The organism is Mycobacterium sp. TH-M116, assembly GCF_057473685.1.
The window spans coordinates 1-49907 of record NZ_JBYCLC010000156.1; the positions used below are offsets into that span (position 1 = coordinate 1).

General features: G+C 68.5%; 43 protein-coding genes and 2 pseudogenes. 18 read left to right on the top strand and 27 right to left on the bottom strand.

Annotated elements, in window-relative coordinates; all coding sequences use genetic code 11:
* The 3 genes from AC2VOK_RS07675 to AC2VOK_RS07685 all read right to left on the bottom strand — a co-directional run.
* The coding region (locus AC2VOK_RS07675; protein ID WP_428899933.1) for a PE domain-containing protein at nucleotides 1-1055 on the bottom strand (1055 nt) is incomplete at its 3' end.
* A gap of 401 nt (nucleotides 1056-1456) precedes the next feature.
* Nucleotides 1457-2593, bottom strand: a complete 1137-nt coding sequence (locus AC2VOK_RS07680) for an acyltransferase family protein (protein ID WP_428899934.1) — start codon at nucleotides 2591-2593, stop codon at nucleotides 1457-1459.
* Nucleotides 2590-4290: a DEAD/DEAH box helicase gene (locus AC2VOK_RS07685; RefSeq protein WP_428899935.1), complete on the bottom strand. Its 1701-nt coding sequence runs from the start codon at nucleotides 4288-4290 to the stop codon at nucleotides 2590-2592. Before AC2VOK_RS07685 ends, AC2VOK_RS07680 begins: the two co-directional genes overlap by 4 nt.
* 124 nt (nucleotides 4291-4414) lie before the next feature.
* Here AC2VOK_RS07685 and AC2VOK_RS07690 point away from each other — a divergent pair, with 124 nt between their 5' ends.
* Nucleotides 4415-5020 carry an LppP/LprE family lipoprotein gene (locus AC2VOK_RS07690; RefSeq protein WP_428899968.1) on the top strand — a complete coding sequence of 202 codons (606 nt, stop codon included), beginning with the start codon at nucleotides 4415-4417 and terminating at the stop codon, nucleotides 5018-5020.
* 84 nt (nucleotides 5021-5104) lie between these two features.
* On the opposite strand, the gene AC2VOK_RS07695 is transcribed toward AC2VOK_RS07690, so the two are convergent.
* Together AC2VOK_RS07695 and AC2VOK_RS07700 are read right to left on the bottom strand one after the other, a co-directional pair.
* Nucleotides 5105-5464: a hypothetical protein gene (locus AC2VOK_RS07695; protein WP_428899936.1), complete on the bottom strand. Its 360-nt coding sequence runs from the start codon at nucleotides 5462-5464 to the stop codon at nucleotides 5105-5107.
* Nucleotides 5465-5549: 85 nt separating this feature from the next.
* Nucleotides 5550-7490 (bottom strand): MFS transporter, encoded by a 1941-nt coding sequence (locus tag AC2VOK_RS07700; protein WP_428899937.1) that lies wholly within the window; start codon nucleotides 7488-7490, stop codon nucleotides 5550-5552.
* A 235-nt stretch (nucleotides 7491-7725) separates the two neighbouring features.
* Here AC2VOK_RS07700 and AC2VOK_RS07705 point away from each other — a divergent pair, with 235 nt between their 5' ends.
* Nucleotides 7726-8514, top strand: a complete 789-nt coding sequence (locus tag AC2VOK_RS07705) for a hypothetical protein (protein ID WP_428899938.1) — start codon at nucleotides 7726-7728, stop codon at nucleotides 8512-8514.
* A gap of 198 nt (nucleotides 8515-8712) precedes the next feature.
* Nucleotides 8713-12396, top strand: coding sequence for a multifunctional oxoglutarate decarboxylase/oxoglutarate dehydrogenase thiamine pyrophosphate-binding subunit/dihydrolipoyllysine-residue succinyltransferase subunit (locus AC2VOK_RS07710; protein ID WP_428899939.1), 3684 nt, complete (start codon nucleotides 8713-8715; stop codon nucleotides 12394-12396).
* A gap of 90 nt (nucleotides 12397-12486) precedes the next feature.
* On the opposite strand, the gene AC2VOK_RS07715 is transcribed toward AC2VOK_RS07710, so the two are convergent.
* The gene (locus AC2VOK_RS07715; protein ID WP_428899969.1) at nucleotides 12487-13695 is read right to left on the bottom strand and encodes a class I SAM-dependent methyltransferase; all 1209 of its coding nucleotides are present in this window, start codon (nucleotides 13693-13695) and stop codon (nucleotides 12487-12489) included.
* A 236-nt stretch (nucleotides 13696-13931) separates the two neighbouring features.
* Between AC2VOK_RS07715 and AC2VOK_RS07720 the strand changes: the two genes are divergently transcribed.
* Nucleotides 13932-14762 carry an SDR family NAD(P)-dependent oxidoreductase gene (locus tag AC2VOK_RS07720; RefSeq protein ID WP_428899970.1) on the top strand — a complete coding sequence of 277 codons (831 nt, stop codon included), beginning with the start codon at nucleotides 13932-13934 and terminating at the stop codon, nucleotides 14760-14762.
* 111 nt (nucleotides 14763-14873) lie between these two features.
* On the opposite strand, the gene AC2VOK_RS07725 is transcribed toward AC2VOK_RS07720, so the two are convergent.
* The 3 genes from AC2VOK_RS07725 to AC2VOK_RS07735 are packed head-to-tail and all read right to left on the bottom strand — an operon-like array spanning nucleotide 14874 to nucleotide 18055.
* Nucleotides 14874-15830 (bottom strand): type 2 periplasmic-binding domain-containing protein, encoded by a 957-nt coding sequence (locus tag AC2VOK_RS07725; protein WP_428899940.1) that lies wholly within the window; start codon nucleotides 15828-15830, stop codon nucleotides 14874-14876.
* Nucleotides 15827-17008 carry an NAD(P)-dependent malic enzyme gene (locus tag AC2VOK_RS07730; RefSeq protein WP_428899941.1) on the bottom strand — a complete coding sequence of 394 codons (1182 nt, stop codon included), beginning with the start codon at nucleotides 17006-17008 and terminating at the stop codon, nucleotides 15827-15829. Before AC2VOK_RS07730 ends, AC2VOK_RS07725 begins: the two co-directional genes overlap by 4 nt.
* Nucleotides 17009-17065: 57 nt before the next feature.
* Nucleotides 17066-18055: a malate dehydrogenase gene (locus AC2VOK_RS07735; protein WP_428899942.1), complete on the bottom strand. Its 990-nt coding sequence runs from the start codon at nucleotides 18053-18055 to the stop codon at nucleotides 17066-17068.
* Between the two features lie 213 nt (nucleotides 18056-18268).
* On the opposite strand from AC2VOK_RS07735, the gene corA reads away from it, so the two are divergent.
* On the top strand, nucleotides 18269-19384 hold the full coding sequence (gene corA, locus AC2VOK_RS07740; protein WP_428899943.1) for a magnesium/cobalt transporter CorA: 1116 nt from the start codon (nucleotides 18269-18271) through the stop codon (nucleotides 19382-19384).
* 22 nt (nucleotides 19385-19406) lie between these two features.
* Here the strand turns inward: corA and AC2VOK_RS07745 are convergent, their stop codons facing one another.
* Genes AC2VOK_RS07745 through AC2VOK_RS07770 form a run of 6 tightly spaced genes read right to left on the bottom strand, consistent with a single transcriptional unit; the run spans nucleotide 19407 to nucleotide 24901 of the window.
* Nucleotides 19407-20027: a suppressor of fused domain protein gene (locus AC2VOK_RS07745; RefSeq protein WP_428899944.1), complete on the bottom strand. Its 621-nt coding sequence runs from the start codon at nucleotides 20025-20027 to the stop codon at nucleotides 19407-19409.
* Nucleotides 20024-21202 carry an ABC transporter ATP-binding protein gene (locus tag AC2VOK_RS07750; protein ID WP_428899945.1) on the bottom strand — a complete coding sequence of 393 codons (1179 nt, stop codon included), beginning with the start codon at nucleotides 21200-21202 and terminating at the stop codon, nucleotides 20024-20026. Before AC2VOK_RS07750 ends, AC2VOK_RS07745 begins: the two co-directional genes overlap by 4 nt.
* Nucleotides 21203-21206: 4 nt before the next feature.
* Nucleotides 21207-22031, bottom strand: a complete 825-nt coding sequence (locus AC2VOK_RS07755; RefSeq protein ID WP_428899971.1) for a carbohydrate ABC transporter permease — start codon at nucleotides 22029-22031, stop codon at nucleotides 21207-21209.
* Nucleotides 22032-22035: 4 nt separating this feature from the next.
* A complete protein-coding gene (locus AC2VOK_RS07760) occupies nucleotides 22036-22917 on the bottom strand; it encodes a carbohydrate ABC transporter permease (RefSeq protein WP_428899946.1) in 882 nt (293 codons plus the stop codon).
* Nucleotides 22914-24335: an extracellular solute-binding protein gene (locus AC2VOK_RS07765; protein WP_428899972.1), complete on the bottom strand. Its 1422-nt coding sequence runs from the start codon at nucleotides 24333-24335 to the stop codon at nucleotides 22914-22916. The genes AC2VOK_RS07760 and AC2VOK_RS07765 overlap by 4 nt, the downstream gene beginning before the upstream one ends.
* A gap of 38 nt (nucleotides 24336-24373) precedes the next feature.
* Nucleotides 24374-24901 carry a YflT domain-containing protein gene (locus tag AC2VOK_RS07770; RefSeq protein ID WP_428899947.1) on the bottom strand — a complete coding sequence of 176 codons (528 nt, stop codon included), beginning with the start codon at nucleotides 24899-24901 and terminating at the stop codon, nucleotides 24374-24376.
* 200 nt (nucleotides 24902-25101) lie between these two features.
* On the opposite strand from AC2VOK_RS07770, the gene AC2VOK_RS07775 reads away from it, so the two are divergent.
* From AC2VOK_RS07775 to AC2VOK_RS07795, 5 genes are all read left to right on the top strand, one after another.
* Nucleotides 25102-25836, top strand: a complete 735-nt coding sequence (locus AC2VOK_RS07775; RefSeq protein ID WP_428899948.1) for a DUF4190 domain-containing protein — start codon at nucleotides 25102-25104, stop codon at nucleotides 25834-25836.
* Between the two features lie 55 nt (nucleotides 25837-25891).
* Nucleotides 25892-27196 carry a magnesium transporter MgtE N-terminal domain-containing protein gene (locus AC2VOK_RS07780; protein WP_428899949.1) on the top strand — a complete coding sequence of 435 codons (1305 nt, stop codon included), beginning with the start codon at nucleotides 25892-25894 and terminating at the stop codon, nucleotides 27194-27196.
* Nucleotides 27193-27735, top strand: a complete 543-nt coding sequence (locus AC2VOK_RS07785; protein ID WP_428899950.1) for a DUF1003 domain-containing protein — start codon at nucleotides 27193-27195, stop codon at nucleotides 27733-27735. Before AC2VOK_RS07780 ends, AC2VOK_RS07785 begins: the two co-directional genes overlap by 4 nt.
* A 112-nt stretch (nucleotides 27736-27847) precedes the next feature.
* Nucleotides 27848-29101: a lytic transglycosylase domain-containing protein gene (locus AC2VOK_RS07790; protein WP_428899951.1), complete on the top strand. Its 1254-nt coding sequence runs from the start codon at nucleotides 27848-27850 to the stop codon at nucleotides 29099-29101.
* 39 nt (nucleotides 29102-29140) lie between these two features.
* Nucleotides 29141-30286 (top strand): Mrp/NBP35 family ATP-binding protein, encoded by a 1146-nt coding sequence (locus AC2VOK_RS07795; protein WP_428899952.1) that lies wholly within the window; start codon nucleotides 29141-29143, stop codon nucleotides 30284-30286.
* Nucleotides 30287-30339: 53 nt separating this feature from the next.
* Here the strand turns inward: AC2VOK_RS07795 and tatB are convergent, their stop codons facing one another.
* The 4 genes and pseudogenes from tatB to sigE form a co-directional block, all read right to left on the bottom strand.
* Nucleotides 30340-30762, bottom strand: a complete 423-nt coding sequence (gene tatB / locus AC2VOK_RS07800; RefSeq protein ID WP_428899953.1) for a Sec-independent protein translocase protein TatB — start codon at nucleotides 30760-30762, stop codon at nucleotides 30340-30342.
* On the bottom strand, nucleotides 30763-32331 hold the full coding sequence (gene htrA, locus AC2VOK_RS07805; RefSeq protein ID WP_428899954.1) for a serine protease HtrA: 1569 nt from the start codon (nucleotides 32329-32331) through the stop codon (nucleotides 30763-30765).
* Nucleotides 32332-32441: 110 nt separating this feature from the next.
* A pseudogene (gene rseA / locus AC2VOK_RS07810) lies at nucleotides 32442-32830 on the bottom strand (anti-sigma E factor RseA).
* A gap of 192 nt (nucleotides 32831-33022) precedes the next feature.
* The gene (gene sigE, locus AC2VOK_RS07815; RefSeq protein ID WP_428899955.1) at nucleotides 33023-33784 is read right to left on the bottom strand and encodes an RNA polymerase sigma factor SigE; all 762 of its coding nucleotides are present in this window, start codon (nucleotides 33782-33784) and stop codon (nucleotides 33023-33025) included.
* 202 nt (nucleotides 33785-33986) lie between these two features.
* Between sigE and AC2VOK_RS07820 the strand changes: the two genes are divergently transcribed.
* The 6 genes from AC2VOK_RS07820 (at nucleotide 33987) to AC2VOK_RS07845 (ending at nucleotide 40415) form a co-directional block, all read left to right on the top strand.
* Nucleotides 33987-34682, top strand: coding sequence for an O-methyltransferase (locus AC2VOK_RS07820; RefSeq protein WP_428899956.1), 696 nt, complete (start codon nucleotides 33987-33989; stop codon nucleotides 34680-34682).
* Nucleotides 34683-34798: 116 nt separating this feature from the next.
* The gene (locus AC2VOK_RS07825) at nucleotides 34799-35437 is read left to right on the top strand and encodes a TetR/AcrR family transcriptional regulator (protein ID WP_428899957.1); all 639 of its coding nucleotides are present in this window, start codon (nucleotides 34799-34801) and stop codon (nucleotides 35435-35437) included.
* Entirely contained in the window at nucleotides 35427-36335 is a 909-nt protein-coding gene (locus AC2VOK_RS07830; protein ID WP_428899958.1) for an ABC transporter ATP-binding protein, read from the top strand. The genes AC2VOK_RS07825 and AC2VOK_RS07830 overlap by 11 nt, the downstream gene beginning before the upstream one ends.
* A 25-nt stretch (nucleotides 36336-36360) precedes the next feature.
* Nucleotides 36361-38004, top strand: coding sequence for an ABC transporter permease (locus AC2VOK_RS07835; RefSeq protein ID WP_428899959.1), 1644 nt, complete (start codon nucleotides 36361-36363; stop codon nucleotides 38002-38004).
* Between the two features lie 7 nt (nucleotides 38005-38011).
* Nucleotides 38012-38686 carry a methyltransferase family protein gene (locus AC2VOK_RS07840; protein ID WP_428899960.1) on the top strand — a complete coding sequence of 225 codons (675 nt, stop codon included), beginning with the start codon at nucleotides 38012-38014 and terminating at the stop codon, nucleotides 38684-38686.
* A gap of 22 nt (nucleotides 38687-38708) precedes the next feature.
* Entirely contained in the window at nucleotides 38709-40415 is a 1707-nt protein-coding gene (locus tag AC2VOK_RS07845; RefSeq protein WP_428899961.1) for a CocE/NonD family hydrolase, read from the top strand.
* 7 nt (nucleotides 40416-40422) lie between these two features.
* Here the strand turns inward: AC2VOK_RS07845 and glgC are convergent, their stop codons facing one another.
* Nucleotides 40423-41637 carry a glucose-1-phosphate adenylyltransferase gene (gene glgC, locus AC2VOK_RS07850; protein ID WP_428899962.1) on the bottom strand — a complete coding sequence of 405 codons (1215 nt, stop codon included), beginning with the start codon at nucleotides 41635-41637 and terminating at the stop codon, nucleotides 40423-40425.
* 204 nt (nucleotides 41638-41841) lie between these two features.
* Here glgC and glgA point away from each other — a divergent pair, with 204 nt between their 5' ends.
* Nucleotides 41842-43008, top strand: a complete 1167-nt coding sequence (gene glgA, locus AC2VOK_RS07855; protein ID WP_428899963.1) for a glycogen synthase — start codon at nucleotides 41842-41844, stop codon at nucleotides 43006-43008.
* Between the two features lie 46 nt (nucleotides 43009-43054).
* Here glgA and AC2VOK_RS07860 read toward each other — a convergent pair whose 3' ends face one another.
* From AC2VOK_RS07860 to AC2VOK_RS07890, 7 genes are all read right to left on the bottom strand, one after another.
* The gene (locus AC2VOK_RS07860; RefSeq protein WP_066995255.1) at nucleotides 43055-43228 is read right to left on the bottom strand and encodes a DUF3117 domain-containing protein; all 174 of its coding nucleotides are present in this window, start codon (nucleotides 43226-43228) and stop codon (nucleotides 43055-43057) included.
* Between the two features lie 166 nt (nucleotides 43229-43394).
* Nucleotides 43395-43976, bottom strand: a complete 582-nt coding sequence (locus tag AC2VOK_RS07865) for a DNA-3-methyladenine glycosylase I (RefSeq protein ID WP_428899964.1) — start codon at nucleotides 43974-43976, stop codon at nucleotides 43395-43397.
* A gap of 1 nt (nucleotide 43977) precedes the next feature.
* Nucleotides 43978-44334 carry a DivIVA domain-containing protein gene (locus tag AC2VOK_RS07870; RefSeq protein ID WP_428899965.1) on the bottom strand — a complete coding sequence of 119 codons (357 nt, stop codon included), beginning with the start codon at nucleotides 44332-44334 and terminating at the stop codon, nucleotides 43978-43980.
* Nucleotides 44335-44381: 47 nt separating this feature from the next.
* Nucleotides 44382-45377 (bottom strand): glucosyl-3-phosphoglycerate synthase, encoded by a 996-nt coding sequence (locus tag AC2VOK_RS07875; protein ID WP_428899966.1) that lies wholly within the window; start codon nucleotides 45375-45377, stop codon nucleotides 44382-44384.
* Nucleotides 45374-46198: a dihydropteroate synthase gene (folP, locus tag AC2VOK_RS07880; RefSeq protein WP_428899973.1), complete on the bottom strand. Its 825-nt coding sequence runs from the start codon at nucleotides 46196-46198 to the stop codon at nucleotides 45374-45376. The genes AC2VOK_RS07875 and folP overlap by 4 nt, the downstream gene beginning before the upstream one ends.
* A gap of 146 nt (nucleotides 46199-46344) precedes the next feature.
* Complete coding sequence (gene fadD6, locus AC2VOK_RS07885) at nucleotides 46345-48138, bottom strand: long-chain-acyl-CoA synthetase FadD6 (protein WP_428899967.1); 1794 nt, start codon at nucleotides 48136-48138, stop codon at nucleotides 46345-46347.
* A gap of 164 nt (nucleotides 48139-48302) precedes the next feature.
* Nucleotides 48303-48866, bottom strand: a complete 564-nt coding sequence (locus AC2VOK_RS07890) for a TIGR00730 family Rossman fold protein (protein WP_421529827.1) — start codon at nucleotides 48864-48866, stop codon at nucleotides 48303-48305.
* An 81-nt stretch (nucleotides 48867-48947) separates the two neighbouring features.
* On the opposite strand from AC2VOK_RS07890, the pseudogene AC2VOK_RS07895 reads away from it, so the two are divergent.
* Nucleotides 48948-49907 (top strand): annotated as a pseudogene (locus tag AC2VOK_RS07895) (AAA family ATPase); the annotation flags it as partial.

Genomic DNA, 49907 nt, shown 5'->3' on the forward strand with positions numbered 1-49907 from the left:
CCCGTGTTTACGCCGCCGCCGAACGCGGAGTTCCCCGAGTTGAAGAAGCCGGTGTTGCCGGTGCCGGAGTTGAACAGGCCTGTGTTGCCGGTGCCGGAATTCCAGCCGCCGAAACCCATCTGGTTGTTACCGGTGAGCCCGATACCGATGTCGTGGTTTCCCGTATTGGCTAGACCGATGTTGTAGTCACCAGTGTTGGACAGACCCCAGTTGAAGCTCCCGGAGTTCCCAAGGCCGACGTTTCCGCTGCCAAAGTTCAGCCCGCCGATGCCGATCTGATTGCTACCGGTCAGCCCGATACCAATGTCGTGGCTGCCAAGGTCGCCGAACCCGAAGTCGTGGCTTCCAACGTTGCCGTACCCGATGTTGAAGCTGCCGAGGTTACCCAAGCCGACGTTGCTGTTCCCGCTATTGGCGAATCCGATGTTGAAGCTGCCGAGGTTGCCGCTGCCCAGATTGGAGTTACCCAGATTGCCGTTGCCAACGTTGCCCGACGAGGGGGTGGGCAGATGGGTGATGTCGTTGAGTGTGCTTCCGTTGCCGAAGCCCAAATTCATGTTCCCGAAGTTGCCCAAGCCCCAGTTTCCGCTGCCGCGATTACCCAAGCCCAGGTTGAGATTACCGTAGTTGCCCCCACCGAAGTTGAAGCTGCCGAGGTTGCCAGAGCCCAGGTTGAAGTTACCGGTGTTGCCCCCACCGACGTTGAAGCTGCCAAGGTCGCCTAGGCCCAGGTTGACGTGAACGTTTTGCGCTAACGCCTGCAACGGCGAGGCATTGGCGATCTCCGCAACCGCGTACGTGAATGCCCCCGCGTTCAGCGCCTGCACGAACTGCCCGTGAAACGCTGCGGCCCGCGCGCCCAGCGCCTCAAACTCCCGACCGAAGTTACCGAACACCGCCGAGACCGCCACGGATATCTCATCTTGGGCCGCGTTGAGGATCTGCGTGGTCGAACCCGCCGCAGCCGCGTGTGCTTCCTGGATCACCGATCCAATGTTTGTGAGGTTGGCGGACGCTGCGGCCAGAGCATCAGGAGAAGCGACGATAAAAGACATTTCCGGCTCCCATCGTGGTGGGCAATACAGGAGTTCTCAATCAAAAATCACATAGTAACGTACGCCACATTGGCGGCTCAGCGCCCTTTCTGTCAATCTGGGTTGAAGCACCCGCCCTCCGGCAATCAGTGACCCGAGCACGGGGATAAAGATAAAGAGAGCCCCCGAGATGGCGAGCAAGCCGGAAATCCTGGCCGCCTACGACGCAGTACCGGCGGCGAGAAAGGTGCTATGCTGCGCCGCGATTGCCCGATTTCAGGCACATCACCGAGTGGCGCAAAGTGCCGTCGGCAGGCCACCCAACCGGCGCACGCCAAACCCGAACTCGTGGCCAAGGCCCTAAATGAGTTGTCGGCATTGAGATATAAAAATTGCACGGCCCGTCATCGGGCGCTCGCGGCTTACTCCCGCACGCGCGTGCAACGGTGCAGCAGCCACGCCGGCGGGATCGTCAGCGCCAGGGTCGCGACGAACAGATACAGCATCGAGCCGGTGTAGACGTGGGCGCGCACGATGTAGACCATCGCGAATTCCATCGTGATCAGGTGGATCAGGAAGATCTCGTAGGAGATCTCCCCCAGCCACACCATCGGCCGGGTCGCCAGCAGCCCGCAGTACCAGCCCCGGTCACCCAGGGCCAGCGGCGCCACCGCCAGCGTGGCGATGACCGCGTAGAACACCGTCTTGACCACGGCCTCGCGCAGCGACGCCGGCGACGTCGTCGGCGCGCCCGCGATGGGGGTGGAGACGATGAAGTAGCTGACGATCGCCAAAGGTATGGCCACGAAGGCGTAGCCGCGCACGCCCATCCCCTGCAGTACCGCCAGCGCCATGCCCCCCAGGAACCAGGCCAGATACGTCGGCAGCCACAGCCGGGCGCCGTCGGGAAACACGTGGTCGGTGTGCACCAGGACCAACCACGCCGGGCTGCACAACGCCAGCCCCGCCAGCGCGCCCAGCATCAGCCGCGGTCGCCACCGTCGGCGGCAGACCAGCACCAGCAGCACGTAGGCCAGCAGCGGCAGTACGACGTAGAAGGACGCTTCCACCGCCAGGCTCCACATCTGCGTCAGGCCCTGGTGCAGGTACTTGCCCAGGTAGCCGTCGCAGTAGATCTGCGTCAGCGTCAGGTTGCGCGCCAGCCCCAGCCAGCTGTGCCCGGGGTTGGGTCCGGCCGCCCGGAAGTGGTAGAGCACATAGGCGAACACCACGGTGATCACGTAGGCGGGCATGATCCGCCTGACCCGATGCCGCCCATAGCGGCTCAGCGAGGGCGGCGGACCGCCGGTGGCGGCCGCTTTCACCCACGGGCGAAACAGCAGAAAGCCCGAGAGCACGAAGAAGATCGGGACGCCGATCTCCAGCCGGGCGCCGACCAGTCCCCAATAGCCATGGGTGTACTTGCCGGTGGTGTAGGCCGCGTGGGTGCCGACGACCAGGAGAGCCGCGAGGGCACGGATGCCGGTCAGCGAGGCGACCCGGTCGACGTGCGCGATCTGTTCGAGCCCGCCCTGTTCGATCTCCTCGGACAGGGTCATCGGGGGTTTTTCCTGCGGGGTTTGCCGCCGTCGTGGGGGGTCCTCGCGGGGGGCTTGCCGGACGACCGCTCCGGTTGCAGGTCGATGAGCACGCCCGAGATGCGGGTGTGCTCAAGCCTTTTCAAGGTCGCTCTGGGTAGCTTGGCCGGTAGTTCCACCAGCGAGAAGTCCGGACCGATTGAGATGTGGCCGAAATCGCTGCGATGCAGACCGCCCTCGTTGGCGATGGCGCCCACGATCGCGCCGGGGCCGATCTTGTGCCGCTTGCCCACGGCGATGCGGTACGTGGTGAAGGCCCGCATGTGCCGGGGCTTCTCGGCATGCTCGCGGCGCTCGCGGCGCTGCTCGGGCGGGGGTTCGGGCGCCATCAAAAACGCCTCGCCGTCGCGGGACTGCAGCGCCAGCGCCGCCGCGATGTCGGCCATCGGGACGTCGTGCTCGCGTTCGTAGTCCTCGACGAGCCGGCGGAACAACTCGAGGCCGGGGGCGCCGAGCGCGTCGGTGATGGAGTCGGCGAACTTCACCACCCGCTGCGCGTTGACGTCCTCGACACTGGGCAGCGCGGCTTCGGTGAGCGTCTGGCGCGTGGCCTTCTCGATGGCTTTGAGCAGGTGGCGCTCGCGTGGCGACACGAACAGCACCGCGGTTCCGCTGCGCCCGGCCCGCCCGGTGCGCCCGATGCGGTGCACGTAGGACTCGGTGTCATGCGGGATGTCGTAGTTCAGCACGTGGGAGATGCGCTCGACGTCCAGGCCTCGGGCTGCGACGTCGGTGGCCACCAGGATGTCGATGTTCCCGGCTTTGAGCGCGGCAATGGTCCGCTCACGTTGAGCCTGGGGAATATCGCCGTTGATGGCGGCCGCGGAAAACCCACGCGCCCTAAGCTTTTCGGCGACCTCCTCGGTGGCCTGCTTGGTGCGCACGAAGACGATCATCGCCTCGAACGGCTCGACCTCCAGGACGCGGGTCAGCGCGTCCATCTTGCGCGGGCCGGCCACCTGGATGTAGCGCTGCGAGATGTTCTCGGCGGTAGCCGTTTTCGCCTTGGAGGTGACCTCGAACGGGTCGTGCAGGTATTTGGTGGTGATCTTGCGGATCGCGGGCGGCATGGTCGCCGAGAACAGGGCCACCTGCTTGTATTCCGGAGTTTCGGACAGGATGCGCTCGACGTCCTCGGCGAAACCCATGGTGAGCATCTCGTCGGCCTCGTCGAGCACCAGGTAGTCGACGCACGAGAGATCGAGCGTCCCGCGCTCCAGGTGGTCGATGACCCGGCCGGGGGTGCCGACCACCACCTGCGCGCCGCGACGCAGCCCGGCCAACTGCACGGTGTAAGACGAACCGCCGTAGATCGGCAGCACGTTCACCTCGGGCAGGTGCGCCCCGTAGCGGCTGAACGCCTCGGCGACCTGCAGGGCCAGCTCCCGGGTGGGCGCCAGCACCAGCGCCTGGGTCGCTTTGCTGCTCACGTCGATCCTGGACAGGATCGGCATCGCGAACGCCGCCGTCTTGCCAGTGCCGGTCTGGGCCAGGCCAACCACGTCCGAGCCCGCCAGCAGCGCCGGAATCGTGGCAGCCTGGATGGCCGTCGGGGACTCGTAGCCGACGTCGGCGGCCGCCCGCACCACCGCGGGATGGATCTGCAGGTCGGCGAACGTGGTGGAGGCAGCCTCGGTCGGGCTGTCGGGGAGGGTCATTGTCCATGCAGCTTAGTGGCCGGACCGGCCCCGGTCATGCCCGGAGCGGCGGGGCCGCCGGCGACCGGTGACTGCGACCACACCCGCGGCAGGGTATGGCATGCCTGACGCACCCGCGCGCCCGATGACGGTACGGTGCGTCGATGTGGGACTGCTATCCAGCCGCGCGCTGACAGGCTTGACCGCCGCCGCCGTTGTCTTGGCGCTGCCGGGCTGCGGTTCGGGGGATTCCACGGTCGCAAAAACGCCGCAACGCCGATCGACCACCGCGACCGCGTCGATCACGGCCCCCATCTCGCCCCCACCCGCGCAGGCCACCGCGCCGGGCACCAGCGCGGCCCCGGCCGACCCCTGCGCGGTCAACCTCGCCTCCCCCGCCATCGCCAAGGCAGTCTCGGAACTGCCTCGCGACCCACGCAGCGCGCAGCCCTGGAACCCCGAACCGCTGGCCGGCAACTACAACGAGTGCGCCCAGCTGTCGGCGGTGATCCTGCAGGCCAACACCAACACCGACCGTCCCGCCACCCGGGCGGTGCTGTTCCACCTCGGCCAGTTCATCCCGCAGGGCGTGCCCGACACGTACGGCTTCAACGGCATCGACGCGGCGCAGACCACCGGCGACACGGTGGCGCTGACGTATCCGAGCGGCATCAACGGCCTTGCGACCGACGTACGTTTCCACTGGAACGGCAACGCCGTGGAGCTGATCGGCAACGCTCCCGGCCGCTGACCGAGCCGGCAGCGGGCAACGACCGGGACCCGGGACGGCCGGGGATCACGAGTGCGGCCGGGACAGCCGACGCCCGGGCGGGCGTCAACCACTCACCTGCAACGGAAGCGAGATCGCTCCAGAGCCGCCCGTCACCACCAACACCCAACGGCCATCGATCGGCAGAGGCACCTCGACGTCGAAATAGGCGAATCCGATTTCGCCGCCGGCCGCGGCATCCGGCAGCTCGTAGGCGATGGTCAGCGGCTCGACACCCGCTGGGGGCCTGATCTCCACTTCGATTTGCCGGACGGGGCTATCGGTTTCGGTCTGCGTGAGCACCACAAGAACGAACCGGGCCAATCGGTCAGGCCCGACCACGAATCCAGACAGCACACCGCCCGACACGCTGAGTTTGTTGTCCACCACCGAAGCCGCTTCGGCGAGAAAAGCTCCGGTGATCACATGCCGAAGTTACCGTGCTTTCGGCCGTTGGCGGCGGTCGAGGGGCATAACGGCAAGCCGCGCGGCCGGTCGACGCCGGCCGGGTCTAGCCGCCGGAGCAGTGCCGCCCGTCTCCGGTCGCGCCGCCGTCGGGATCCGGGCGATAGTGCCGCCCCTGCGGACCGCCCCCGCTCTCGCGCGAGACCGCGCCGGTGGCCCGCGTCGCAACTCGGGCAGCCGGTCGCGGGCCCTGCCCGGCGTCCAGGTCAAAGCCGTTGTTCACCGATCCGTCCAGCGCGACTGAGGCCGGACTGGGAGGACCGGTCGACTCCTGCGGCGCCCCGGTGGCGCGCTCCCGGCCAGTGCGGGCACCGCCGGCCCCGGCGCCGGTGTCTGGGCGAAGTATCACCTCGACGTAGTCGTCGTAGTCGTCGTAGTCGTCGTAGTCGTAGTCGTCGTAGTCGTCGTAGTCGTCGTCGGCCGCAGGGGGAACCGGGTCGGCCGCGTTGCCCCCGCGCCGCATCACCGAGGGCGCGAACCCGACCAGGAACAGCGCCGCGACGATCCCGAACAACGCGACGAACGCCGGCAGCAGCATCGACTGCGCCATCGCAGCCGCGAACGGGTCACGCAGGAACGCGGGGAGTCGTAACGCCGCGGTGCGCTGCGGAGTCCCCACATGCGGCGGCATCTCGGCGCCGATCCGCCACGTCATGAACGCGGCCATGCCGGCGCTGCCCAGTACCGCGCCGATCTGACGGACCGCGTTGTAGACCCCGGAGCCCGCACCGGCCAGGCGCGGCGGCAGGTTTCGCGTCGCGGTGGCGGTCAGCGGCGACCACACGAACGCGTTACCCACGCCCAACACCACAAACGGCAACACCAGCCGCCAGATCGGCGTCTCCGGGCGCATCTCGAACGACAGCCAGGTCAGCGCGATCGCGAACATCGAAAAGCCGAAACCGAGCAGCGGCCGAGGGTGGTATCGGTCGACGAGCCTGCCCACGAACGGCGCGAGCACGCCTGCCGCGACCGCCATCGGGGCGATCAGCAAAGCCGAGCGGGCCGGCGACAGCCCGCAGACCGTCTGGGCGTAGAAAGTGACCGGCAAGATCATTCCTGTCGTCGCGAAGGCGGTGATCGCCACTCCGACGGCGCACAGGCCGAAATCCCGGTCGGCGAAGATGACCAGCGGAACCAGCGGCTCCCGGTGGTTGACCGACTGCCAGTAGACAAAGGCGCAGACCAACCCGGCGCCGGCGACGAGCATCGCCCAGATCCAGGGCTGCCAATGCGCGGCCTGACCCTGCTGCAACGCGAAGACGATGAGGAATATGCCCGCTCCCGACAACCCGACGCCGACGGGGTCGAACCGGTGCACCTGGGTGGGCAGAGCCGGAACCAGCCATATCGCCAAGCCCAGCCCGACGACCCCGATGGGGACATTGACGAAGAAGATCCACTCCCAGCCCAGCCCGTCGACCAGCAGACCGCCGGCCAGCGGCCCCACCAGGCTGGCGACGCCGGCGGTGGCGCCCCACACGCTGATCGCCACACCGCGCCGCTGCGCCGGGAAGATCCGGGTGATCGTCGACAGGGTCTGCGGGGTCAGCACACCGGCGCCGACGCCCTGCACGACACGCGCGGCGACCAGCATGCCGGCGCTGCCCGCCAGCCCGCACCACATCGAGGCGACCGTGAACACCATCAGACCGATCAGATAGAGGTTCTTGGGGCCGAACCGGTCACCGAGCCGCCCCGCCACCAGCAACACCACCGCATACCCCAGCAGGTAGGCGCTGGTCACCCACACCACGGCGTCGTACCCGATGCGCAGGTCGGCCATGATGGTCGGGTTCGCGATCGCGACGATCGTCGAGTCGACCATGATCATGAAGAAGCCGATCATCATCACCCACAACGCCCACCAGGGATTTCCGGACCTCCCGGCTTCCCCCGGGAGCCGCCGGGGCCGGCGGGGCACGGCGTCGTGACCGGGCCCCGCACTCCGGTTCCCCCGGGACGGCAGGGACGTCGCGGTGCCCATCTACCACCTCGTTCAATTCTCGATGTTCAACTCGTGACGGTGGTTGCCCCATCATCAGGACCGGCACAGGACCGGCACAGGACCGGCACAGGGCCGAATCGGGACGACCCCCAGTGCCCACACCGCGTGCGGGGCCATTATCCCGGTTGCGGTGACGGACCACGCAGCCGCGGATCCCCTGCCGGACGCCGAGGCGCGTTAGCCTGCAATGAACGCCATTCGCAGGAGAGACGATATGCGGGCCCGACGGAACAGGTCTCAAAGGTCTTACGGCCGATTGTCGAACAGGTCCGGCGCAGAGCAACAGCCGCGCCCGATCAACGGTCGGCCGAAAGCGTCCGCGCGGGCGCTGGCGCAGGTGATCGAGCGGAGTGCGCGGATACAGGGCCCTGCGGCGGAGGCCTATGTCTCCCGTCTGCGGTCCGCCCACCCGGGGATCAGCCCCGCCGAGGCCGTCACCAAGCTGCAGCGCCGCTACGTGGTCCTGGTCACGTCCGGCGGAGTCGCGGTGGGGGCGGCGGCAACCATCCCCGGCATCGGCACGCTGAGCGCGCTGTCGGCGGCCGCGGCGGAAACCGTCGCGTTCCTGGAGGCCACGGCCTTCTTCGTGCTGGCGATGGCGGCGGCATACGGCATTCCCGCCGAACACCGGGAGCGGCGCCGCGCGTTGGTGCTGTCAGTGCTGGTCGGCGACAACAGCAAGCAGGCGATCGCCCCGGTGATCGGCCCGTCGCGCACCGGCGGCGGCTGGATCGCCGAGGCCGTGGCCGCGCTGCCGCTGTCATCGATGTCGGGGCTGAACTCGCGGCTGCTCAAGTCGTGGGTGAAGCGGTACGCGATGCGGCGCAGCGCTTTGGTGTTCGGCAAGCTGCTGCCGGTGGGCATCGGCATCATTGTCGGGGCCGTTGGCAACTATCTCGCGGGCAGGAAGATCGTCCGCAACGCCCACCAGGCTTTCGGCCCGCCGCCGGTGCGCTGGCCACGCACCCTGCACGTGGTGCCGCCGATCTCCGAGACGGGCTGAAAGCCGGTCGTTAGCCGGTTTGGCGGACTTATCCGGCCCGTCTGGCGAATCGGCGGGGAGAGGTTAGCCTTTATGGGGCGGAAACGGTGAGGACCCGCGCCGTGAGGCTCCTCGCCGGCCGGGGCGCACACGTAACGGGCGCTGTGGGACGGAACTCACGGCTCCTGCAGGACACAAGGATTGAGGCGAGAAGCGGCCGTGAACAACGTATCGCCATTCGGGCAGAACGAATGGCTGGTCGAAGAGATGTACCGCAAGTTCCGCGAGGACCCCTCGTCGGTCGACCCGAGTTGGCACGAATTCCTCGTCGACTACAACCCCGAACCGAACGTCAACTCCGAACCCAACGTCAACCCCGAACCCAACGTCAACCCCGAACCCAACGCCGGCGCACCCCCGAGCGTCCCGAAGACCGCCGACACGCCGCCGGACGCGGCCGCACCGTCCGCCAAACCACCGGCCAAGGCCGCCACCGCCCCCCCGGCCGACGGTGACCAGGTGCAGGTGCTGCGCGGCGCCGCCGCGGCCGTGGTCAAGAACATGTCCGCGTCGCTGGAGGTGCCGACGGCGACCAGTGTTCGGGCGGTGCCGGCCAAGCTGCTCATCGACAACCGGATCGTCATCAACAACCAGCTCACGCGCACCCGCGGCGGCAAGATCTCGTTCACCCACCTGCTGGGCTACGCGCTGGTGCAGGCGATCAAGCAGTTCCCGAACATGAACCGGCACTACGCCGAGGTGGACGGCAAGCCCAATGCCGTCACGCCGGCCCACACCAATCTGGGCCTGGCGATCGACCTGCAGGGCAAGGACGGCAAACGCTCTCTCGTGGTAGCCGGAATCAAGGGTTGCGAGGAGCTGCGGTTCGCGCAGTTCGTCACCGCCTACGAGGACATCGTCCGCCGGGCCCGCGACGGCAAGCTGACCGCCGAAGACTTTGCCGGCGTGACGATTTCGTTGACCAACCCCGGCACGATCGGCACCGTGCACTCGGTGCCCCGGCTGATGGCCGGCCAGGGCGCCATCATCGGCGTCGGCGCCATGGAGTACCCCGCCGAATTCCAGGGCGCCAGCCAGGAACGCATCGCCGAACTCGGCATCGGCAAACTGATCACCCTGACCTCGACGTACGACCACCGCATCATCCAGGGCGCGGAGTCGGGCGACTTCCTGCGTGCCATCCACGAGATGCTGCTGTCGGACGGCTTCTGGGACGAGATCTTCCGCGAACTGGGCAATCCGTACCTCCCGGTGCGGTGGAGCACCGACAACCCGGACTCCATCGTCGACAAGACGGCCCGCGTCATGGAGCTGATCGCGGCCTACCGCAACCGTGGCCACCTGATGGCCGACATCGACCCGCTGCGGTTGGACGGCAGCCGGTTCCGCAGCCACCCCGACCTCGAGATACTCAACCACGGGCTGACCCTGTGGGACCTGGACCGGGTGTTCAAGGTCGACGGCTTCGCGGGCTCCGAGTACAAGAAGCTGCGCGACGTACTGGGCCTGCTGCGCGACGCCTACTGCCGCCACATCGGCGTGGAGTACACCCACATCCTCGAGCCCGAACAACAGGAGTGGCTCGAACAGCGGACCGAGACCAAACACATCAAACCGACCGTCGCCGAACAGAAGTACATCCTGAGCAAGCTGAACGCCGCCGAGGCGTTCGAGACGTTCCTGCAGACCAAATACGTGGGGCAAAAGCGGTTCTCGCTGGAGGGCGCCGAAAGCACGATCCCGCTGATGGACGCGGCGATCGACCAGTGCGCCGAGCACGGCCTCGACGAGGTGGTCATCGCGATGCCGCACCGCGGCCGGCTCAACGTGCTGGCCAACATCGTCGGCAAGCCGTACTCGCAGATTTTCAGCGAGTTCGAGGGCAACCTCAACCCGGCCATGACGCACGGCTCCGGGGACGTCAAGTATCACCTCGGCGCCACCGGCGTGTACCTGCAGATGTTCGGCGACAACGACATCACGGTGTCGCTGACCGCCAACCCGTCGCACCTGGAAGCCGTGGACCCGGTGTTGGAGGGCCTGGTGCGGGCCAAGCAGGACCTGCTCGCCGGCGACGGCGACGACCCCGAAGGCCGCGCCTTCCCCGTGGTGCCGCTGATGGTGCACGGCGACGCCGCGTTCGCCGGCCAGGGCGTGGTCGCGGAGACGCTGAACATGGCGAACCTGCCCGGCTATCGCGTCGGCGGCACCATCCACGTCATCGTCAACAACCAGATCGGCTTCACCACCGCGCCGGAGTACTCGCGCTCCAGCGAGTACTGCACCGACGTCGCCAAGATGATCGGGGCGCCGATCTTCCACGTCAACGGCGACGACCCGGAGGCCTGCGTGTGGGTGGCCAAGCTGGCCGTGGACTTCCGCCAGCGGTTCAACAAGGACGTCGTCATCGACATGCTGTGTTATCGCCGGCGCGGCCACAACGAGGGCGACGACCCGTCGATGACCAACCCGGCCATGTACGACGTCGTCGACATCAAGCGCGGGGTGCGCAAAAGCTATACCGAAGCCTTGATCGGACGCGGCGACATCTCGATCAAGGAGGCCGAGGACGCACTGCGCGACTACCAGGGCCAGCTGGAACGGGTCTTCGCCGAGGTGCGCGAGCTGGAAAAGCACGGCGCACGGCCCAGCGAGTCGGTGGAGGCCGATCAGATGATCCCCAAGGGCCTGTCCACCGGGGTGGACAAGGCCCTGTTGGCCCGCATCGGCGACGCGTTTCTGGCGCTGCCCGACGGATTCACCGCGCACCCGCGCGTGCAACCCGTGCTGGAGAGACGCCGGGAGATGGCGTATGAGGGCCGGGTCGACTGGGCCTTCGGCGAGCTGCTGGCGCTGGGTTCGCTGGTGGCCGACGGCAAGCTGGTGCGGCTGTCCGGGCAGGACACCAGGCGCGGCACGTTCTCACAGCGGCATTCGGTGATCTTCGACCGCAAGAACGGCGAGGAGTTCACCCCGTTACAGCTGCTGGCGACCAACCCCGACGGCACCCCCACCGGCGGGAAGTTCCTGGTGTACGACTCGCCGCTGTCGGAGTATGCGGCGGTCGGCTTCGAGTACGGCTACACCGTCGGCAACCCGGATGCCCTGGTCCTGTGGGAGGCGCAGTTCGGCGACTTCGTCAACGGGGCGCAGTCGATCATCGACGAATTCATCAGCTCCGGTGAGGCCAAGTGGGGGCAGTTGTCCAACGTGGTGCTGCTGCTGCCACACGGTCACGAAGGGCAGGGCCCGGACCACACCTCGGGGCGGGTCGAGCGCTTCCTGCAGCTGTGGGCGGAGGGCTCGATGACCATCGCGATGCCCTCGACGCCGTCGAACTACTTCCACTTGTTGCGCCGCCACGCCCTCGACGGGGTGCGGCGCCCGCTGATCGTCTTCACGCCCAAGTCGATGCTGCGCAACAAGGCCGCGGTCAGCGACGTCAAGGACTTCACCGAGATCAAGTTCCGCTCGGTGCTCGAGGAACCCACCTACGAGGACGGCGTCGGCGATCGCGGCAACGTCACCAGGATCCTGCTGACCGCGGGCAAGCTGTACTACGAGCTGGCGGCGCGCAAGGCCAAGGACGTCCGCGACGACGTGGCGATCGTGCGCATCGAACAGCTCGCCCCCCTGCCGATGCGCCGGCTCCGCGAGACGCTGGAGCGCTACCCGAACGCCGGCGAGTTCTTCTGGGTGCAGGAGGAACCGGCCAACCAGGGCGCGTGGCCGCGCTTCGGCCTGGAGCTGCCGGAGCTGCTGCCCGACAAACTGACCGGGCTCAAGCGCATCTCGCGCCGCGCGATGTCCGCGCCGTCGTCGGGCTCGTCGAAAGTACACGCCGTCGAACAGCAGGAGATCATCGACACCGCGTTCGGGTAGACCGGCCCGGCCTCAGCGCACGCCGGGCCGGTCTATCGGCACGCCGGGCCGGTCTACCGGCACGCCGGGCCGGTCTATCGGCACATCGCGCTATCGGCACATCGCCAGGAAATCCAGGCGCCAGAGCGACTGGAACAGCTTGCGTCCGAAATTCTCGGGGTCGCCCGCTCCAGCCCGCCGCGATCCCGTCTGCGCCACCGACTCGGCGATCTGTCGGATGGTGCGCCGGCCGTCGACGTTCTGCACGAAGGGCAGTTGTGCCGCGTTGAGCGGCATGCTCCAGTCCGGCCGGTAGATCTCAGTGCCGGACAGGCCGCAGCGCATGCGCATCGCCGGGATGTAATCCAAGGACTCGTCCGTCGAAAAGTCGACGACGTAGGATTCTTTCGGTCGATCCGGGCGGCAGGCCATGAAAAAATGGCACGCGTTCAGAGTTTGGATCCGCTCCATGACGGACCAGATCTTGCGCTCGGACAACTCGTTGGCGACGCGGTGGAAATCGCTCGTGGGCGCGACCGAATCGTGCGGATAGTACGGCGCATTGAAATACCATCCCTGAAACGCCAGGCCTGCCGTGTCAACAAGATCAATACACTCTTCGACGGTGTAGCTGCGCTGGCGACCGTGCAGGAAAGTATCCACCAGGGCGGCGTCGGAGGATTGCAGATCACGCGCTACCCGAAGATAGCTCTGGACCGGGTGGTCGGCCGGCAGCATCGCGATGGTGTCCTTGATGATGCGGACCGATGCCTCGTCCTGGGACAGCCCCATGTCGCGAAAAAGCGATTCCAACAACTCGACGCCGATACGGCCGTATTTTGCGTACAGCATGACGGCCAAGGCGCCGTCTGGACGCAGACAGCCGCCGAGCGCCTGCATACCTGCCGCCGGATCCGCAAGGTGGTGCAACACTCCGGTCGACACGATCAGGTCGAATTCGAGCCCCAGGCTCGAGACCTCTTCGATCGGGAGCCGCTTGGGCTCGAGGTTCCACAGACCGTGCTTGTCCTTGAGATAGTGAACATGGTCCAGTGACGGCTGGCTGATGTCGATGGCCACCACTCGTGCGGTGGGGTTCGAATAGGCGAAAACCGCAGCCTGATTGGTTCCGCAGCCGGCGATCAAGATGTCGAGATCCGTCTTGTACTGCCGATCCGGCCATAAAACCCGGTGGGCGTGGACCGGATCGAACCACTCCCAGTTACCGTCGAGCCACACTTCGAGGTCGTTGATGGGTTGCGGGTACCGCCACCGCTCGTACTGGCGGTTGACAACATCCGCGCGTGGATCGTCGTTCATTTCCGTCCTGGCTCCATCGTCCATTTCCGTCCTGGCTCCTTGGGCCCGTCGATCGAGGATCGCCGGGAGACTGCCTGAGTCTGTCAGACTACGTCGCTCACGGTGGCGATGTGACCAGGCTCTCCCCGCACCTGCAGTTCCACACACCCGCAACCTGACCGAGCCGGTACCGGCAGTACCGGCTAGTCTCGGTGAGAGCCGACCGACAAGGCCGACCGACAAGGAGGAGCATGTTCATGCAGGGTTTCGCCGGGAAAGTCGCCGTGGTCACCGGCGCGGGCTCGGGTATCGGTCAGGCGCTGGCCATCGAACTGGCCCGCTCGGGCGCCAAGCTGGCGATCAGCGACGTCGACATGGAAGGACTGGCGGATACCGAGCAGCAGGTCACGGCGCTCGGGGCCGTGGTGAAGTCCGATCGGCTCGACGTGACCGAGCGCGAGGCGTTTCTGGCCTACGCCCACGCCGTCGCCGAGCACTTCGGCACAGTGAACCAGATCTACAACAACGCGGGCATCGCGTTTACCGGCGACATCGAGGTCAGCCAGTTCAAGGACATCGAGAAGGTGATGGACGTCGACTTCTGGGGCGTCGTCAACGGCACCAAGGCGTTCCTCCCGTACCTGATCGCCTCCGGCGACGGGCACGTCATCAACATCTCGAGCGTGTTCGGGCTGTTCTCGGTGCCGGGGCAGGCCGCCTACAACTCGGCCAAGTTCGCCGTCCGCGGCTTCACCGAGGCGCTGCGCCAGGAGATGATCCTGGCCGGTCACCCGGTGGGCGTGACCACGGTGCATCCAGGCGGCATCAAGACCGCGATCGCGCGCAACGCCACCGCCGCCGAGGGGGTCGACCGCGACGAACTGGCCAAGGCGTTCGACACGCGGTTGGCACGGACCAGCCCGCAGCGTGCCGCCGAGGTCATCCTCGACGCGGTGCGCAAGAACAAGGCTCGGGTGCTCGTCGGCGGCGACGCCCAGATTCTCGACATCCTGGTACGGCTGACCGGGTCTGGCTACCAGCGGCTGTTCAGCCCGCTGATGCGCCGGATGCTGCCCCCCGCGCACTGACGCGTCGATCGACGGCACCGAGACTGCGCTGAGCGCGCCGCGGTAAGCGAAATCAGGCCTTGGGCGCAGTCTCGAAGCCGTCCAGGCGGGCCCGACGACACGACGCGACCCCTAGCGGCCCAACGGGTGTTCGGCCAGCCACGCGTCGGCCACGGTCTGCGGATCGGCACCACCACCGCCACCACCGCCGCCACCGCCACCGCCACCGCCGCCACCGCCACCGCCGCCACCGCCGGCCACCATCAACTGGCGGCGCATCGCCGCGAGCGCCGCGGTGTCGAGCACGCCCGCCACCTCGTTGATCGCCAGCAACGCGCGCTCGCTCAGGGCGTTGCGGCGGTACAGCGGCACGATGTTCTCCGCGCGGATCAGCGCGGGCTTACGGTCGACCAGTGCGACCAGGTCGGGGGGGATGCCCGGATCGGCGGTGGTCGCCCACGCCGCCGTCAGCTGCCCGGCTCGCAGCGCGGCGAACATCGACGCCTGGTCGGGGAATTGACGCGGGGCTGGGAGTGTGCACGAGCCGACCGACGGCGGCGTTCGCAACCCGGAGACGGCCCCCAGGACCAGACCGTCGCAGTGCTTGGGCAGCGCGCTCAGGTCGGCACCGGCGGCACTGCTGCTGCCGCCGCCCACCCACGCCACGGCGGTCGGCTTGGTGACCAGCACGACGGGTTTGTCGTCGGCGGCCGTCGTGTAGTCACCCGCGGCGATGCCCTCGGGCAGCGCGGCGACCATGGCCCGGTAGACCTGCTTGTCGGAGAGCACCGAGGTGCCCGGTTGCAGAGCCTGCAGCGTCGCGCCGGTGAACGCGGGGACGACGGTGAACGCGCCGGAGTCCAGTTGCGCCATCGGGTCGGCGGTGGTCTGGGCCGCCTGCGCCGCGAAGCCGTAGGACCGCAGCGCCGCCACGTAGAGGGCGGCCAACAGCGTCGACTCCGAATCGGGGCGGGATCCGACGAACACGGGAGCGGCGCGGTGGTCGTCACCCCCGCAGCCGGCGACGAGCAGCACGGCGGCGATCAGCACGGCGGCGAGCCGCGGGGCCGCCAGCCTGCCGACACTCACCCCGTGCGGGTTGCGGTGTCCGCGGCGATGGCCACCGCCGTGGCCACGGCTTCCCCGACGCGCAGGTCCAGGGGACTCGGCACGATCCGATCTACGGCCAGGTCGTCACTGACCACGGAGAAGATCGCCTCGGCCGCGGCGACCATCATCTTCTCGGTGATCCGGTCGGCCTTCGCGTCCAGCGCACCGCGGAACACCCCGGGAAAGGCCAGCACGTTGTTGATCTGGTTGGGGAAGTCGCTGCGCCCGGTGGCCACCACCGCCGCATGCCGGGCCGCGACGGCGGGATGGATCTCCGGGTCGGGGTTGGACAGCGCGAACACGATCCCGTCGGGCGCCATCGTGGCGATCAGCTCCTCGGGGACGAGACCACCCGACACCCCGAGGAACATGTCCGCGCCGGCGAGGGCTTCGACCATGCCGCCGGTCAGGCCACCGGGGTTGGTGCGCCCAGCCAAGCCGACCTTGACGCTGTTCATGTCGTCGCGCCCCGTGTGCAGGATGCCGCGCGAGTCCAGCACGGTGATGTCCGACACGCCCATCGCCAGGAGCAGGTTCGTGCAGGCGACACCCGCGGCGCCGGCCCCGGAGACCACTACTCGCAGCGAGGACATGTCGCGGCCGAGCAGCTTGGTGGCGCCCATCAGGGCGGCCAGCACGACGATCGCGGTGCCGTGCTGGTCGTCGTGCATCACCGGGCAGTCCAGCGCCTCGACGAGTCGCCGTTCGATGTCGAAACAGCGGGGCGCGGAGATGTCTTCCAGGTTGACCGCGCCGAACGTCGGCCGCAGCCGCAGCAACGTCTCGACGATCGCGTCGGGGTCTTTGGTGTCCAGCACGACAGGGATGGCGTTGAGCCCGCCGTACGCCCGGAACAGGGCGCATTTGCCCTCCATGACCGGCAGCGACGCCGCCGGCCCGATGTCACCCAGGCCGAGCACCGCGCTACCGTCGCTGACCACCGCGACGAGTCGGTTCGCCCAGGTGTAGCGCGCGGCCAGCGTGTGGTCGGTCGCGATCGCCCGGCTCACCTGCGCCACCCCCGGGGTGTAGGCGATCGACAGGGCGCGCTGGGTGTCCAGCGGGGCGTTCAGCGCGACGGAAAGCTTTCCGCCCACGTGCGCGTGGAAGATCTCCTCGTCGTTGATGACGAGCGGGGAATGCTCGTTTTCCGGCACGGGCTCAGGGTACTGATTACCGATTAGTAGACCTAATCTGCGCCTCGGTCACCGGCCTCAGATCAAGCCCAGCTCGGTGACCGCTGTGCGCTCGTCGGCGAGTTCCGCGGTCGTCTTGTCGATGCGGGCGCGGGAGAAGTCGTCGATCTCGAGCCCGGAGACGATCTTCCAGTTGCCGTCCTTGGTGGTCACGGGGAAGGACGACATGAGGCCCTCCGGCACACCGTAGGAGCCATCGGAGACGACCGACATCGATACCCAGTCGCCCTCGGGCGAACCCAGCAGCCAGTCCCGGGCGGCGTCGACGGTGGCCGAGGCGGCCGAGGCGGCCGACGAGGCACCGCGCGCGTCGATGACGGCCGCGCCACGCTTGGCGACGGTCGGGATGAAGTCGTTCTCGATCCAGGCCTGGTCGTTGACCACCGCGGCCGCGTTCTTGCCGTTGATCTCGGCGTGGAACAGGTCGGGGTACTGGGTGGCCGAGTGGTTGCCCCAGATCGTCATCTTCTTGATGTCGGTGACCGCGACGCCGGCCTTGGTGGCCAGCTGGGTGAGCGCCCGGTTGTGGTCCAGGCGGGTCAGCGCGGTGAACCTCTCGCGCGGGATGTCCGGGGCGTTGCTCATCGCGATCAGCCCGTTGGTGTTGGCCGGGTTGCCGGTGGTCAGCACGCGGATGTCGTCCGCGGCGACGGAGTTCAGCGCCTTGCCCTGGGCGGTGAAGATCGCCCCGTTGGCCTCGAGCAGGTCACTGCGCTCCATGCCCGGCCCACGCGGGCGCGCGCCGACCAGCAGTGCCAGGTTCGCGCCGTCGAAGATCTTGTTGGCGTCCGAACCGGTTTCGATCCCCGCCAGCAGCGGGAACGCACAGTCGTCGAGCTCCATGACGACACCCTCGAGCGCCTTGAGTGCCGGCTCGATCTCGAGCAGACGCAGCTCGATGGGCCGGTCGGGCCCCAGCAGCGAGCCGCTGGCCAGGCGGAACAACAGGCTGTAGCAGATCTGGCCGGCGGCGCCGGTGACGGCGACCTTGAGAGGACTTGCGCTCACGTCGGTTGGCTCCTCGTTGGAGAGATGTTGCAGAGATTCAGGGTTGGAGAGATGTTGCAGAGATTCGGGGTTGGAGAGATTCGGGTTCGGCGTCGAAACTATCGCATCCGGCCGAGCGCAAAACTTCCGCACCCGCGTCGTCGCGCTGACGAGGCAGGACGCGCGTAGCATGGAGCACCGCCGGTCAGACCTGCGCTGCGATCGGAGGTGGACGTGTTCCAAGGATTCGAAGCGCTACCCGAAGCTTTGCGGCCGATCGCGCGGCCCCGCGTTTACCAGCATCACGTGCACCCCGAACCCGACACCGCCGCCGGCGCCCTGATCGACTGCGGCGTCTACGTCGACGGCAATCGGCTGCCCGGCAAATACGGTTACGCCGACGCGCTGGACAAGGTGCGCGGGATCGAACCGATGAACCCCGAGGCCCCGGGAGCCTTCGTCTGGATCGGGTTGCACGAGCCCGACGTCGAGCACATGCAGGAGGTGGCCGACGTGTTCGGCCTGCACCCGCTGGCGGTCGAGGACGCGGTGCATGCCCACCAGCGCCCCAAGCTCGAGCGCTACGACGAGACGCTGTTCCTCGTGCTGAAGACGGTGAATTACGTGCCGCACGAGTCGGTCGCGCTGGCCCGGCAGATCGTCGAGACCGGCGAGATCATGATCTTCGTGGGCAAGCAGTTCGTGGTCACGGTCCGCCACGGTGAGCACAGCGGATTGGCCGACGTGCGCACGCGGATGGATGCCGATCCCGACCATCTGCGGCTGGGGCCCTACGCGGTGATGCACGCCATCGCCGACTACGTGGTGGATCACTACCTGGCGGTGACCCATCTGATGGAATCCGACATCGACGCCATCGAAGAAGTGGCATTCTCGCCGGGCCGCACGCTGGACGTCGAGCCGATCTACCTGCTCAAGCGCGAGGTCGTCGAGCTGCGCCGGTGCGTGAGCCCGCTGTCCACCGCGTTCTCGCGGATGCAGGCCGAGAACAAAGACCTGATCTCCAAGGAGGTGCGGCGCTACCTGCGTGACGTCGCCGACCACCAGACCGAGGCCGCCGACCAGATCAGTAGCTACGACGACATGCTCAACTCGCTGGTGCAGGCGGCGCTGGCCCGCGTGGGGATGCAACAGAACAGCGACATGCGCAAGATCTCGGCCATTGCGGGCATTCTCGCGGTGCCCACCATGGTCGCCGGGATCTACGGAATGAACTTCGCCGACATGCCCGAGCTGCACGCGGAGTGGGGCTACCCCGCGGTGCTCAGCGCGATGTTCGTCGTCTGCTTCCTGTTGTACCGCAGCTTCCGCAAGCGCGACTGGCTCTAACCCGGCGGTTCCGGCACCCCGCTCAACCGGGTTGCGCCGCAGGACGATTCGGATCCAGCACGTCCACGCCGTCGCTGTGCCACGCCTGCCGCATGGCGTCTGCGCCCTTGAGCCGCACCCAGGCCGCCTCGGTCGCGGTGATCGGCGTCGCCGACAGGAAGTACACCGGATCCCGGGGCGATTCCAGCACCAGTTCCGGAATGTCGCTGGGGCCCAACAACGCCGCGGTGCAAGGCGAGCTCCCCGACGGCCGGGCCCAGAGCGGCGAGCCCAGGTCGATCAACGCGTCGGGCGCAAGCACCACCCCCTCGACGGCCGGGGCGGCCGCCAGTATCGCCAGGCTGCGGGCGATGCCGGTGACCGGACCGGGATCGCGCAGGCACAGCACCACCTCGGCGCGCGGGCCCCGCACCGGGTCGGCGACGAGCTGCGCCGGGTCGACCATGGGGTGCCGCGAGCATCCCAGCGACACGTAACGCACCAATCCGCTTGCCGGGTCGCGAAATCGCAGCACCTCCATGGGTTCGGTCCCCAGAAATGTCACGCGCGCCGCGTCGGGCTCCCCACCCATCGACAAGCCGGCGGAGTGAGCACGCAGGTGGGCACGCAGGTGCGCACGCACCCGGTCCAGGATTTCTGTCACTGCCCACCGGCGGGCGCAACGGTGAGGTTGGCCCCGGAGCCGGCGTCGAACACGGCGAGTTTCGCGGTGTCCAAGGCCAGCTCGACCGACTGCCCGATGTGCGCCTTGGACTCGACAGGAACCCGCGCCACGAACTGGTTCTCGTGCCAATCCGTGTCCTGGGCCAACTCCTCCAACTGGAGGGAGTGCACGGCACAACCCGCCGCGCTGAAATACACGTACTTGTCGGCGCCCAGCGACTCGACCAGGTCGGCCTTCACCTCGAAGGTCAGCGCCCTGATGCGCTGATAGCCGTCGATCAACGCGGCGTCGGTCAGATGCTCGGGCCGCACGCCGACGATGACGCTCTCCGGCTGGGGGTGCTGCGCGATCACCTGCAGCACCTCCGGGGTGAGCGGCACCTCGCCGAAGGGCAGCATCAGCCCGAACGCCGTCAGCTTGGCGGGAAAGAAATTCATCGCCGGAGAGCCGATGAACCCCGCGACGAACAGGTTGGCGGGGCGCTCGTAGAGTTCGTCGGGCGCACCGATCTGCTGGGCGACACCGTCGTGCATGACCACCACCCGGTCACCGAGGGTCATGGCCTCGGTCTGGTCGTGGGTGACGTAGACGGTGGTGGTGCCCAGCCGCTTCTGCAGCCGAGCGATCTCCCCGCGCATCTGCACCCGCAGCTTGGCATCCAGATTGGACAGCGGCTCGTCCATCAAAAATGCTTTGGGCTGACGCACGATCGCGCGACCCATCGCGACCCGCTGGCGCTGCCCACCCGAAAGTTGAGCGGGTTTACGGTCCAGAAAATCGGTCAGATCAAGGGTTTTGGCCGTCTCCTCGACCTTCTGGGCGATCTCGTTCTTCTTCATCTTCGCCAGAGTCAACGGGAACGCGATGTTCTGGCGCACGGTCATGTGCGGGTAAAGGGCGTAAGACTGGAACACCATTGCGATGTCGCGGTCCTTGGGCGCCTTCTCGTTCATCCGCCGGCCACCGATGCGTAGCTCTCCCGCCGAGATGTCCTCAAGCCCGGCAATCATGTTCAGCGTCGTGGTCTTACCACATCCGGACGGGCCCACCAGGATAAGGAATTCGCCGTCGGCGATCGTGATGCTCAGGTCGCGCACCGCGCTCGCGCCGTCGGGGTAGCTCTTGCTGACGTGCTCGAGCACGATCTCGGCCATCGAGTCATCCCTTCACGGCGCCGGAAGTCAACCCGGCGACAATTCGCCTCTGGAAGATTAAAACAAAGACGACGACCGGGACGGTGATCACGATGGCGCCGGCTGCGATCGACCCGGTTGGCTCCTCGAATTGCGAACTGCCCGAGAAGTTCACGATCGCCACAGGTGCGGTGATGGCCGCCTTGGTCGCGGTCAGGGACAATGCGAGCAGCAGGTCGTTCCAGGCGAAGATGAACACCAGGATCGCGGCGGTCACCAGTCCGGGCGCCGCCAGCGGGACGATCACCTTCACGAACGCCTGCACCGGCGTCGCGCCGTCCATCGTGGCGGCCTTCTCCAGGTCCCATGGGATCTCCCGGAAGAACGCCGACAAGATGTAAATGGCAAGCGGCAACGCGAACGTGATGTACGGCAGGATCAGCCCCGGCCAGGTGTCGAACAGGCCGACGAAGCGCTCGATGTTGAACAATGGAGTGACCAGCGAGATCGCCGGGAACATGGTGACCAGCAGGGTGGCGCCGACGAACAGGCGCTTGCCCGCAAAGGTGAGCCGGGCAATCGCATAGGCCGCCATCGCGCCCAGCAGCACCGCGATCAGCGTGGTGATCAACCCGATTCCGAGGGAATTGACCAGCGCCGAGGAGAAGAAGTCGCCCCGGAAGATTCCGCGGTAGTTGTCCAAGGTCAGCGATGACGGAATCAACTTGCCGTCCTTGATTGTTGACGTGGACTTCAGCGACAGGCTGCCGATCCACAGGACCGGAACGAGCGCATAGACCACCACCACGGCGTCGACCACGACCCAGAGCGTCGTTCGCCGCGCGTCCATCCGTCTATCGGTCATCGGGGCCACCACCCGGGGCCGCCGCACCGAACACCTTGATGAAGATCAGCGCGATGACGCCCGCGCAGCAGAAGATCAGCACGCTGATCGCCGAACCGAGTCCCACATTGAAGCCCTTGAACAGGTTGTCGTAGCCCAGGATCGACACCGAACCGGTGTTGTTGGCGCCGTCGGTCAACACGTAGACGTTGTCGAAAATGCGAAAAGCGTCCAGCGTGCGGAACAGCAGGGCCACCACGATCGCGGGTTTGATGATCGGCAGGATGACGCGCGTCAGCCGCCGCCAGGCGCCGGCCCCGTCAACCTGCGCGGCCTTCAGCAGATCCTGGGGCACCAGCGCCAACCCGGCCAGCAGCAGCAGCGACATGAACGGCGTGGTCTTCCACACCTCGGCGAGGACGATGATGCCCAGCGACGGGATCTGCTCGGTCAGCGGAGCCCAGTCGTGCGGCAGCAGAGCAGCCAGATAGCCGGTACCCGGCGTCCAGGCGTAGTACCAGCTGTAGGAGGCGACCACCGTGACGATCCCATAAGGGATGAGCACCGCGGTACGCACCAGGCCCCTGCCGACGAGGGTGCGGTGCATCGCCAACGCCAGCGCCAGGCCCAGCACGAACTCGAACGACACCGAAACCACCGTGATCGCGAGCGTCACCGCCGACGCGGTCCACCAGTAGCGGTCGGTCAGGATGGTCTCGTAGTTGCCCAGGCCGACGAACGCGGTGTCCTCGGGGGCGGCCAGGCTGTTGCGCTGCAGGCTCAGCCATAGGGCATAGCAGATCGGATAGGCCGTCACCACCAGCATCAGCAGCGCCGCCGGCGCCACCAGGAGGAAGGCCAGGCGCTGCTCTGAGGCTTCGCGGCGCGTCATGGCAGCAGACCCTCCCCGTTGATGGCCTTTCGCACCTGCCTGGTGAGCTCGTCGGCCGTGCGCTGCGGCTCGATGCCGGTGATCGGGCTCAGCGTCGACGCGAGCCGGATGGCGACCGCCTGGTAGTCCGGCGTCGCCGGCCGCACCGCGGCATGGGTGATCTGCTGACGGATGACGGCGTACATCGGGTACTTGGCCTGGAATTGCGGGTCGGAGTACAGCGAAGTGCGTACCGGGGGCAGCCCGCCTTCGATCGAGATGTATTTCTGGCTCTGGATGCTGCGCAGGCAGCGCATGGCCTCGAAAGCCTCGGCGCGGTGACGTGTGGTGCCGGCTACCGCCAGGTTGGCCCCACCGATCGTCACCCTGGCCGGCCGGCCGGGCGCCACACCGGGGTAAGGCGCGAATCCGAAGACCTTCGTGCTCGCGTCGTAGGCGATGCGGAATTGCTCGTCGTCGGGGACGAAGGCCCCGAACCGGTTGATGCTGCCGGCCAGTGCCGGGTCCTCGTTGAGCGGCAGGAAGCTGACTCCGCCCTTGACCGCGTTCTCCAGCAGGGACGCCAGTACGTAGGGCCAGTTGAGCTCCAGCGCAGCCCTGCCCTGCTCGAACGCCAGCCGGGCGGTGCCCTCGTCGGTGCGGGTGATGGACGGGTCGGCACCCGGGGCGGTGGCCACCGACCTGAGGATGCGCAGCGCGTTGACGGTGGCGGCCCGGTGCGCGGGTGTGTCGGTGAGGGTGACGTGGCGGCCGTCCTCGGAGAGCACCTGACCGCCCCCGCTGACCAGAAGCGTGTTGAACCACACCACCAGACCCTCGTTTTCGTTGGCCTGCACAGCGATCCAGCTGGGCCGTCCCGCGGCTCCCAACGCCGTAGCCTCGGCGACCATGCCGTTCCAGTCGTGCGGCGGTTGCTTCACCAAATCTGCTCGGTACCAGAGCAACTCGGTGTTGGTGGTGACCGGCGCGGCGTACAGCCTGCCCTTCCAGCGCGCCGTCGCAAGCGGTCCTGGCAGGGTGTCGGCGGTGGCGTCGGATTCCGCCAGCCCGGCCGGGTCGTCGGACAGCGGCAGCGCCCAGCCCGCCTCGGCGAACTCCGCCGTCCACACCACGTCCAGCGCCATCAGATCCAGGGAGCGGTCGTGCCCGGTCAGCCGCCGGGCCAGTTGCAGGCGCTGCTCACCGGGGGCCCTGGGCAGACTGATCTGCTGGATGACGAATCTGCCGCCGGCTCGTCGGGTGCACTCGTGGGCGACCGCGGTGAACGTCGCCCCGTCGCCGGCGGGTGTGTACAAGCTGATCACCAGCCCGTGGGCACCGGAACCACAGGCAGGCACGGCACCCGCAGCCGTCGCCAGGGCGGCCGCCAGCACGATCGCACCCAGACAGCGCCCGCGACCGTGCGGCCGGCGGCGCATCGTCATCATCGGCCCCTCGCGCGTTCCCCGGTTCCGTCTCAGATCGCCAGGCGCGCCAACAAGTCCCGCGCCTTCTCCGCGTTCTGCGGGTCGCAGAGCACGTCGTAGCGGCCGGCCACCAGTTGCATCGTGGAGCTGAAATCGCGCGTCCCACGGGCCATCGCATACGGGACCGCGGAGGTGATCAGCCCGAAGAAAACGCCCGCGACCAGCCCGGTGATCAGGGCCGCCCACGGATTGGGGCTGAAAAAGCCCAGCACCAGCCCGATGAACAACCCCAGCCAAGCCCCGCTCAGCACGCCGCCGCCGAGCACTTTGGGCCAGGTCAGGCGTCCGGTGACGCGCTCGACCTGCATGAGGTCCACGCCGACGATGGTCATCTGCTGGACGGGGAAGTCCTGTTCGGAGAGGTAGTCGACAGCGCGCTGCGCCTCGGCGTAGGTGGGATAGGAGCCGACCGGCCAGCCCTTCGGCGGGGTCGGCAAACCGGGCGCGCCACGCCGGCCGGCCGGAGCGCCGGTCGGCCTGTCGCCGGGAACTTGTCCGCGCTGGAATGGACTAGTCATGGGTGCTCATTTTCCTCCGCCTCGGCCTCGCTCACCTTCGCATCCCATCTTCGGCTCTCCCACCCTATCGACGCGACCCCCGGCCACCTGCGAATACGGGAGGCACCCGGTCCGGCCCCGCGCGCGGCGCCGTTCCCCCGGCCGCGGTACCGCGAATTCGGCGCCGCGGTGGCCGTCCTCGCATGGGTTAGGTTGAACCGATGACAGCTCCCGGCGGCGACTTCGGCGAGGGCGCCAACGACCGGGCCGATTCGCGCCCGCCCGGCGGCCATGCCTTCGAGGAGCCGACCCGGCAAGCCGCGTGGGAGCCACCGGGATCCGACCGTCCGCCACCGGCAGATCCAGCCGGTTACCCACCCGGTTACCCACCCGGTTACCCACCCGGTTACCCACCCGGGAATGCGGTGCCCTACTCACCCCCGATGTCGCCGCCGGCGCCCATCCCCGCATACCAGCAGCCACCAGGCCCGCCGTATCCGCCGGCACCGCCACCACCTGGATACGGTCCACCACCCGGCTTTGGTCCACCACCTGGCTTTGGTCCACCACCTGGCTTTGGTCCACCACCTGGCTTTGGTCCACCACCCGACTTTGGTCCACCACCCGGCTTTGGTCCACCACCCGGGTACGGGCCGGCCCCGTACCCGGCGGGCTATCCCCCGCTGCCGGACCACCACGGCGGCTACTGGCCGTCCGGCGACGCAGGGCCCGGAACGAACGGGCTCGCGATCGCTTCTCTGCTGTTGTCTCTCACCGGTCTGCTCTGCTGCTTCATCGGCTCGATCGCGGGCATCGTGCTGGGGGTGGTCGCGCTGAGCCAGATCAAGCGGACCCGCCAGGGCGGCTCAGTCATGGCCGTGGCCGGCATCGTGATCGGCATCGGCGGCCTGCTGGTCGGTTTGGCCGTCGCCGCCGTCACCGTGCATTCACGCTAGCCGCGGGGAAGACTGACTCTGTCCCGCGGTCGTCGGCTGCCTAGGCTCTACGACTATGGCATCAGTCAACAGGGTGTACATCGCGCGGCTGGCGCGCATGCTGGTGCTGGGCCCACTCGGCGAAAACATCGGACGCATCCGCGATGTCGTGGTCAGCATCAGCATCGTCCGACAGCAACCGCGGGTCCTGGGGTTGGTCGTCGATTTGGCGACACGCCGCAGCATCTTCATCCCGATACTGCGGGTCACCGCGATCGAGCCCGGCGTGGTGACGCTCAACACCGGTAACGTGTCCCTGCGCCACTTCGAGAAGCGGCCCGGCGAGGCGCTGGCAATCGGCCAGGTGCTCGACACCCCGGTCAAGGTCAACGACCCCGCCCTGCCCGAATTGGCAGGACTCGAGCTCGTGATCACCGACCTGGGAATCGAGCAGACCCGAACCCGGGACTGGGTCGTGAACAGGGTCGCGGTCCGCGGCCAGCGGCGACTGGGGCGGCGCGGCCCGGTGCACGTGGCGGAATGGCAATACGTGCAGGGCCTGACCCCGTCAGCGCTGGCGATGCCCGGGCAGGGGGTGGCCCAACTGCTCGACCAGTTCCAGGGGCGCAGGGCGGTCGACGTGGCCGACGCCATCCGCGGCCTGCCCCCCAAGCGGCGCTACGAGGTGCTGCGGGCGCTCGACGACGAGCGGCTCGCCGACATCCTGCAGGAGTTGCCGGAGTCCGATCAGGCCGAGGTGCTGTCCCACCTGGGCACCGACCGCTCGGCCGACGTGCTCGAGGAGATGGATCCCGACGACGCCGCCGATCTGCTCGGCGTGCTCAGCCCTACCGACGCCGAGATGTTGTTGACGCGCATGGACCCCGGGGAGTCCGGCCAGGTGCGCCGGCTGCTGACGCATTCGCCGGACACCGCGGGCGGCTTGATGACGTCGAGCCCGGTGGTGCTGGCCCCGCACACCTCGGTCGCCGAGGCGCTGGCCCGGGTTCGCGACCCCGACCTCACCCCGGCGCTGTCGTCGATGGTGTTCGTGGCCCGCCCACCCACGGCCACCCCCACCGGCCGTTACCTGGGCTGTGTGGCGCTGCAGCGGCTCCTGCGCGAACCCCCGGCCGAGCTGGTCGGCGGGATCGTCGACAATGACCTGCTCACGCTGGCACCGGAAACCCCGCTGGTCGCGGTGACCCGCTACCTGGCCGCCTACAACCTGGTGTGCGGGCCGGTCGTCGACGACCAGAACCACCTGTTGGGAGCCGTCACCGTGGACGACCTGCTCGACCACCTGCTCCCCCACGACTGGCGCGTGGACATGCAGCGACTGGATGCGGCCCGGCTCGAGGGGTTGGGAGGGTCCGCGTGAGCAAATTCCCGGCACCGCGAGGGCTGTACACCCCGCGCACCTCCCGCCGGTACTCGCCGCACCTGGACCCCGAGGCCGTCGGACAGCTCACCGAGTCCATCGCACGGTTCTTCGGCACGGGCCGCTACCTGCTGCTGCAGACGATCGCGGTGATCGCCTGGATCGCGGTGAACCTACTGGCAGCGACGGTGCGCTGGGATCCCTACCCGTTCATCCTGCTCAACCTTGCGTTCTCCACGCAGGCCGCCTACGCGGCGCCGCTGATCCTGCTGGCCCAGAACCGGCAGGAGAACCGGGACCGGGTCGCGCTCGAGGAGGACCGTCGCCGCGCCGCGCAGACCAAGGCCGACACCGAGTTTCTGGCCCGTGAGCTGGCGGCGCTGCGCATCTCCGTGGGCGAGGTAGTCACCCGGGAATACCTGCGTGACGAGCTGGATGACCTGCGGGCGAAACTCGACGCACTGGCGCCGGAACCGACGGGCGCCGACGCGGTCGGCGCCGGCGACGGTCAGGGCTACAGCTCTAAGAATTCGGGGTGAGAGCAGAACTGACCATTGCGCCACTCGCGTCACAAGAGTTATGTATGGTGATCTGGTTCACGAAGGTAATAAGAACTGGCTACGGCCACGTCACATTGCTGAGGACGGTCGAGTGGGCATTGGGGGACGCTGGAGTCGCCGCAATCGACGCCCGTCCGCGGCTGCGGACCGGCCGCGGCCGCACCGGCTGACACGGACGCCGGCATTCGGTATCGCCGTCATCGCTCCGCTGATCCTCGCGAGTGCCGTCGGTGGCCAAGCTCCGCCTCGACAGGGCCAGCCCCCGCCGAAGAGCACAGCTATCACACCGATGGCCGCCGTCTCGCCCGCCGTTCCGGGACAGCACGGCCCGGCCGTCGTCGCCTCCGAGCGTGAGCCGACCGCGTTGCACATCGCCGAGGGCGCGCTGGCGGTACCACCGTCGCCCACGATCGTGAACGCGCCGGGCGCGCTGGGCATCCCGAAGACGGCGCTGTCGGCTTACCGCAACGCCGAACAGAAGATGGCCGTCTCCGATCCGAATTGCGGCATCAGCTGGAACCTGCTGGCCGGGATCGGTCGCATAGAATCCGGGCACGCCGGCGGTGGTGCCGTCGATGCGCGCGGCACCGCGGTCACGCCGATCTACGGCCCCGCGCTGGACGGCACCCTGCCCGGCAACGAGGTCATCATCGAGAGCAATGTCGGCAACCGCGTGACGTACGCCCGCGCGATCGGCCCTATGCAGTTTCTGCCCGGAACCTGGGCCCGGTACGCCTCGGACGGCGACGGCGACGGCTTGGCCGATCCGCAGAACCTGTTCGACTCGACGCTGGCCGCAGCACGATACCTGTGCAGCGGGGGCCTCAACCTGCGCGACCCGTCGCAGGTGATGGCCTCCATCCTGCGCTACAACAACTCGTCGGCCTACGCCCAGAACGTGCTGGGCTGGGCGTCGGCCTACGCGACCGGAGTGGTACCGGTCGATCTGCCTCCGATGACCGGGCCGCCGCCCCCGCTCGGCGATGCCCACTTGGAGCACCCGGAAGGGCTCGGACCCAACCTGCCGATGAACATCAACGGCCTGGGGAGCGACGACCCGCAGGCGCGCACACCACTCATCGACCTCACCGGGCAGCAGGCCAGCGGCCTGCAGCCCATGTTCCCCTGGCTGCCCGCGCCGCAGTCGCCACTGCAGAGCCGGCTGCCGGGCTGCACGGTGATCTGTATCAGTCAACAGGCACCGCCGCAGGCCCTGCCGCCGTGGATGGCACCGCCACCACCCAACCTGGCACCGGCCCCACCACCCATGATGGCCCCGCCGCCTCCGCCGCCGTGGATGGCACCGCCCCCCAACCCGGCACCGGCGCCCGCACCGGGCGGCTGACACCCGGCCGTCCGGAACCGCCGCCTACACTCGGCGGTGATGTCACCTCATAACACCGACGACCTGACCGCAGCCATCCGCACGGCGCTGGGCAAGGTGATCGACCCCGAACTGCGGCGCCCCATCACCGAGCTGGGGATGGTCAAGAGCATCGACATCGAGCCCGACGGAGGTGTGCACGTCGGGGTCTACCTGACCATCGCCGGCTGCCCGAAGAAGAGCGAAATCACCGAGCGCGTCACCAGCGCGGTGTCCGACGTTCCCGGCACCGGCGCGGTGCGGGTCAGCCTGGACGTCATGAGCGACGAGCAGCGCACCGAACTGCGCAAGCACTTGCGCGGTGACGCCCGCGAGCCTGTCATCCCGTTCGCCCAGCCGAACTCGCTGACCCGCGTCTACGCGGTCGCCTCCGGCAAGGGCGGGGTGGGAAAGTCCACCGTGACGGTCAACCTCGCCGCGGCGATGGCCGCCCGCGGGCTGTCGGTCGGCGTGCTCGACGCCGATATCCACGGCCATTCCATCCCGCGGATGATGGGCACCACCGATCGACCCACCCAGGTCGAGTCGATGATCCTGCCGCCGATCGCGCACGACGTGAAGGTCATCTCGATCGCCCAGTTCGTCGAGGGCAACACTCCGGTGGTGTGGCGCGGGCCGATGCTGCACCGGGCCTTACAGCAGTTCCTGGCCGACGTGTACTGGGGTGACCTGGACGTGCTGCTGCTCGACCTGCCGCCGGGGACCGGAGACATCGCCATCTCGGTGGCGCAGCTGATCCCCAACGCGGAGATCCTGGTGGTGACCACGCCGCAATTGGCGGCGGCCGAGGTCGCCGAACGGGCCGGCAGCATCGCCCTGCAGACCCGCCAGCGCGTCGTCGGCGTCGTGGAGAACATGTCGGGGCTGATGCTGCCCGACGGATCGACCGTGCAGGTGTTCGGCGAGGGGGGCGGCCAGCAGGTCGCCGAGCGGTTGTCTCGCGCGGTCGGCGCCGACGTGCCGTTGCTGGGCAAGATCCCACTGGACCCCGCACTGGTGGCCGCCGGTGACGCAGGCACCCCGATCGTGCTGAGCGCACCCGGCTCACCGGTGGGCGAGCAGCTGAGCCGTGTCGCGGACGTCCTGTCCTCGCGGCGGCGCGGCCTGGCGGGTGTGTCGCTGGGTCTGGACCCCACCCGGCGCTGACCCTCGAATTAGGCGCTTGTGTGTCTGCTCGGGCGACGAGAAACGAGAAATAACTAGGTCGCGTCGGTGTCGAACGGAGTGGGACCGGGGTCGTGCTGTTCGGCCGCGAAAGTCGGCCCGACCGGTCGCGCAGACGCGGCGGCAGACGTGGCGACAGTCCCGTTGACCGGTCTGACCGGCCCGTCAAAATTGCCGGTGAAGAAGGAGTCGTCGCCGTCGAGTAGGTGCTTGGTCAACGCGGCGCGCGGCGTCATGCCGCGCAGCTTGTGCAGCTCGCTGATCGGACCGCGCAGGTCGTCGAACTCGGGCCCGATGTCCTCGCGCAGCTGGTTGGTCACACCGCTGAGGTAGTCGCGCGTCTGCCGCAGCGTGGTGGCAGTCCAGCGGATGGCTCCCGGCAGCCGCTCCGGGCCGAGGATCACCAGCCCGACCACCACGAGGACGAGCATCTCGCCCCAACCGACGTTGGCGAACATCTATCCGGTATCGGGTTCTGGCTTGACCGTCAGCGTGACATGACGGCCGTCGCGAACGACCTCTACCGGGGCGTCCTGGCCGATCTTCAGCTGCCGCACGGCCACGACGAACTCGTCGGAGTCGGCCACGGTGCGGTTACCGACCTTGACGATGACGTCGTTTTCCAGGATCCCCGCCTTCTGCGCCGGGCTTCCCGCCTTCACATTGGCGACCTGGGCGCCGGAGGCTATCGCGTTGCTCACCGACCTTGTGCTGATGCCCAATGTCGGGTGAACGATCTTTCCGTCTTTGATCAGGGTCTCGGCGACTTGCCTGGCCTCGTTGATCGGAATGGCGAAGCCCAGCCCGCTCGCGCTGTCCGACAACGACTTGCCGGCGGTGTTGATGCCGATCACCTGGGAATCCATGTTGATCAGCGGACCACCGGAGTTGCCGTGGTTGATCGAGGCATCGGTCTGGATGGCGTCGATGACGGTGTCGGTGTCCGACCCCTCACCCGACAACGGGACGGGTCGGTGCAGCGCGCTGACGATGCCTTGGGTGACAGTGCTGCGCAGCCCCAGCGGGGCGCCGGCGGCGAGAACCTCGTCGCCGACGCGCACCTCGGCGGAGTTGCCGAGGCGAGCCACCGTCAGGTTGTCGACGTTGTCGACCTTCAGCACGGCCAGATCGGTCTTGGGGTCACGCCCCACGAGGTTCGCGGGCACTTCCTTGCCGTCGTTGAACACCACGGTGGTCTTGAACTGGCTGGGGTTGTTGGCGGCTTCGGAGATCACGTGGTTGTTGGTCAGGATGTAGCCGCGGCCGTCGATCACGACGCCCGAGCCCTGCAGACCCTCCTGGTCGCTCTTTGATTCGATGGTCACCACGGAATCGGCGGTCGCCGCCGCAACCTTGGCGAACCGGCCGGCCGGACCTTGCGGATTGTTGTCGGTGGCCAGTGTCACCCTCGAGGTGGTGAACGCCTCGACCACCTCGGCTGTCTTGCGTCCGATCACACCGCCGATCACACCGATCAGCAGCGCGATCATCGCCAGGACGGCCAGGGCACGGTAAGACACCCGGCCGCCGAACAGGACGTCGCGCACGCCGAGCTTGCCGCGGTACCCGGGAGCGGCCTGCGGCGCCGCCGGCGCTACCGCCGGGGTCCCGAGCGCGGCGCCAGACCCGGGATCGCGCCACGGGTCGTAGACGTCGTCGGACCCGGCGCCGTTGCGTTCGCCGTCCAGCGCGCCGGCATCGATCGGGTGGCGCTGCAGCGAGTCGGGAACTCCGACCGGCCGGCCGAACGCCTCCTGCAGCACCGGATCAGCCTGTTGGTCCTCGGACCTGAATTCACCGTGGTCGCGGTACTTCGCCGGTCGCACGCGCTCTGCCACAAAAGACCCGCGCAGTCCGGCGGGGCGACCGAACGCCTGCCGCGCTGCGGGATCGACCGGTGGCCGTGAGATGGGTCGCGGCGCCAAACGCGGCGCACTGTTTTTGCCGCTGTCTTGTTCGCCGCTGTCTTGTTCGGAGGTCACATCATCCTCTTTTGGATCCTCTTCTGAGCACGTGAGACAGCCCATTGTGCGGGGCGATGACGGGGACCGGCATGGCCCGTATCGCTACCCAGTATCCATGCCTGCCGGTCGTTCCGCGTGCGCGCCCACGGCGGGCCACCGGTTCGTGGGGCAACCTACCGGCGCTTGCGCTGGTCGCGCGCATCGCCGTCGGCGAAACCTTCCGATGGCGACGCGTCGTCGGGAGAACAGCGCGGGATGTCGGACAGCAAGCCCAGCAACGTGGCGGGGATCCGGATCGGGTGCGACTCGCGCAGCGCGGCACGCGCCCGGCTCTGGCCGTCGACTTCCGACGCGCACTGCGGACACAGGGACAGGTGGTGCGCGGCGCGCAAGTGCGCGTTCATCCGCAGCTCACCGTCGACGAAGGCCACGATCGCCTCGGCGGACAGGTGCTCGGTGGAGCCGAATTGGCGGGGCGCACCGACCGGCGCTCGCTCTGGGAGGCGAACTGGGAGGGCAGCCAGGAGAACGCGCGGCGGAACACATGTCCCCGGTCGGCCATCGCCAGTTCCCTTCGTCGCCCCGCACTTCAGATCTCAACGGATCTCAACCATCTCGAATGTAGCGCGACGTCGTGTACTCGAGCCCGTCCCCGCCCCGCAATACTGCTGGTTTTTCGGGGCGAGGTCATCGTCGGGCCGCGTTCGAGCGGGCGTTCCAACCCGGAATCGGTTGCCGCGGGCGACCTGTCGACCTACGCCGACCTGGTGGCGTCGGCGGGGCTGCCATGGTCGTTGTGGGCGGCCAGGTAGTCGCGCAAGGCCTGACGTCCGCGGTGGATGCGGCTGCGCACGGTGCCCAGCTTGACGGCCAGCGTCGCGCCGATTTCCTCGTAGGACAGACCTTCGATGTCACACAGCACCACCGCGGCACGGAACTCCGGCGGCAACGAATCCAGAGCGGCCTGCAGGTCGGGGCCGAGCCGGGCATCGTGGTAGATCTGCTCGGGGTTGGGATCGTCGGCGGGCACCCGGTCATAGTCGTCGGGCAATGCCTCCATCCGGATGCGGGCGCGGCGCCGCACCATGTCGAGGAACAAGTTCGTGGTGATGCGGTGCAGCCAGCCTTCGAATGTCCCGGGCTGGTAGTTCTGCACCGACCGGAATACCCGGATGAACGTTTCCTGGGTCAGGTCCTCGGCATCCTGCTGATTTCCGGACAGCCGGTAGGCCAACCGGTACACCCGGTCGGCGTGCTGACGGACCAGTTCGTCCCACGAGGGCATCGTCGACTTGTCGCCGGTCGCGTCGAACACCGCGGTGCCCTGCGGTTCGTCGCAGGTCTCCACCCATTTGTCGTCGGGAAACTCCTGGGCGTGGGACATACTGGCCGGGCTCAAGAGCGTGGTGATGATCGAATCCTCCCAACTCGGTCTGCCGATGATCGGCATTTCGTCACTGGCGGCAACACGAAGCTGCCGATCCCTATTCCCGGTCCATCGCCCTCCGCGTTCCATAGAGCTTACGGTCGCGCACCGGGGTGTGTGCGATATGTGAGTAATCTGAGTTGACGCTGAGAAACGTTATCGTTACCTGCGTTGTGCAGGTGATATACGCGGCGAGACGACCTCAAACCCGCCCGTTCCGCTGGGCGTGTCGCAGGGGTCGGGTCAGGCGCGCCTGAGCGACTGCGCCACGGATTCGGCATACGCTGCGGACATGGACGGCACCGGTAGCAGCCCCGTCACCTCCGACCAGCCCGCGGTCAGCTCCGACCAGCCGGCCCCGGGCCGGGCCGAGTCGCTGTTCGCGCACGCCGAGGATTCGATCACGGAAGACGCGATCCTGGCCGCCGCCCGCGAGCGCGCCGTGGACATCGGTGCGGGCGCGGTGACACCCGCGGTCGGCGCGCTGTTGAGCCTGCTGGCCAAACTCGGCGGCGGCAGGGCGGTCGCCGAAGTCGGCACCGGCGCGGGGGTGAGCGGACTGTGGCTGCTCTCGGGCATGGGCGATGACGGCGTGCTGACCACGATCGACATCGAGCCCGAATATCTGCGACTGGCCAAGCAGGCGTTCTCCGAGGCCGGCGTGGGGCAGTCACGCACCCGGCTGATCAGCGGTCGCGCCCAAGAGGTCCTCACCCGACTCGCCGACGAGTCCTATGACCTGGTGTTCATCGACGCCGACCCGATAGACCAGCCCCACTACGTGGTCGAGGGGGTGCGCTTGCTGCGCTCCGGCGGCGTCATCGTCGTGCATCGAGCGGCCCTGGGAGGGCGGGCCGGCGACCCCTCGGCACGCGACCCCGAGGTGGTGGCGGTCCGCGAGGCGGCGCGGCTCATCGCCGAGGACGAGCGGCTCACCCCCGCACTGGTGCCTCTGGGTGACGGGCTGCTGGCCGCCGTCCGCGACTAATTTCCGCCACCGGACGCAAAAGCCCCCGACACGCCGAGCGTGCGGGGCTTTTGCGTCTTCTCGCCGCGCCTCCTTGACCTTGACGCCGGGCTGAACGCGCGTTTAGTCTCCTGAACATGCGTTCAGCCGATCTGACCGCCGCCGCCCGGATTCGTGACGCGGCCATAGCGCAGTTCGGCGAGCACGGGTTCGGCGTGGGCCTGCGCGCGATCGCCGAAGCGGCCGGCGTCAGCGCCGCCCTTGTCATCCACCACTTCGGCTCCAAGGACGGGCTGCGCAAGGCGTGCGACGACTACCTCGCCGAAGAGATCCGCAGCGGCAAGCTGGAGGCGATGCGGTCCCCCGATCCGGCCTCGTGGTTCGCGCAGATGGCCGAGATCGAGTCCTACGCGCCGTTGATGGCCTACCTGGTGCGCAGCATGCAGGCCGGAGGCGACCTGGCAAAGACACTGTGGCGCAAGATGATCGACAATACCGAGAGCTACCTGGACGAGGGCGTGCGGTCGGGAGTGCTCAAGGGAAGCCGCGATCCCCGGGCCAGGGCGAGATACCTGTCGGTCACCGGGGGCGGCGGATTCATGTTGTATCTGCAAATGCACGACACCCCAACGGATCTGCGTGCCGTGCTACGCGACTACGCCCGCGACATGATGCTGCCCGCGCTGGAGATCTACACCGAGGGACTGATGGCCGATCGCACCATGTACGACGCATTTCTGTCCGCAGCTGAAGAAGGAGAATCCCATGCCGGTTGAGCAGGTTGCGCCCATCGAAATCCGTGGGCTGAGCAAACACTTCGGCGCGGTGCGGGCGCTGGACGGCCTGGATCTCACGGTGCGGGCGGGCGAGGTGCACGGCTTTCTCGGCCCCAACGGCGCAGGCAAGTCAACCACCATCCGCATCCTGCTGGGCCTGGTGAAGTCCGACGGCGGCAGCGCGCGGTTGCTGGGCGGTGACCCGTGGACCGGGGCCGTCGACTTGCACCGCCGGATCGCCTATGTGCCGGGCGATGTCACGTTGTGGCCCTCGCTGACGGGCGGCGAGACCATCGACCTGCTGGCCCGGATGCGCGGTGGCATCGACGGGAAGCGCCGCGCGGAGCTGATCGAGCGGTTCGACCTCGACCCCCACAAGAAGGCCCGCACCTACTCCAAGGGTAACCGCCAGAAGGTGTCCCTGATCTCAGCCCTCTCGTCGCACGCCGAGTTGCTGCTGCTGGACGAGCCGAGCAGCGGCCTGGACCCGTTGATGGAGAACGTGTTCCAGCAGTGCGTCGGCGAAGCCCGCGACCGCGGGGTGACGGTCCTGCTGTCCAGCCACATCCTGGCCGAAACGGAAGCACTGTGCGAACGCGTCACGATCATCCGGGCCGGCAGAACCGTCGAGAGCGGGTCCCTGGCCTCCCTGCGCCACCTCAGCCGCACCTCGATCAGGGCCGAAATGACAGGCGATCCCGGCGATCTGACCCGGATCCGGGGAGTCGAGGACGTCATCGTCGAGGGCAACACGGTGCGCGCCCAGGTCGACAGCGAAAGCCTCGGCGAACTCATCCGGGCGCTCGGCCACGCCGGCGTGCGCAGCCTGATCAGCCAGCCGCCGACGCTCGAGGAGCTCTTCCTGCGCCACTACAACACCGCGGAGGTTTCGGCGTGATGGGCACCGCGGAGGTTTCGGCGTGATGGGCACCGCCACCGTGGACCGGCCACATCCCGCAACGCACCGGGCACCGCAACGCTTTTCGAAATTCGCCGGCACGCTGGGAATGCTGCGGCTCTATGTGCGCCGCGACCGGGTCTCCCTGCCGCTGTGGGTGCTGCTGTTGTCCGTGCCGTTGGCCACGGTCTACATCGGCAGCATCGAGAAGGTCTACCCCACCCAGGCCGCCCGCGCCGCACTCGCGGCCTCCATCATGGCCAGCCCGGCCCAGCGGGCACTCTACGGACAGGTCTACAACGACAGCCTCGGCGCGGTCGGCATCTGGAAGGCGGGGATGTTCCACGTGCTGATCGGGGTGGCCGTCATCCTCACGGTGATCAGGCACACCCGCGCCGACGAGGAGACGGGCCGCACCGAGTTGGTCGACTCGACCGCGGTGGGCCGCTACGCCAGCCTGAGCGCGGCGCTGCTGCTGTCGTTCGGGGCATCCGTGGCCACCGGCGCGATCGGTGCGGCCGGCCTGCTCGCCACCGCCGTGCCGGCCGGCGGGTCGCTCGCGTTCGGGGCGGCGCTGGCCGGCTCCGGCGTGGTGTTCACCGCCGTGGCCGCGGTGGCCGCGCAGCTGTCGTCGAGCGCGCGGTTCGCGCGCGGTGCCGCGTTCGCCGTGCTGGCGGCCGCGTTCACGGTGCGCGCCATGGGCGATGCCGGTGACGGCACACTGTCGTGGCTGTCGCCGCTGGGTTGGTCGCTGCAGGTCAGGCCGTATGCGGGCGATCACTGGTGGGTGTTGGCGCTGCACCTGGCGGCGGCGACGGTGCTCACAGCGGTGGCGTATCGACTGCTCGCCGCGCGCGACGTCGGCGCCGGACTGCTGGACGAGCGCGCCGGTCCCGGATCCGCGGCACCGGAGTTGGGCAACGCCTTCGGGCTGGCATGGCGGCTGGACCGCGGCTCGCTGCTGCTGTGGACGGCCGGGCTGTGCCTCTACGGCCTGTTGATGGGCAGCGTGGTGCACGGCATCGGCGACGAGCTGGGCGGCAGCCAGCTGGCGCACGACATGGTGGTGCGCATGGGCGGCACCGCCGCCCTCGAGGAGGCGTTCATCGCGGTGGCGTTCACCATGATGGGCATGGTGGCCGCCGCGTTCGCCATCTCGCTGACCTTGCGGCTGCACCAGGAAGAGTCCGGCCAGCGAGCGGAGACGACCCTGGCGGGTGCCGTGTCGCGAAGTGGCTGGCTGGCAAGCCATCTGGTGGCCGCGCTGGCCGGATCCGCGGCGGCGATGCTGATCAGCGGCGCGGTGGGCGGACTCGTCTACGGCGTCGCCGCCGGCGACGTCGGCGGCAAGCTGGCGGTGGTGACCGGAACCGCCCTGGCACAGCTGCCGGCGGTGTGGCTGCTCGCCGCCGTCACGGTCGGGTTGTTCGGTCTCACGCCCCGTTTCGCACCGGCGGCGTGGGGCGTGCTGGTCGCCTTCGTCGCCGTCTACCTGATGGGTTCACTGGCCGGGTTCCCGCAATGGTTGCTCGACCTGGAGCCTTTCGCCCACATCCCGCGCGTCGGCGGCGACTTCACCGCGATGCCGCTGCTGTGGTTGCTGGCGATCGACGGCGCCCTGATCATATTGGGCGACATCGCTTTTCGACGCCGCGACCTGCGTTGCTAGGAGGATAGTGCAGACCGCCATTCGGCTGACGGCATCCTCGATTCTGGGGCTGGCCGCATTCGCCTTGCTGCTGTTCGTACCGGCCGGCACGCTCGACTATTGGCAGGCCTGGGTTTTCATGGCCGTGTTCACGGCGGCGTCCCTGCTGCCGACGATCTACCTGGCGCGGACCCGTCCCGCCGCCCTGCAGCGGCGCATGCATGCCGGGCCGCGGGCCGAGACGCGAACGGCCCAGAAGATCATCATCACCGGCTCGTTCGTGACCCTCTTCCTGATGGCGGCGTTCAGCGCATTGGACCATCGCATGGGCTGGTCGGGCGTGCCAGGGTGGCTGTGCGTGCTCGGTGACGTCCTGGTCGCGGCCGGGCTGACCGTCGCCATGCTGGTCATCGTCGAAAACGGCTACGCCGCAGCCACCGTCACAGTCGAGGCAGGCCAGCGACTGGCCTCCGGCGGTCTCTACAAGTTCGTCAGGCACCCTATGTACGTCGGGAACGTGATCATGATGGTCGGCATGCCGTTGGCGCTCGGCTCCTACTGGGGTGTCGCCTTCGTCATCCCGGGGATCGCGGCCCTCGTCTTCCGCATCCTCGACGAAGAAGAGTTGCTCAGCCAGGAGTTGGCCGGCTATAGCGAATACCGGAAGCGGGTGCGGTATCGATTGTTGCCTCATGTCTGGTAGGGGACCGGTCTAAGGTATCGGCGTGACCCGAAACCCGGCGCCCGCGCTTGACCGGCCGTGGCGGCGGTCCGGCGCCCTGCGGTATGCGCTGGACCGGATCCGCCGCCTCGTCAAACCGCCCGTCACCGTCACCGACCCGCCGGCCGACGTCGTCGTCGACCGTGACGTCGCGGTCGCGACCCGTGACGGAACCACCTTGCGGATCAACGTCATTCGAAAGGCTGGTGACGCGCCCCGGCCGGTGGTCCTGAGCGTCCATCCCTACGGTAAGGACAAGCTGCCGGCGCGACGGGGCAACAGGTGGACGTTCTCGGCGCAATACCGCATGCTGCGCCAACCACAGCCGGTGAGGTGCTCGGCGCTGACCGGCTGGGAGGCGCCCGATCCGGCGTGGTGGACCGCGCGCGGCTTCTCCGTCGTGAACGCCGATGCGCGCGGCTGCGGCAGGTCCGACGGCACCGGCAAGCTGTTGTCGCGCCAGGAGGCCGAGGACACTTACGACCTCGTGCAGTGGATCGCCGGCCAGCCCTGGTGCGACGGCCGGGTCGTCATGCTCGGGGTGTCCTACCTGGCCATGAGCCAATACGCCGTCGCGGCCCTGCAGCCCCCGGCACTGCGGGCGATCTGCCCGTGGGAGGGCCTGACCGACGCGTACCGCGACCTCATGTTTCCCGGCGGCGTGCCGGAACGCGGGTTTGCCCGCCTGTGGGGTCGCATCGTCGCCCGGACGACTCGGCAGACGTACGACCTGGCACGGATGCAAGACGAGCACCCGCTGCGCGACGAGTTCTGGCGCTCACTGGTGCCCGACCTGTCCACGATCAAGCTACCCATGCTGGTGTGCGGCAGCTTCTCGGACAACAACCTGCACAGCCGCGGCTCTATCCGGGCGTTTACGCACTGCAGCTCCGGCCACGCCCGCCTCTACACCCACCGCGGCGGGAAGTGGGCCACCTTCTACTCCGAAGCCGCGCTGGCCGAGCAACTGGAGTTCTTTCGCGGGGTGCTGGACGGCACGCCCGAGTCCCGCAGTGTCCGCCTCGAGGTGCGCGAGGACCGCGACACCGTCACCGCGGTACGCGAAGAGGCGGAATGGCCGCTGGCCCGCACCCGCTGGCGCCCTTTGTATCTGGCCGGAGCCGGGGTACTGGCCACAGAACAACCTTCGACGGCGGGCAGCGTTACATTCGAAACCCGATCTCGTGCGGCGGCGTTCACTTGGACGATACCTGCGGACATCGAGTTGACCGGCCCCATGGCGGCGCGGCTGTGGGTCGAGCTGGATGGCTGTGATGACGCGAACCTGTTCGTCGGCGTGGAGAAGTGGCGCTTTAGCCGGTTCAGGGGCCGGTTCAGGGGCCGGTTCGTCGGATTCGAGGGGTCCTACGGCTACGGGCGCGATCGGGTGAGCACCGGGTGGCAGCGGGTGTCGCTGCGCGCACCGGACTCCGAGCTGTCGCGGCCGTGGGAGCCAGTGCCGGCATGCACCCAACCGCAACCCGTCTCCGCCGGCGAGGTGGTGGCGGTCGACGTGGCACTGGGACCGTCGGCGACGCAGTTCCGCGCCGGCGAGCGCCTGCGGCTGGTGATCGCCGGGCGTTGGCTATGTCCCCGCAACCCGCTCACCGGCCAATTCCCGGCGGCCTACGCCAGCTCGCCGCGCGGCCGGGTCACGTTGCACTGGGGGCCCGATCACGACGCACACCTGCTGATCCCGGAGATCCCCTGAGCCCGCGCTAGATCCAGACGCCCTTGCCCACCGCGACCACGCCACCGGCGCTGACCGCAAACCGCTCCCGGTCCCGGTCCAGGTCCACCCCGACCATCTCCCCGGGCCCGACTACGACGTTCTTGTCCAGTATCGCGTGGCGCACCACCGCGCCGCGGCCCACCCGCGCGCCCGGCATGATCACGCTGCCCTCCACTATCGCACCGTCGTCGACCACGACGTTGGACGACAGCACCGAGTTGCGCACCGACGCCGCCGAGATGATGCTGCCGGCTCCCACCACCGACTCCTGCGCCGAGCCGCCGTTGACGAACTTCGCCGGTGCCAGGTTGTCCGACTCGCCGCGGATCGGCCAGCGCTTGTTGTAGAGGTTGAAGACCGGATGCACCGACACCAGATCCATGTGTGCGTCGTAGAAGGCGTCCAGCGTCCCGACGTCGCGCCAGTAGGCCCGGTCGCGGTCCGTGGCTCCGGGCACCTCATTGTCGTTGAAGTCGTAGACCGCTGCCATTCCGTCGTTGACCAACCGCGGGATGATGTCGCCACCCATGTCGTGATCGGAGTGGTCGTCGTCGGCGTCGGCGCGGATCGCGTCGATGAGCACCTTGGTGGTGAAGATGTAGTTGCCCATCGACACGAACGTGGAGTCCGGGTCGTCAGGGGTTCCCGGCGGGTCCAGCGGCTTCTCCACGAACTCGCGGATGCGGCCGGAGTCGTCGGCGTCGATACACCCGAAGGCGGTGGCCTCGCTGCGCGGGGCGCGGATACCGGCCACCGTCGCGCCGGCCCCGCTGTCGATGTGGAACCGGACCATCTGCTCTGGGTCCATCCGGTACACGTGGTCGGCGCCGAAAACGACGATGTAGTCGGGGTCTTCGTCGTAGATCAAATTGAGTGACTGATAGATCGCATCGGCCGAGCCGGTGTACCAGCGCGGGCCGAGTCGCTGCTGCGCCGGCACCGGCGTGATGTACTCACCGGCCAGGCCGGACAACCGCCAGTTCTGCGAAATGTGACGGTCGAGTGAATGCGACTTGTATTGCGTGAGAACACAGATCCGCAGGAATCGGGCATTCACCAGATTGGACAGCACGAAATCGATCAGGCGGTAGGCACCGCCGAAGGGAACTGCGGGCTTGGCCCGGTCCGCGGTCAGCGGATACAGCCGCTTGCCCTCACCGCCGGCCAGGACAATGCCCAGCACGTGTGGCGCTTCCCTCATGGCACAAACCTATCGGCCGTTGCGAACCCCTGCCAGGGGGTCCTCGACTTTTGCCGTTCTGACGGGCTGTCCGTCAAGGTATTTGGCTCGCCCGGACCGCACCGCGGCCCACCGTCCCCGCCTCGTCGCCGCGCCGGGCCGCGTCCTCCGGCCGCTCCTCGGCCCGATTCGCGGGTTTCGCCTTCACCGCACTACGGTGCCGATATGCGGGTGGCGATGATGACGCGGGAGTACCCACCGGAGGTCTACGGCGGAGCCGGGGTCCACGTCACGGAGCTGGTCGCCCAGCTGCGCCGGCTGTGTGACGTCGACGTGCATTGCATGGGCGCGACTCGCCCGGGAGCACAGGCCCAGCAGCCCGATCCCCGGTTGCAGGGCGCCAATGCGGCCCTGTCGACGTTGTCGTCGGACCTGATGATGGTCAACGCCGCCTCGGCGGCCACCATCGTGCATTCGCATACCTGGTACACCGGCCTGGCCGGGCACCTGAGCGCGTTGCTCTACGGCATCCCCCACGTGCTGACCGCGCATTCCCTCGAGCCGCTGCGGCCGTGGAAGGCCGAACAGCTCGGCGGGGGCTACCGGGTGTCGACCTGGGTGGAGCACACCGCGGTGCTCGCCGCCGACGCCGTCATCGCGGTCAGTTCCGGCATGCGCGACGACGTGCTGCGCGTCTACCCCGCACTGGATCCCGGACGCGTGCACGTCATCCGGAACGGTGTCGACGCCGACGTCTGGTATCCCGCCGGTCCCGCGGCAGCCGGCGCCTCGCTGCTGGCCGAACTCGGGGTCGACCGGAGCAGACCGATCGTGGCCTTCGTCGGCAGGATCACCCGGCAGAAGGGCGTCGCCCACCTGGTCGCCGCCGCACACCATTTCAGCCCCGGAGTACAGCTGATCCTGTGCGCCGGCGCCCCTGACACCCCGGAACTGGCCGAAGAGGTGCGCAGCGCGGTAGCCGAACTGGCCCGCGCCCGCTCCGGTGTCTTCTGGGTGCAGGAGATGCTTCCCACCGCAGATCTGCGCGAAATCCTCTCCGCCGCTAGTGTTTTCGTCTGCCCCTCGGTGTACGAGCCGCTGGGCATCGTCAACCTGGAGGCGATGGCCTGCGGGACCGCGGTGGTGGCCTCCGACGTCGGCGGCATACCCGAGGTGGTCACCGACGGCATCACCGGTTCGCTGGTCCATTACGAACCCGACGACGCGTGCGGATACCGGGCCGCATTGGCCGAGGCGGTCAACGAGCTGATCGCCGACCCAGGAAAAGCCGAGCGCTACGGCCGGGCGGGACGGCAGCGCTGCATCGAGGAATTTTCCTGGGCCCACGCCGCCGCGCGGACACTGGACGTCTACCAGAGGGTGTGTGCATAGCACCCAGGCCTTTGGGGACCTTTGGCGACCTTTGGCCACGCAGACCTCAGGTGGAGCTGGTGACACCTTTGAGTTCGTCGCCCAGGGCAGCGGCTTCGTCGGGCGTCAACTCGACGACCAATCGGCCACCTCCCTCGAGTGGTACCCGCATCACGATGCCCCGCCCCTCCTTGGTCGCTTCCAAAGGACCATCGCCGGTCCGGGGCTTCATCGCCGCCATCGAGTGCTCCCTCCACAGTCGGGACGGCCCGCTTCCGCGGGCCTGGTAGGCGTCGAGCATGCCCCGCCGGCGAACTTCCTGCCACGCCCGACATCGAACCGCCAAATCACCCCCCCATTGTTCCCTATGGAGGTCACGACGTGCACCAAGACCCTGGTCTCCGGTCTCAGCGGCCCGACGTGGGCACCCAGCACGCACGAATGTGGTCGTCGACCATGCCGGTTGCCTGCATCAGCGCATAGGCGGTGATCGGCCCCACGAAACGGAATCCGCGCCGTTTCAGCTCGTGCGCCATCGCCTTCGATTCGGCAGTGGCCGAGGGGATTTGGCCGGCGTCGGTCGGCCGTGGCCGTGGCTGGGGCGCGAACGACCACAGCAGCCTGGACAGATCGTCCGGAGATCCCAGCTCGGCAGCCGCGCGCGCGTTGGCGATCGTCGCCTCGACCTTGGCCCGGTTGCGGACGATTCCCGGTTCGGCCAGCAGCCGCCGCACGTCGGCATCGGTGTATCCGGCCACCTTCTCGACGTCGAACGCGCAGAACGCGCGCCGGAAATTTTCGCGCTTGCGCAGGATGACCAACCACGACAGACCGCTCTGGAAGGCCTCCAGGCTCAACCGCTCGAACAGCGCCACCCCGTCGCGCACCGGGCGGCCCCACTCCTGGTCGTGGTATTCGCGGTACAGATCGAGATCGGACCCGGGCCGCACCGAAGCCCAGCCGCAGCGAACCAGCTCGTCTTCGCCCACCTCAGTCCTGACGATCCTGGCCGCCCTCCTGTTCCACCGGATCGCGACCGGGACACGTTCTTGGAGCGGCAGCCGACGCATGGGCCGCCGCGAGCTGCCCGCGCAGGGCCTCGAGCTCGCGCGCGAGGCGGTCCAGTACCCAGTCCACCTCACTGGTCTTGTATCCGCGCAACACCTGGGTGAATTTGACGGCGTCGACGTCGGAGCCGGTCACACCGTAAGCGGGCAACACCGTCGCCGTCGTCCCCCGCGGCAGGGGCGGCAGCTGCTCGCCGCGACCGAACAGCAGGCTGGCCGCGCCGAACAGCACAACCGCGACCAGCACCAGCCCGACCAGGTACAGCAACACCAACACCACGTGACCGATACTGCCCTATCGCGCGTATCGCGCCGACAGCCCGGGGATCAACGCGGACGGACGGTCGTCATCGGCGGCCGATCGGCTAGTGACACCGGCGAGGTGCGCTGGGTGAAGCCGAAACCGTCGGAACCGTCGACGAGGAACTGGGTCAGACCCACCCCGGAGTCGGGGATCCCGCAGCGCGAGAGCAAGGTGGCGATCACCTGGCGGCTCATCGCGCCCAGCTCGGCCAACGGCCGGTTACGGTGCGCCCGTATTCCCAGATTGACCTGTGCGATCCCGCCGAGCCCCACCCGGTCGAAGGTGTCGACAAGCAGGCCGATCTCCACGCCGTAGCCCGGGGCGAACGGCAGCGAGGTCAACAGTTCCCGGGTCGCCGCGTACTCACCGCCGAGCGGTTGCAGGATGCAGCCCAGCTCCGGCCGCAGCGCCGCCAGCAGCGGCCGGGCCACCAGCTCGGTGACCCGCCCGCCGCCCGTATCCCCCGCGGCGCCGTCCGCGTCGCCGACCTGCAGAGGCCGCCGATAGACGCTCTTCACCAGCTGGACATCGTCGCCGGTGAGCAGCGGACCGACCAGCCACGGCACGAACATCGGGTGCGGGTCGATCAGGTCGGAGTCGACGAACACCACGATGTCGCCGCTGGTGGCCGCCAGCGAGCGCCACAGCGCCTCGCCCTTGCCGGGCCGGATCGGCACCTCGGGGAGCGCCTGTTCGCGGCTGACGACGCGGGCGCCCGCGGCGATGGCGCGGATCACGGTGTCGTCGGTTGAACCGGAGTCCAGCACGATCAGTTCGTCGATCAGGCCCTCGCCGTCTCGGAGCAGCGGCGAGACGCTCTCGATCACCGATCGGACGGTGTCTTGCTCGTTGAGGGCCGGCAGCACCACCGAGATGGTCCGCCCGGCCTTCGCGGCTTCCAGCTCACCGACGGTCCAGCCGGGCCGGTACCAGCGGTCGGACAACCAGACGTCTCCCGGCCGGCCGGACACTCTCCCCTGCCGGGCCAGTTCGCCGGCGACCATCTCCGATGCCGTCATGCGAGTCCCCTCACCGTGCGCGCCGGCGGGCGAGTTCCCTGGATCGAGGCCACCATTTCCAGTACCCGCCGGGTGGCCGCGACCTGGTGCACCCGAAACATTCGCGCGCCCGCGGCCGCCGCCAGCGCGGTCGCCGCCAGTGTTCCCTCGAGCCGCTCGGTCAATCCCACTCCAAGAGTCTCCCCGACGAAGTCCTTGTTGCTCAAAGCCATGAGCACCGGCCACCCCGTGTTCACGAGATCGCCCACGTGGCGCAACAGCGCCAGCCCGTGGAAGGTGTTCTTGCCGAAGTCGTGGGCAGGGTCGATGAGCACCCTGTCGGGGGCCACCCCCGCCGCCACCGCCTGCTCGGCGGCCTCGGTGACCCGACGGATCACGTCGTCCACCACACCGCGGTCCGACGTGCCGTAGTTCACCCGGAACGGGCGGGTGCGTGGCAGCGCGCCGCCGGTGTGCGAACAGACCAGGCCCGCCCCGAACTCGGCGGCCACTGCGGGCAGGTCCGGGTCGATGCCGCCCCAGGTGTCGTTGATCAGGTCCGCGCCGGCCCGGCAGGCCACCCTGGCCACCTCCGAGCGCCAGGTGTCGGCACTGACCAGCTGGTCCGGGTAGGCGCTGCGCAGCCACTCGATGAACGGCACCAGCCGGGCGATCTCGGTGTCCGCGTCGACGGTTTCACCAGGCCCCGCCTTGACACCGCCCACGTCGATTACGTCGGCGCCGTCGGCGACGGCCCGGTGCACCGCGTCCCTGGCGGCGTCGTCGCTGAAGGTGGCACCGCGGTCGTAGAAGGAATCCGGGGTGCGGTTGACGATCGCCATGATCAGCGGACGATCCCCTGCGACCGGGCGGCCGCACAGAGTGGACTGCACGTATACATGGTGCCTGGCCGCCGCTCGGGCGCGTAACGCCAGGGCGGCTTCCGGCGCGATTCGCGTCGTGGCGTCACGCCCGCCGAACAGGGCCGTCAACCCCGTGGTCGCGCACCTGCCGCCACCTCGTCGGGGTACTCGTCGTAGTACGGCACGTACCCCTCGTCGCGGCCGGCCAGCACATACAGCGGATCCGTGGAGCCGGGGCCAGAAAAGCTGTAGCCCTGCTCGCGCAACTGGACCTTGCGGCTCTTGAAGGTCGTGGTCTGTTCGATCGACTCCACCACCCGCACGAACAACGGCAGCGCGTACGCGGGAAGACGGCCGTACACCGCGCGGGCCAGCGCGTGACCGTCGAACTCGGCGCCCTCGAACAGCTTGACCGCGGCCATCCCGGCGCGCCCTCCGGTGTGGGGAACCTCGACACCGAACACCGTGCAATCCTCGACGGAGTCGTCGCACGCCAGCGCCGCCTCGACCTGCGTGGTGGCGACGTTTTCGCCCTTCCAGCGGAAGGTGTCGCCGAGCCGGTCCACGAAGGCGGCATGCCCCAGGCCTTGCGGGCTCATCACGTCTCCCGAGTTGAACCAGCAGTCACCCTCGCGGAAAGCGTTGCGCACCAACTTCTTTTCGCTGGATTCCTGGTCGGTGTAACCATCGAAGGGCTGCAGCCGATTGACCGGGCTGAGCAACAGGCCGGGTTGTCCGGCCGGAACCCGGCGCACCCGGCCGCTCTCGTCGCGCACCGGCGCGCCGGTATCGGGGTCGTACTCCACGTAGGCCAGCGGCATCGGGAACAGTCCGGTGGTCCTGGGCACGTTGAAGACGTTGATGAACGCGGCGTTGCCCTCACTCGAGGCGTAGAACTCGCAGACGCGGCCGATGCCGAACCGCTTGGTGAACTCGTCCCAGATCTCCGGGCGCAGCCCGTTGCCCGCGATCACCCGGATGTTGTGCGCACGGTCGGTCGGCTTGGGCGGCTGATTGAGCAGGTACCGGCAGATCTCGCCGATGTAGATGAACGCGGTGGCCCCGCCCGCGATCACCTCGTCCCAGAACTTGGACGACGAAAACGACGAGCCCAGCACCAGGGTCGCCCCTGAGTTGATCACCGAGGACAGCGCCACCGTCAGTGCGTTGTTGTGGTACAGCGGCAGGCAGCTGTAGAGCGCGTCGGAGCTTTTCAGCCGCAACCCCACACCGCCGAACGCGGCCAGCGCCTTCAGCCACCGCAGGTGCGTCATCACGCTGGCCTTGGGGAACCCCGTGGTGCCGGAGGTGAAGATGTAGAACGCGGGGTCGCCGGCCCGCACGGCCGAGACGGACGCCGGGTTGCTGGCCAGAGCGCTCACGGCGTATCGCTCGAGGTCTTCGACGGTGAGGATCTCGGTGCTGCCGGCGGCTCCGCACTCGGCGACCGCGCTCACCAGGTCGGTCTCCGCGATCAACACCTTGGCGTCCAACAGGCCGAGGCTGTGCGCCAGCACTTCGCCGCGCTGGTGGTAGTTGACCATGCCGGCGACGGCACCGCATTTGACCGTGGCCAGCGCGGCCAGCACCGTGTTGGGCGAGTTGCGCAGCATGATCGCGACGACGTCGCCCCTGCCGACGCCTCGCCCGGCCAGCACCGCGGCGTAGCGGTTGGCGGTCGCGTTGGCGTCCCGGTAGGTCACTTCCTGGTCGCCGAACCGCAGAAAGACCCGGTCTCCGTGGCGAGCGGCCCGCTCCTGGAACACCGTGCCGATCGACTTCGCCGAACCCGGTCGGGCCAGCAGCCCGGTGAGCGCCCCGCGCACGATGACCGGCGCGTCGGCCAGCACGCCCGGCAGCCTGACTGCGATGTCGGTCAGGCCGACCGCTGTGCGCGCACGCCCGCCGTGTTCGGACACGTCGATTCCTCGATTCCCTACCCGCAGGCCAACTCGGTCAACAGTGCAGCTCGGCGGCCAGCCTATCGGGCGACGATGCGCGCCGGGACGGCCCGCTGCGAAGACCGACGATCCAACCCGTCGGCACAACCGCCAACCCGCCGGCACAACCGGTCGCCGCTGGCTCAGGCGGGCGCACACGCGTCGATCGCGGCACTCACCTTGTCGACCAGCACCAACCGGTCCATCGCCGACTGCGAGACATAACCGCTGTCGTTCAGCCCGCACAACCAGCCCCACAACCCCTGGTAATGCCCCCACGGGTCCAGCAGCACGATCGGCTTGCCGTGTATCCCGAGGTAGCCGGTGGTCCAGGCGTCGAACAGCTCGTCGAGGGTGCCGATACCACCGGGCAGGACGACGAAGGCGTCGGCCAGATCTTCCATCGTGCGCTTGCGGTCGCGCATGGTGTCGCTGACGATCAGCTCGTCGGCGTCGGTGTCGGCGATCTCGTGGCGCATCAGATTCCGCGGGATGACGCCGACGGTGTCCCCGCCGCGGGCCCGCGCCCCGCCGGCCACCGCCCCCATCGCCGAAACCCGGCCGCCGCCCCACACCAGAGTCCAGCCGCGCTCGGCGATCGCCTCGCCGAGTTCGGCGGCCAGGCCGAGCAATTCGGGATGCGTCGGTGTCGACGCGCAGTACACACAGACGGCCCATCTGCCGGTCACGTTGCCTTGCGGGCCCATGTCCGCCAAAGGTAGACCACGACCCGGCGGCGCGCCCACCGATGGGCCCCACCGGGCTCCCGTCCGCAATAGGATCTGACGGTGCCGATTCGCTGGAACGTCCCGCGGCACGCGGCGGCACTGGACCGCTGCAACGACGCCCTGGTCCAGGGCGCCGGAGCCGTCGTGCTCGGGCCCGACGGCGTCGGGAAATCCACCTTGGCGCGGTTGGCCGCCGAGCGCCTCGCCCACCGACGCCCGAGGCTGCTCACCCGGTGGGTCACCGGCACCCCGGGCGAGCGGGCGGTGCCGTTCGGGGCCTTCAGCCATCTGGTCGCGATCGCCGACATCGGCAAGCCGGCCGCGCTGCTGCGGGCGGCCAGAGCCTCACTGGAAAGCGAGCTGGAAGGAGAGGACCTGCTACTGGTCGTCGACGACGCCCACCACCTGGACATCCTGTCGGCCACCTTGGTCTACCAGTTGGCGCTGGCCGGCACGGTCCGGTTGGTCGTCACCGCCCGCGCGGACGCCGCACCGCACACCCCCGAGGCCATTGCGGCGCTGTGGACCGACGATCTGCTGGAGCGCATCGACGTCACGGCGCCCGGCGGGCCGACCGACCCGGTCGAGGTCGACGAGTTCATCGCCGCGTTGCCCGCACGGGCGCGGTCGGTGCTGGACTACCTTGCCGTCGAGGAACCGCTGGCGCTGGCCGACCTGACCGTTTTGGCCGGGGAGGGCGCCGTCTCGCAGGCGCAGGAGTGGGGCGCGGCGGAGACGCGGGAACGCGGCGTACCGGTGGTCTACACCGCGCACCCGCTGTTCGCCGAGCGGGCCCGAGCCGCGCTCGGACCCGACGGTGCCCGGCGACGGCGCACTGAGATCGTCGCGTTGCTGTCCCGGCGTGAGCCCGGGCATCTGTCCGAGCGGCTGCGGCTGGCGTCCCTGGCGCTGGACAGCGACGCCCCGCAGCCGGTTTCCGAGGTGATCGCCGCCGCCGAACAGGCCCTGCGGCTCGGTGACCTCGATCTGGGTGAACGGCTGGCCCGCTCGGCGCTGGAC

Excerpts from the sequence above, each read along its gene's own strand:
- AC2VOK_RS07680 (WP_428899934.1), bottom strand. The coding sequence starts at position 2,593 with ATGACCCTGTCCGAGGAGATCGAACAGGGCGGGCTCGAACAGATCGCG.
- htrA (WP_428899954.1), bottom strand. The coding sequence starts at position 32,331 with ATGGGCTGTCTCACGTGCTCAGAAGAGGATCCAAAAGAGGATGATGTG.
- AC2VOK_RS07760 (WP_428899946.1), bottom strand. The coding sequence starts at position 22,917 with ATGACGCGCCGCGAAGCCTCAGAGCAGCGCCTGGCCTTCCTCCTGGTG.
- AC2VOK_RS07830 (WP_428899958.1), top strand. The coding sequence starts at position 35,427 with ATGCCGGTTGAGCAGGTTGCGCCCATCGAAATCCGTGGGCTGAGCAAA.
- glgC (WP_428899962.1), bottom strand. The coding sequence starts at position 41,637 with ATGAGGGAAGCGCCACACGTGCTGGGCATTGTCCTGGCCGGCGGTGAG.
- tatB (WP_428899953.1), bottom strand. The coding sequence starts at position 30,762 with ATGTTCGCCAACGTCGGTTGGGGCGAGATGCTCGTCCTCGTGGTGGTC.
- AC2VOK_RS07875 (WP_428899966.1), bottom strand. The coding sequence starts at position 45,377 with ATGACGGCATCGGAGATGGTCGCCGGCGAACTGGCCCGGCAGGGGAGA.
- sigE (WP_428899955.1), bottom strand. The coding sequence starts at position 33,784 with ATGGAACGCGGAGGGCGATGGACCGGGAATAGGGATCGGCAGCTTCGT.
- AC2VOK_RS07825 (WP_428899957.1), top strand. The coding sequence starts at position 34,799 with ATGCGTTCAGCCGATCTGACCGCCGCCGCCCGGATTCGTGACGCGGCC.
- AC2VOK_RS07755 (WP_428899971.1), bottom strand. The coding sequence starts at position 22,031 with ATGGACGCGCGGCGAACGACGCTCTGGGTCGTGGTCGACGCCGTGGTG.
- AC2VOK_RS07765 (WP_428899972.1), bottom strand. The coding sequence starts at position 24,335 with ATGCGCCGCCGGCCGCACGGTCGCGGGCGCTGTCTGGGTGCGATCGTG.
- AC2VOK_RS07780 (WP_428899949.1), top strand. The coding sequence starts at position 25,892 with ATGGCATCAGTCAACAGGGTGTACATCGCGCGGCTGGCGCGCATGCTG.
- AC2VOK_RS07770 (WP_428899947.1), bottom strand. The coding sequence starts at position 24,901 with ATGACTAGTCCATTCCAGCGCGGACAAGTTCCCGGCGACAGGCCGACC.
- AC2VOK_RS07720 (WP_428899970.1), top strand. The coding sequence starts at position 13,932 with ATGCAGGGTTTCGCCGGGAAAGTCGCCGTGGTCACCGGCGCGGGCTCG.
- glgA (WP_428899963.1), top strand. The coding sequence starts at position 41,842 with ATGCGGGTGGCGATGATGACGCGGGAGTACCCACCGGAGGTCTACGGC.
- AC2VOK_RS07795 (WP_428899952.1), top strand. The coding sequence starts at position 29,141 with ATGTCACCTCATAACACCGACGACCTGACCGCAGCCATCCGCACGGCG.
- AC2VOK_RS07690 (WP_428899968.1), top strand. The coding sequence starts at position 4,415 with ATGACGGTACGGTGCGTCGATGTGGGACTGCTATCCAGCCGCGCGCTG.
- AC2VOK_RS07835 (WP_428899959.1), top strand. The coding sequence starts at position 36,361 with ATGGGCACCGCCACCGTGGACCGGCCACATCCCGCAACGCACCGGGCA.
- AC2VOK_RS07715 (WP_428899969.1), bottom strand. The coding sequence starts at position 13,695 with ATGAACGACGATCCACGCGCGGATGTTGTCAACCGCCAGTACGAGCGG.
- AC2VOK_RS07820 (WP_428899956.1), top strand. The coding sequence starts at position 33,987 with ATGGACGGCACCGGTAGCAGCCCCGTCACCTCCGACCAGCCCGCGGTC.
- AC2VOK_RS07860 (WP_066995255.1), bottom strand. The coding sequence starts at position 43,228 with ATGGCGGCGATGAAGCCCCGGACCGGCGATGGTCCTTTGGAAGCGACC.
- AC2VOK_RS07775 (WP_428899948.1), top strand. The coding sequence starts at position 25,102 with ATGACAGCTCCCGGCGGCGACTTCGGCGAGGGCGCCAACGACCGGGCC.
- AC2VOK_RS07890 (WP_421529827.1), bottom strand. The coding sequence starts at position 48,866 with ATGGGCCCGCAAGGCAACGTGACCGGCAGATGGGCCGTCTGTGTGTAC.
- AC2VOK_RS07705 (WP_428899938.1), top strand. The coding sequence starts at position 7,726 with ATGCGGGCCCGACGGAACAGGTCTCAAAGGTCTTACGGCCGATTGTCG.
- AC2VOK_RS07750 (WP_428899945.1), bottom strand. The coding sequence starts at position 21,202 with ATGGCCGAGATCGTGCTCGAGCACGTCAGCAAGAGCTACCCCGACGGC.
- folP (WP_428899973.1), bottom strand. The coding sequence starts at position 46,198 with ATGGCGATCGTCAACCGCACCCCGGATTCCTTCTACGACCGCGGTGCC.
- AC2VOK_RS07700 (WP_428899937.1), bottom strand. The coding sequence starts at position 7,490 with ATGGGCACCGCGACGTCCCTGCCGTCCCGGGGGAACCGGAGTGCGGGG.
- AC2VOK_RS07685 (WP_428899935.1), bottom strand. The coding sequence starts at position 4,290 with ATGACCCTCCCCGACAGCCCGACCGAGGCTGCCTCCACCACGTTCGCC.